Origin of the sequence: Roseobacter sp. MH60115, from assembly GCF_015644665.1 — a bacterium.
Classification (GTDB): Bacteria; Pseudomonadota; Alphaproteobacteria; order Rhodobacterales; family Rhodobacteraceae; genus Roseobacter.
Genome location: NZ_JADOBQ010000009.1, coordinates 1 through 57671, shown reverse-complemented (window position 1 = coordinate 57671; position 57671 = coordinate 1). Strand labels below are relative to the sequence as shown.

Genomic DNA, 57671 nt, shown 5'->3' with positions numbered 1-57671 from the left:
GGCCGAGATCTATGAGGTGGCCACCTTCTACGCCCATTTCGATGTGGTGAAGGAGGGAGAGGTGCCGCCCCCCGCGCTGACGATCCGGGTGTGTGATTCCCTGTCGTGCGAACTTGCGGGCGCGCAGGCGCTGAAAGCGGCACTGGAAGACGGACTCGATCCGGCTGAGGTGCGGGTTTTGCGGGCGCCCTGCATGGGGCGCTGTGACACGGCCCCGGTGCTGGAACTGGGGCATGCCCATATCGACCACGCGACGCCTGACAAGGTTCAGGCAGCGATTGCGGCCGGGGACACCCACGCCCATGTGCCTGCCTATCAGGACTATGCAGCCTATGTGGCCGAAGGCGGCTATGCCGCGCTCAAAGACTTGCGGACGCAAGGCGATTGGGAAGCGGTTCAGGACAAGGTTATGACCTCCGGCCTGCGTGGGTTGGGTGGTGCTGGCTTCCCGTCCGGCAAGAAGTGGGGCTTTGTACGGGCCAACGAGGGGCCGCGCTATCTGGCCGTGAACGGTGACGAGGGTGAGCCTGGAACATTCAAGGATCGCTACTACTTAGAGCGCGTTCCTCATCTTTTTCTTGAAGGTATGCTGATCGCCGCTTGGGCGGTTGAGGCAGAGACGGCCTTTATCTACATGCGGGATGAATACCCCGCTGTTCTGGAGATATTGCGCCGCGAGATCAAGGCGTTGGAAGAGGCCGGTATCGTGGAGCCCGGCTACATCGATCTGCGCCGGGGCGCCGGGGCCTATATTTGTGGCGAAGAGAGCGCGATGATCGAAAGCATCGAAGGCAAGCGCGGCATGCCGCGGCATCGCCCGCCGTTTGTCGCGCAGGTCGGCATCTTTGGCCGCCCGACGCTGGTGCACAATGTGGAAACCTTGCATTGGGTCGCGCGCATCTGCCGTGAGGGGCCAGAGGTGCTGAGCGCGACGGAGAAAAACGGCCGCAAAGGCCTGCGCAGCTATTCCGTTTCGGGCCGGGTTGCCGCGCCGGGCGTCTACCTGCTGCCTGCCGGATCGACGATCACCGACATTATCGAGGCCGCTGGCGGCATGGCAGAGGGCCATGTCTTCAAAGCCTACCAGCCGGGCGGGCCGTCCTCTGGATTGTTGCCAGCCTCCATCAATGACGTGCCGTTGGATTTCGACACCTTGCAGCCTTTGGGGAGCTTTATCGGGTCCGCTGCCGTGGTTGTTCTATCCGATCACGATTCGGCGCGGGCTGCGGCGTTGAACATGCTGCGCTTCTTCGAGGACGAAAGCTGTGGTCAGTGCACCCCCTGTCGGGTGGGCTGCGAAAAGGCGGTGAAACTGATGCAGCACGACAGTTGGGATCAGGATCTGCTGGAAGAGTTGAGCACGGCCATGGTGGATGCCTCCATCTGCGGGCTGGGGCAGGCGGCGCCGAACCCCATCCGACTGGTCATGAAGCATTTCCAGGACGAAATCTGAGACCGGGCGCGGCTCTTTCCCTCCGCTGAAAATCCCCTTAGATGAGGGCATAGGCTACGGGGGCAGGCATGGCGTTTTTCAAGAAGCTGAAGGATCGGTTGTTCAAGTCATCGTCCAAGATCGACGAGGGGCTTGAGGCGATTGTCGAAGAGGGTGGCGTTGAAGAGGCCGTCGCACCCGACGTGCCGGAGGCGCAGCCCGTCCAGGAAAGCCCCGAACGTCCCACAGAAGCACCGCAGCCAATCGACGCGCAGGTAGAGGTAGCAGCCGACGAGACCGTTGTATCCGATGAGGTGGTGTCTGCGCCGCTTGAAGCAGAGCCAGCCTTGACAGAAGCCACATCCGAAGAGGTACAGGAAGCTGTTGACCCACGCCCTACTGTGGAAGATTTTCAACCCGAACCCGAACCCGAACCCGAACCCGAACCCGAACCCGAACCCGAACCCGAACCCGAACCCGAACCCGAACCCGAACCCGAACCCGAACCCGAACCGACGGTTCTGCCGCGCAATCCCGCGCCGGTCGCCGAGGCGCTGACGCAAACGGCGCAACCAGAGGATAGCAAAAGGCCGGGCCTTCTTGGTCGGTTGATGGGCCGTTCTAGCGACAAAACCGTGGTGCGCCGCACGCTGGATGACGCGATGCTGGAGCAGCTGGAAGAACTGCTGATCACCGCCGATATGGGCGTGGATACGGCGCTGCGGGTTGTGGCGAACATGGCAGAGGGGCACTTGGGCCGGAAACTGTCGGTTCAGGAAATCAAGGAGCTTATGGCGGCGGAGATTGCCCGGATCATGGACCCGGTGGCCAAACCTCTGCCTCTTTATCCCCGTACACCGCAGGTGGTTTTGGTGGTTGGCGTCAACGGGTCCGGCAAAACCACTACGATTGGGAAACTGGCCAGCCAATTCCGCGCGGCAGGCAAGAAGGTCGTGATTGCGGCGGGTGACACGTTCCGCGCGGCGGCGGTCGAACAGTTGCAGGTCTGGGGGGAGCGCGCTGGCGTGCCTGTGCTCACGGCGCCCGAAGGCTCTGATCCGGCCAGCCTGGCGTTTGACGCAATGACCCAGGCGCAGGCCGATGGCGCGGACTTGCTGCTGATCGACACGGCGGGCCGTTTGCAGAACCGCACGGATCTGATGGAAGAGCTGGCCAAGATCGTGCGGGTGATCCGCAAGAAAGACGAGTCCGCACCGCACAACACGCTTCTGGTGCTGGATGCCACCACCGGCCAGAACGCGCTCAATCAGGTGAAGGTGTTCCGCGATATCTCGGACGTTTCGGGCCTGGTGATGACGAAGCTGGACGGCACCGCAAAGGGTGGCGTGCTGGTGGCACTGGCAGACAAGTTCGGCCTGCCGATCCATGCGATCGGCGTAGGAGAGCAGATCGACGATCTGGATGCCTTTGATCCGGAAGACTTTGCCGATGCCTTGATGGGTCTTGAGCGCGCATGATCACGAAGCAACGGTGGGCTGAAGCCCACCCTACCTGCCTGTCACGACCCTCTAAACCAGCAGGTAAGGTGGGCTTCAGGCCACCGATTGGCAGGGGCGCAGGGTGACGGACTGGCTGATTTCAATCGAAGGGACCGAAACAGGTCATCAGGTGGCGCTAGGGCTTGCCTTGATGGCGGCCTTTTTGCACGCGGTCTTTGGCGCGCTGCAAAAGGGCCGACATGATCCCTGGCTGACCCGCGGCGCCATTGATTTTTGCTACATGGCCATGGCGGTGCCCTTTGCCCTCTTCGTTGTGCCGTGGCCGGAAGCGCATATGTGGCCGATCTTTGCCGCCGTCTGGGTAATCCATGTGATCTATAAACTCTTGCAGGCCTGGGCCTATACCAAGGGGGCCTATACGGTCGTCTACCCGGTTGTGCGTGGCACCGGGCCGCTTTTTACGGTGATCGGCGCCTATCTGATCTTTGGTGAAACCTTCACGGGCGTTCAATGGATCGGCGTGGCGGTTTTGCTGGCCGGGATCTTTGGTCTCGCGATCTACAACATGGTGTTCCTGGTGTCAGAGCGGGAGACGCTGAACGCGGCGCTTGGGCTGGCGGTCCTGACCGGTCTCTTTGTGGCTCTCTATACGACCTATGACGCTTACGGCATCCGCGCAACGGCGAACCCTTTTACCTTCCTGGCTTGGTTTTTCATGATCGACGGGTTTTTCATGCCCTTTATCGCCGCCCTGCGCTGGGTCCGCATGACTGATCGGCCCACCTTGGGCCCGCTGATGGCGCGCGGCTTGGTTGGCGGGTTGGTTGCACCGCTCAGCTTTGGCGCTGTCATGATGGCCACGCGGCTCGACAAGGTGGGCGAGGCGGCCGTGCTGCGCGAAACCTCGACTGTTTTCGCGGCCGTGATCGGATGGCTGTTTCTGAAAGAAACCGTCGGCCCGCGACGGATTGCCCTGATGGCATTGATTGCGCTAGGGGCTGTGATAGTTGAGATGGGTGGATAGGAAGAGTTGATGGCAGACGCGAAACCGGTGAACCCGATTGTGAAACAGGTGCTCGAACTGGGGCCGACAATCCTGTTTTTCCTGATCTACCTGCGGATCAAGGAAGACACCTTCGTGATCGGCGGCACCGAGTACACAGGCTTCATCGTGGCCGCCCTGGTCTTTGTGCCGATCCTGCTGGTGGCCATGGCAATCCTCTGGCGGTTGACCGGACAGCTGAGCCGGATGCAGGTCTTTACGGCTGTCATGGTGATCTTTTTTGGCGGGCTGACCGCCTGGTTCAACGACGAGCGGTTCTTCAAGATGAAGACCACGATTGTCTATGGGCTGTTTGCCGCGCTGCTGGGCATCGGGCTGCTGCGGGGGCAATCCTATCTGGCCTATGTGATGAACGAGATGATGCCGATGCGGGAGGAAGGTTGGATGATCCTGACCCGCAGGCTCTGTGCGGCATTTGCCGCCCTTGCCGTGGCCAATGAAATCGTCTGGCGCACAATGTCCACGGATGCCTGGGTCAAGATCGAAACCTTTGGGTTCCCGGTGGCATTGATGGCTTTTCTGATGTGGCAGTTCACCACGCTGCAAAGCTATCTGATCACGGATGAAAGCGAAGACCCTAGCTAAACATCAACTCATCAGCCACCATTGACTTGACCGGCGGGCGAGGGCGCACCGAGTTGGGGCCGATGGCGCGTGCGACCTTGCGGGCCAGATCGACCGAAATCGCCGCCTCCAGGGCAAGGCGAAACCGCGAGCTGCGTTTGCATTTCTGGCGCAGATCCTCAAAGCGCCATTCCAGCACCTCTGCACCCGGCTCCAACCAGGTGGAGGCCGAACTGGGTTGCCCGATGAGAAAAGCAATCTCGCCCAGAAAGAACTGGGGCGGCATTATGAACTCGTTATCGCCTTTCTGCACCCGCGTCGCGCCGGAGATAACATAGTAAAGCCGCGAACCGGCTGTTCCCTCGGTGGTCACCTGCCGTTCATCATCGACCTTGTACCGATTTGCCAGCTTCATCAGACTGCGGAAATCTCCTGGTGGCAGGGGCGGGAAATCGCGGTAGATATCCGCATGCGCCCGCGGGACCGCCAACCGCGATCTGCGCGCGAGCAGGCTGGAGAGGCCGATCAGGTTCGCGGTACCAATCATCACGCTGACATAAATCGCCTCCCACAGGGGTGTGGCGGCGACGGTGGCATAGTACAGAATGTACACGGAGGTGCCGGTCAGGATTAAAAGGCGCAGCACGATCTGGTTGATGGTGACGAGCCCGGCCACATAAAGCGCGCCCGCCAGATAGACGAGTATTCCTGGCGAATACATCCACTCATTTACGGTCAATTTCGGCAGCCCTCAGAAACGTTTGGCGAGTTTGCGCCAAAATCCCGCGTTTAAGCAAAGAAAATCATCACCTTGTGCGCCAAAGTGCAGGATTTGCAGCGTGGCGTTGCAAATTACGCGCGGGCGTGAGGCGGCGCTGTGGCGCGACATCCCTGTGGTCTTCAGGCGTTCAGTACGCAGGTTCTTTGGGTTTGACGCCGGTCGAGGCGGTCTGAAACAACCCGATTCTGGTGCGCAAAACCTGAGCCGCTGCCGCAAGGGCGCTCGCGCCGAAGCCGTTGGGCAGGGCCTGCGCGGACGGTCTGACAAGGCGTGACCACCTGGGTTCCGGCGTGTCCGGCAAGAGCTTGGCCAGCTGTGTCTGCGGCAGGCCGTGGGGATCGCGCAGAAGCCGGGCATAGAGCGCCATTACGCCCGGGCGCCTGTAGCTGGACCAGTGGCACACGCGCCGTTCCGGCGGCGCGAGGGGCAGTCCCAGGGTCGCGAGACATGACAGCGTGTCCGGGCAGTCGAGTTGCAGGTTGACGACATTTGGCAGATCGATGCCGAGGCCGATGGCCCGATCTTGTCCGCCCGGCGCGGCAACCATACGTTCGAACGCCAGATCAAAAAGATCGTTTTCCCGGCTTGTGATGTTGAAGACTTCCGCCGAGCGCCCGGCCTGCGTGCGCAGCATTGCCTCCGCATGGCTGGTAAAACTTGCACCCGTCAGCAGCACCATGCGCTGAACGGCCTGCGACGGTAGGTGCCCAAGCGCGGACAGCGCGATTTCGACGCCCATGGAATGCGCGATGATGTGAACGGGCCTCTTGGGGGCTGCGCTTTTCAGAGCCTCCACCAGTTGTGCAAGGGCCCGCCCCAGATCTGCCGCCCGGCGGTGCACCTGCGCAAGCGGGCCGCGTGCGTACCAGCCAAAGGCAATGCCCAGACCCTCCTCTGGCAAGCCGGTATTGTATCCCAGCGACGCGGGCCAACCGTGCGCGCTGTCACGAAATATTTTCTTATGAGGACAATGGTTTATACTCTCAGGGGCGTATTTGTACCCATGGATCATGATGATCGCGGGGCCGGGTGCGGCGCGTGTCGCCCGGACTGCGTCAGGTACCGGTGTCGCCCCACGGTGCAGTGTCAGCATCCCGTCACGGGCGTTGATCCTGAGCAACGGCATGGCCTGCCCCTTCTACAAGATGTTGTGGTTGAGCTATCTCAAATGCATACGACAGGGGCATGAATTTACTGTTACAGCACCGTGACGGTGTTGACGCGCAACACCCTTTGTTCTAGCTGTGCCCGCGTGGCGATTTGTTACCGGATTGCGGGCCACTTTAAACATTCCGCTAAAAGGTCACCGATGAGGAAACCCCGTCGCGTTGACCGCGTCTGGGGTTTTTTTGTGCCCTATGAGGGCTGGAGATGAAGACATGACACGTGATTTGAAACCACGCTCCCGCGCCGTCCACAGTGGCACGCGCCGCAGCCAATATGGCGAAGTATCCGAGGCCATTTTTCTCACACAGGGGTTTGTCTACGACACGGCCGAGGCCGCCGAGGCGCGGTTTCTCGAAGCCGGACCGGATGAGTTTATCTACGCCCGCTACGGCAATCCGACAGTTGCGATGTTCGAAGAACGCATTGCCGCGCTGGAGGGGGCGGAAGACGCGTTTGCAACCGCCTCGGGCATGGCGGCGGTGTCCGGCGCGCTGACATCGATGCTCAAGGCCGGTGATCATGTCGTGTCCGCCCGCGCCTTGTTCGGGTCCTGTCTCTATGTCCTCGAAGAGGTGCTGAGCCGCTTTGGTGTCGAGGTGAGTTTTGTCGATGGCACCGATCTCGCGGCGTGGGAAGCGGCCATTCGGGACGACACCGCAGCGGTGTTTTTCGAATCCATTTCGAACCCAACGCTGCAGGTTGTGGATATCGCCGGTGTCGCCGCACTTGCCCACGCAAAAGGCGCCAAGGTACTGGTGGATAACGTTTTTGCGACGCCCGTCTGGTCAGACGCCGTGGCACAGGGTGCAGACGTGGTGATCTACTCTGCGACCAAACACATTGACGGGCAGGGTCGCGCGCTGGGGGGCGTGATCCTTGGCACGCAGGAGTTCATCCGCAAGACCGTTGAGCCTTACATGAAGCACACGGGCGGATCGATGAGCCCCTTCACCGCCTGGGTGATGCTTAAAGGATTGGAGACGCTCGATCTACGGGTCCGCGCCCAGACCACCAATGCAACCACCATCGCCGAGGCATTGCAGGGTCACGCAAAACTCTCGCGGGTGATCTACCCCGGCCATAACAGCCACGCGCAGCATGACTTGGTGCAGCGCCAGATGGGGCAGGGCGGCACGGTGTTGTCGATCGATCTGGACGCGGGCAAGGAGGCGGCCTTTCGCTTTCTGAACGCGATCGAGGTTGGTGTGATCTCCAACAATCTGGGGGATGCAAAAACCATCATGACCCACCCGGCCACCACGACCCACCAGCGTCTGCCGCAGGATCAGAAGGATGCCTTGGGGATCACGGACGGTCTGGTGCGTATCAGTGTTGGCATCGAGGACCCCGAGGACCTGGTGGCTGACATTCTGCAAGCGCTGGAGAAGGCCTGACGAAACTGACAACGCACGCCAAATTTTCCCCTTGTCAGGAATTTTGTGTGAAAACTGATCTTGTTGCTTGATCCTGACGTATTTGTGAGGAGAGTTGGCCGGGCCGCCTGCGCGCCCTATCTTTAAGCCAGACGCCGTCATGAGGGACATAGCGATGAACATCCACACACCCGTACTTGATGCCACACCGGATCGCGAGGAAGCAGAAACAGCACTCGCCATCCTCCGAAACTGGGCAAAAGGCGCGACGACCACTGAAATTCTCGAATTGGACCCGTCAGTTGCGCGGCTGATTCCGGGCAGCGACACGGTCGCCTATCCGGCGTTCTCACGGGACTACCCCGAAGATTTTGCAACCGATGACGGCTATAAATCCACGCTGCCCGATTTGCAGAACGGGCCGTCCAGCCTCATTCGTGGCGCGAAACAGCAGATCCAGCATGTGGGCATTTCGAATTTCCGGCTGCCCATCCGGTTTCACACCCGGGACAATGGCGATCTGACGCTGGAGACATCGGTAACCGGTTCTGTCAGCCTTGAGGCCGACAAAAAGGGCATCAACATGTCCCGGATCATGCGGTCGTTCTACAAACACGCTGAAGAGACCTTCAGTTTTGAGGTGATCGAGGGTGCGCTGGACGACTATATCACCGACCTGGAGAGTTTTGACGCACGCATCCAGATGCGGTTCAGCTTTCCGATGAAAGTCGACAGCCTGCGCTCCGGTCTGTCGGGCTATCAGTATTACGATATCGCGCTGGAACTGGTGGAGCAGGGCGGCGTGCGCAAGAAGATCATGCACCTCGACTATGTCTATTCGTCGACCTGCCCCTGTTCCCTGGAGTTGTCAGAACATGCGCGTGCCACCCGCGGGCAGCTGGCCACGCCACACTCGCAACGCTCTGTCGCGCGCGTGTCGGTGGAGATCGATGAAAACGCGGGATGTCTGTGGTTCGAGGATCTGATCGAAGCCTGCCGCCGCGCCGTGCCCACGGAAACGCAGGTCATGGTCAAGCGTGAGGACGAACAGGCCTTTGCCGAGCTGAACGCGGCCAACCCGATCTTTGTCGAAGATGCGGCGCGGCTGTTCTGCGAACAGATGCAGGCCGACGTGCGGGTCGGTGATTTCAGGATCATCGCCAGCCATCAGGAAAGCCTGCACAGCCACGACGCGGTCAGCATTCTGGTGGAAGGCGACACCTTCGCTGCCGAAAGCCTTGATCCAAAGCTTTTCAACACGCTGTTCCACGTCGGTTGATGTAATTCTTAAGAACCGGTAAAGCCGCGCCCTTCTCGGGTGCGGCTTTTTGCTGCGGCGCGGCATAATCCGATAGCGGCTATGCAGAAGTTGCAATTCTCATTTGAGAAGCAACCCCTTATGTTAGTCGCAACGGGAGGAGATTTAACACTAAGTAAGGATCTCCAATGGCGTATCAATCTACTCACATCGACAGCGGTTTCGGTCGTGCACTCCACGGTATCTACGGCGCAGTGCGCGGTTTCCTGTCCTCCGTCGGCACAGCGATGATCGTGTCGAGCTCTTACACCGCGCGCGTCAACAAGGTGCAGGCGCTGCAGGCGAAATCCGATGAAGAGCTGGCGGCGATGAACATTAAGCGTGACGATATCGTTCACCACGTCTTTCACGACCTCTATTACATCTGACGCGAGGGTGCGTATCGCATCCGCTTGACACTGCCGCTGCGCGCAGCCAACCCTGCGCGCATGTTGGACGTGCGCCCTGTTGGATATGTGATCGGATTGCTGGTTGCCGTGCTGGGCGCGGCGATGTTGCTGCCGATGCTGGTCGATATCGCGGAAGGCCGCGATCATTGGCCGGTTTTCATCCAGTCGGCACTGATTACCATGCTGGCGGGCGGGTTGATCGCGCTGGCCTGCGCCAATGGCGTCAAAGAGGGCCTCACGATCCAGCAGACCTTCCTGCTCACCACGGGCGTCTGGGTGGCCCTGCCGCTTTTTGGCGCCTTGCCCTTTGTCTTCGGCGCAACCGAGGCCCGCTTTGTCGATGCATTTTTCGAGGCGATGTCGGGGCTGACCACGACGGGCTCCACAGTTTTTTCCGGCCTGCAGGACCTACCCAAGGGGCTGCTGCTCTGGCGTGGCATCTTGCAGTGGCTGGGGGGCATCGGGATCATCGTTGTGGCGATGGTGTTCCTGCCCGAGCTGCGTGTCGGCGGCATGCAGATTTTCAAATCCGAATCCTTTGATACCATGGGAAAAATCCTGCCGCGCGCCGGGCAGATCGCCAGCCAGATTTCATCCATCTATCTGGGCCTGACCATGGCCTGCGCGCTCAGTTACCTTATTCTCGGGATGAACGCTTTTGACGCGACCGTGCATGCGCTGACCACGGTATCCACCGGCGGGTTCGCAAATTACGATGCCTCCTTCGGGGTCTTCAAAGGCAACCTTGAGATCGCGGCGTCGTTTTTCATGATCCTCGCAGCCCTGCCATTCGTGCGCTACGTGCAGCTGATCAATGGGCAGTCCGCCCCGCTCTGGCGGGACAGCCAGATACGCGTCTTTGTCCTGACACTCTTCGTCATCGTGGCCATCATGGCGACCGTTCTGTTCCAGCTGTTCCCGCAAGACTGGGGCAAGTCATCCCGTGAGGCGCTGTTCAACGTGACCTCGATCATGACGGGCACCGGCTATGCCTCCGCCAACTACATGACCTGGGGCGCCTTGCCGATCTCGATGTTCTTTTTCATCGGTTTGATCGGGGGCTGTGCGGGCTCCACCACCTGTTCGATCAAGGTCTTTCGCTACCAACTGCTCTTTGCCTCCATCAAGATGCAGTTGCGGCGCATCCGCTCGCCCAATGGTGTCTTTGTCGTGCGCTATGACAAGCGCCCGGTGAGCGAGGATGTCCTGAGTTCGGTGATCTCCTTTTTCATGTTCTTCGTGGTGACGCTGGGGCTTCTCGCCGTCGCGCTCAGCCTGACCGGTCTCGATTTCATCACATCGCTCTCCGGAGCCGCCACGGCCCTCTCCAACGTCGGCCCCGGCCTTGGGGACAGGATCGGCCCGGCGGGCAATTTTTCCGGCCTGAACGATACCGCCAAATGGCTGTTGTCTCTGGCCATGCTGCTGGGACGCCTCGAACTTCTGGCGGTTTACGCCATCCTGACCGTTAGCTTCTGGAGAGACTGATATGCAAAGGCCGCTGGGCGCGCAGATTTCGCACATGCTCAAGGACCGTGGGGTCGATGTGATCTTTGGCATTCCTGGTGTGCACAATCAGGAAATGTACCGGGGCATCGAAGAGGCGGGGATCACCCATGTGCTGGCGCGTCATGAACAGGGGGCGGGTTTCATGGCGGATGGCTATGCGCGGGCGACCGGCAAGCCCGGGGTGGCCTATGTGATCACCGGGCCGGGTCTGTGCAATATCATGACGCCGATGGGGCAGGCCTATTCGGATTCCGTCCCGATGCTGGTCATATCCAGTTGCCTTGATGAGGTCGCGGATCGCAAGGGCCAGCTGCACCAGATGAAAGACCAGCGCGCGGCGGCAGAAACCGTCTGTGACTGGTCCGAGGAGGCGCAGTCTGCGGATGCCGCCTATGCGCTGGTGGCGCGCGCCTTTGCGGAGTTTCAGGCGCAAAGCCCTCTGCCAAAGCACATCCAGGTACCGATTGCACAGCTTGTCGCAGAGGCCGATCCTGCGCCCGCTGCGGCACCGGCCATGCGCCAGCCTGCCGTCCATCAGGACGCGGTGGCGGCGGCTGCACAGCACATCAAAAACGCGCAACGTCCCCTGTTTGTCTTTGGAGGCGGTGCCGTTTCGGCTGGTGGCCAAGGTGGCCCGGCGCGCGCGGTTCTTGAGAGGTCGAAAGCTGCATCCTTTACCAGCTATGCCGGGCGCGGGATCGTCGCGCCCGACGATCCACTGCATTTCGGGGCGTCCCTGGCGCGCCCGGGCAGTGCTGACGTCTTTGCCCAAGCCGATCTTGCGATCTTTGTCGGGACAGATCTGGCCGAAGTGGACCTGTGGCGCGCGGAGCCCGGCCATGCCTGTCCGGCCATCTACGTCAATCTTGATCCGCAGGTGCTCGCGCGCGCACGTGCGGCGGATGAAGTCCATCAGGCAGATGCCCGTGTCTGGCTGACCGCGCTTGCGGCGACGCTGGAGACGGAGACGGCAAAGACGGCATGGCGCGCGGAGGACATTGCCAGCACTCGCGCCCGTTGGCGGGGGGAAACAGATGCGGAGCGCCCCGGCATCGTGCCCATCTGTGATGCACTGCGCGACGTCGTACCTGTGGACACGATGATCTATTCCGACATGACCCAGTTTGCCTATGTGGCCAAGGAGGTCTGGGACATGGACCGTCCCGGTCACTGGCACCATCCTTACGGATTTGGCACGCTGGGCTATGCAACGCCTGCGGCGATTGGCGGGGCCGTGGCCCGGCGGGGATTGCCGACGATGGCGATTATTGGCGACTATGGCTTCCACTACACGATGCAGGAACTGGGTGTCGCGGTTGAGCTTGGCCTGTCGTTGCCGATCATCCTGTGGGACAACGGCAAGCTGAAAGAGATCGAGGACAGCATGGTCCGTGCGCAGATCGCACCGAACGCAGTTGTCGCCCAGAACCCGGATTTCTGTAAGCTGGCGGAGGCCTTTGGGGCCCGCTCGGCGGCTCCGAAAAGCCTTGAGGCTCTTCAGAATGCCGTGACTGAGGCTTTTGCGGCGCAGGGCCCGACGCTGATCTACATCGCGCCGGATCTGGCCGGTTATTGATAGTCGGAATAGGCGCGTTGAATGAGGCGCCGTGCGCAACCCTCATGCGCGGTATTCACGATCAGATACCATACGGTTTCGCCCGGACGGCCCGCACGGGAATACTGGCAGTTGTCCGGCGACGTCCACCATTGCCCGCGATAGTTTGCAGGCGGCATCATCGGCGACGTGTGGGTCACCAGCGTCGCTTTGGTTGAACCAGCCGCGGTTCCTTCAGCGGAAGCCGGCAGCATCAGCACCGAGCCAAGGGCCAGCGCCATAACGTGTTTAAGCATCTCAACTCACTCCATGCTCGTAGCTAAATACGATGCGCCCCCACGCGAGCAGAGAATGGCGTTCGGGGATTAACGCATCGCAAAGGATGGGCGTGAGATGACCCTTTCTTTAGGGCGGATTTGAGACGATTTTGTGCTTATTCCCAGCAACTGACCAGCACGGTCATGCCCACGGCACGGGTGGTGATGTCCTCTGGCGCCAGCGTTTCCGTGCCGCTCAGCGCGCCCGGCACCAGACCCGCCTTTTCCATCACCTGCGCGATGGCGGACCCTGCGAGGGCAAAGGTCACTTCCTTGGGCAATTGCCGTTCGCCACCGCCACGCGGCAGCAGCATGCCCAGCACGTTCCCATTGGCGTCAAAGACCGGGCCACCGGCATCGCCGGGCAGACTTGTCAGGCTGAGACGGCTCAGGTCCTGCTCGCCGCGCAGCCCCTTCAGATCGGCCAGTGTGCCAAAGGTCATGCTGGGCGCTTCCAAGATGCCTTCATAAGAATACCCTGCCACGGCCACGTCGGATTGAAGCCGCGGTGGGATCGCGCTGAACTGCGCGACCTGCGGCGGGGCAAGCGTCTGGGCGGGTTTCAGGATGGCGATGCCCAATCCGGCGTCCACCGTACTCAGTTCGGCCTCGATTTCCTCATCCAGCGTGATCCGCGTGCAGCTTTGCACCGCATCGGATGTGGTGGCCACCGCGCCACGCCCATCCACGTAAAATCCGGACCGGGACAGGCGCGGTTTACGAATTTGCAGGCCCGCGATCAGATCGATCTGCTGGCCCGCTGCATCGCCTGCTGCCGCATCCAGCACACCGGGCAGCCGGGTAAAGCTCGCCTGCATCTCGGCCAGAACGCGCGTCCGCCGTTCCTCGTCGCCCGCAGGCCAGATCAGCGTGAAGCCCTTGATCTGCCCGCCTTCCAGGCGCGCACGCGTTTCGCTGACGATTTCGTCGTTCCGTCCGATGAGCATAAAGCTGTCGCGGTCCAGAGAGCGTTCGCCCTCCAGCGGCACGATCTCCAGCGTCTGCATGATCTGGTAGAGGCCGGTGAGCGTGTTTCGATCGCCTGCCTGGCTGATCAGCAGAACCCGCGCGACCCCGTCATCCTTTGCGTTGAACTGAGCAAAGGGGGGCTCATAACGATCCAGTGCGACAAGCGCCGTCGGCAGCACCAGTTCGATCCCGGTTTTGCTGTCTGTCACGCGCTGCAGATCCAATCCTTCGAGCACAGCGTTGTACTGTCCGAGCAGCGCCGCGCGCTGCGCCGTTGTCAAAATGCCGGTGTCCTCGAACCCGTTGGCACTCTGCCAAGCGGCCATCGAACTGCGCGTGCCCCGGCCAAAAGCGCCATCAATCGCGGCGTCGTAAAACCCGGCCCATTGCAGCGCGATTTGCAGGCCGCGGCGTTCCTCGGCAGTAAGGGTCCGTTCGCTGCGGCGGGCCTCGGCAGGTGTCTCATCGGGCACGGCAATGACCTGCTCCAGCACTTCTGGCGTTTCTTCGGTCGGGGCAGGTTGTTCCTCTGCGGTGATCTCAGGGGTTTGTTGCGGTGCCGGGGATGTCAGCGCGCCGCGCCGCAACAAATCCGCACCCTGCGGGTAGAACTGCTGACGCAACGACGTACTGAAGGCGATGTAGCTGTCGCGCGGGATCAGCCCTTCGGCACGGTAAACACGCAAAACCTGCTGTGCATCTTCGGTGGTATAGGGGCCCAGCACGATGCCGAACCACCCGCCCCCCAGGGCAAAGCCGTTCACATCTTCGAGCCTGCGGGCGTAATCCTCCGCCCGCTCAAGCCCGTCCTGCAGGTTCGGTTGTGCTTCGATCTGCACCCAGACCACCGCATCCGCAGACTGCGCGTCTGCGCCCTGTCCGACCGTGGCAAAAAGCGCCACACATACCATTAAAAACCGCATCATTTGACCGCTCACCTCTGGGCTTTGGAAATCCGGCATACATAATCAGGAAAACGCTCTGTTTACCATATGATGAAGGCTCAAAATATCAGCCGTGGCGCGATTGACGCACCCGGCACACACACGTAGGAAAGGCGCGCAAGACCAGCCCGAGGCACCACCCCCATGTCCGATACGACAACTGCGCCGAAATCCTTTCAGGAAATCATCCTGCGGCTCCAGAATTACTGGGCGGCCAAGGGCTGTGCGGTGCTGCAACCCTATGACATGGAAGTGGGCGCAGGAACCTTTCACCCCGCGACGACCCTGCGCTCGTTGGGCAAGCAACCCTGGGCTGCGGCCTACGTGCAGCCGTCGCGCCGCCCGACAGACGGGCGCTATGGCGAGAACCCGAACCGGCTGCAGCACTACTATCAATACCAGGTGCTGATCAAACCCAGCCCGCCCGATCTGCAGGATCTCTACCTCGGCTCGCTGGAGGCTATCGGCATCGATATGGCGCTGCATGACATCCGTTTTGTCGAAGATGACTGGGAAAGCCCGACACTGGGCGCCTGGGGCTTGGGCTGGGAGGTCTGGTGCGATGGGATGGAGGTGAGCCAGTTCACCTATTTCCAACAGGTTGGTGGGCATGACTGCCACCCCGTGTCGGGCGAGCTGACCTATGGTCTGGAACGGCTGGCGATGTATGTGCTGGGCGTTGATCATGTGATGGACATGCCCTTCAACGATCCGTCGCTCCGCAGGGGCGCTGACGGCAGAGAAGTTTCACCGATCCCGCTCAGCTATGGCGATGTGTTCAAGCAGACCGAAGAGGAATACGCGCGCTGGAATTTCGACGTTGCGGATACAGACGTGCTGCTGCGTCACTTCGACGAGGCAGAGACGCACTGCCGCGAAATCCTCGATGCGCCCTATGACGATCCCAAGACCGGTAAGCGCATCATCATGGTGCATCCGGCCTATGACCAATGCATCAAGGCCAGCCATCTGTTCAACCTGCTCGATGCGCGCGGCGTGATCTCGGTGACCGAACGGCAGGCCTATATCGGGCGGGTGCGGGCGCTCTCAAAGATGTGCGCCGATGCCTTCGTGCAGACCCGCTCCGGCGGCTGGCAACCGGATAGCGCTGCATGAATGGCAAAATCGTCGGCAGCGTCATCGTGATCTCTGCGCTGGTGGCGGGAGCCGCGCTCTACTACCTGCAAATCTATGGGTTCTACGAAGAAGCCTCTGCCGAACTGCCGCAGGTGCAGCTGGTCTCGCTGACCTCGGATCAGCCGGAACCCATTCGGGCAGAGGCGATTCAGGCGATTGATGCCGACAGCTCGCCGATCCGGTTCCGGGCCTGTTTCCAGACGCCCTCAAGCCTGCCGATGTTGACCGAAACCTATGTGGGATTGGCGCGCGCCACCCCGCGCAACGCACCGCCCTGGTTTGATTGCTTTGATGCCGCCGCCATTGCTGCCGAGCTTACGGCGGGGACGGCCTTGCCTTTCCTGGGTCAGAAAAACGTGGCCTTTGGCGTGGACCGCATCGTGGTGATCACCGATGACGGGCGCGGCTATATCTGGCACGAGCTGAACGATTGTGGCGAAAAAGCCTACGACGGAACGATTGTGGGCGAGGAATGCCCCAGACTGGATGAAAACTGATGCCCGACCTGTTGATCGAACTCTTCTCCGAGGAAATTCCCGCGCGCATGCAGCGTCGCGCCGCGCAGGATCTGAAAAAGCTGGTCACGGATGGCATGGTCGAGGCGGGTCTGACCTATGCGTCGGCGGCGGAGTTTTCGACGCCGCGTCGTCTGGCGCTGACCATCGACGGCGTGCTGGCCAACAGCCCGACAACGGTCGAGGAGCGTAAGGGCCCGCGCGCCGATGCCCCCGAAAAGGCGATCGAAGGCTTCCTGCGCGGTGCCGGGCTGACACGCGACCAGTTGGAAGAGCGTGAGACACCCAAAGGCCCCGTGCTGTTTGCGCGTATCGAGAAACGGGGGCAGCCCGCGGCGGAGATCGTCGCGGAAGTGTTGGAAAAGACGATCCGTACCTTTCCCTGGCCGAAGTCCATGCGCTGGGGCGCGGGCGCTTTGCGGTGGGTGCGCCCCCTGCATTCCATCCTCTGCATCCTGAGCGACGAGGCCGGGGCAGAGGTGGTGCCGCTGGAGATCGAGGGGATCGTTGCGGGGGATCGAACCGCGGGGCATCGGTTCATGTCGCCTGACCGGTTTTCCGTCGTGACTTTCGATGACTACACGGCAAAGCTCAAGCGTGCCTACGTCGTGCTCGACCCCGCTGAACGCGCGGATGCAATCTGGCATGACGCCACCAATATGGCCTTTGCCAGCGGTCTGGAGGTGGTCGAGGACAAGGGACTTTTGGCAGAGGTCAGCGGGTTGGTCGAATGGCCCGTGGTGTTGATGGGCCGGATCGCCGATGACTTTCTGGACCTGCCGCCAGAGGTGCTGCAGACCTCGATGAAAGAACATCAGAAGTTCTTCTCCGTCCGCAACCCGAAAACCGGGCGGATCGAGCGTTTCATCACCGTGGCCAACCGCGAGACGGCGGACAATGGCGCGACCATTCTGGCGGGCAACGAAAAGGTGCTCTCGGCCCGGTTGGCGGATGCGAAGTTCTTCTGGGAGAACGACCTGCGCGTGGCCAAGGCGGGGATGGAACCGTGGCTGGAGCAGCTGAAAAACGTGACCTTTCACGCCAAGCTCGGCACGCAAGCGGAGCGGATCGACCGCATCGCCGCGCTGGCGCGCGAACTGGCCCCGATGGTGGGGGCGGATGCTGATCAAGCCGAACGCGCGGCACGGCTGGCGAAGGCCGATTTGAGTTCCGAAATGGTTTACGAATTCCCAGAACTTCAAGGGCTTATGGGGCGTTATTACATTGCAGCGGCGGGTGAAGAGGCTGCGATTGCGGCCGCGGCCGAGGAACACTATTCGCCGCTGGGGCCGTCTGATGATGTGCCGACCGCTCCGGTTTCGGTGGCCGTGGCGCTTGCGGATAAGATCGATACGCTGACGGGCTTTTGGGCGATTGACGAGAAACCGACTGGGAGTAAGGACCCTTTCGCGCTGAGAAGGGCGGCTTTGGGTGGCATTCGGTTAGTGTTGGATAACAGGCTCAGTTTGAAACTCTTGAAGCTCTTCTCCCAATCTATTGATGAGCATTTCTCTCATTTGAAAAAGGAGTGGGAAGATCCTGAATGGCAGGCTGATATTGACGCTATGAAACGTGTTGGAGCTAAGTCACTTGATGAATTCTATGAACTCCAAGCTGCGCTTCGTGAAAAGCATACGTCTCAGAAAGAGCGTGACGCTAGTCGGCGGGCATTCATGGAACATATAGCAGCTTTTGACGTTCAAAAATTCGTGTCACACGAGGATGAGTTACTTACCTTCCTCCATGACCGCCTCAAAGTCTACCTGCGCGACCAAGGCATCCGCCATGACATCATCGACGCCTGTATCGCGATGGAGGGGAATGACGATCTGACCTTGCTGGTGAAGCGCGCGCGGGCGCTGTCGGACGCGCTCAAAACCGAGGATGGGGAAAACCTCATTCAGGGCTTCAAGCGGGCCAACAATATCCTGACGCAGGCCGAAGCGGCGGATGGGGTGGAGTATTCCTACGGCGCCGATGTCAAGTTCGCAGAGACCGACGAAGAACGCGCGCTCTTTGCCGCTTTGGACCAGGCCGAGGCACAGATCGAACCGGCGCTGCAACAGCAGGATTTTGCCACGGCCATGACCGCACTTGCGGGACTGCGCGGCCCGATTGATGCGTTTTTCGAGGCGGTGATGATCAATGCCGATAACGCCACGGTGCGGCGCAACCGGCTGAACCTGCTGAGCCGGATCACGAAACTCTGCACATCCGTCGCCGATCTGACGCGCATCGAGGGCTGAGACTGGGCCCGTCCAACGGCGCGCAGAAAGCCTTGCCAGCCGATCATTACGGCCTATGCTGCACCGGAACAATGAGGGTGCTGCAGTGCAGAATAATCCGAACACCACGCTTGTCACGGCAAAAGCGCCCATCGCGAATAATACGCATGGCGGGCGCGCGAAATGTCTGCAGCGGTTGGTGCGACTTGATCTGCCGGTGCCGCGCACCGTCGCACTCTCGTTTGATGCGGTGCAGCGGATCGCGCGGGGTGAGCTGCCGGACATCACGGCGATTGTGTCGCAATTCCCCGAAGGTGCCCTGCTCTGCGTGCGCCCCTCGTCGGAGGATCCCGATTGGGGCGGGCCCGGCGCGATGCTCAACATCGGCATGAATGGTGCCCGGTTCGACGCGCTCAAGGGCCGGTTGGGTAAGGATGCCGCGCGGGCGATTTATACGCGGTTTGTGCAGAATTACGCGGTGGATGTGGCGCGGCTCGACCCGGATGTCTTTGAAGATGTGCAGGGCGAAGGGTGTGAGGGGCTGACGGAGTCCTTGCGTGCCTATGAGGCCGAATTGGAAGAGCCGTTCCCCGAGAATCCGGCAGAGCAGCTTGCGGCGGTGCTCAAATCCATGGCGCGGGCGTGGGATGGGACGTCGGCGCGCCTGTTGCGCCAGGCGAAGGGCGCGCCGGCGGATGCCGGGCTGGGCCTTGTTGTGCAGGAAATGGCGCTGGGGCTGGGGCAGGGGGAATGCGGCTCCGGCGTGCTGCAGCTGGTCGATAGCGAGACGGGGCTGCCGCAGATCACAGGTCGCTACCTGAGCCAGAGCCAGGGCCGCGATGCGCTGGAGGGTGATGCAGCGGCGCTTTACCTGGGGCGCGATCCGCGGGGGCCGTCGCTGGAAGAACTGGCGCCCGACGCCTTTGCCGCGCTGAAAACCCATGCGGCCCTGATGCGCCACAAGCTGCGCGAAGAGATGCAGGTGGAATTCGTGATCGAAAACGGCCAGCTCTTTATCCTCGACGGGGTGCGCGTGGCACGGTCCAGCCAGGCCGCCGTGCGGATTGCGGTGCAACTGGCCGAAGACAAGATCATCCCACAGGCCGAGGCCCTGATGCGGGTACAGCCCCGCACGCTGTCGGAATTGCTGCACCGGCAGGTCAGCCCGCTGGCGAAACGCGACGTGATCGGGCGGGGCATTGCGGCGAGCCCGGGGGCCGCCACCGGACAGATCGTCTTTACCGCCGCAGATGCGCAGGCCAGTGCGGCGCGGGGAGACCCGTGCATTCTGGTGCGGCGGGAAACCTCGCCCGAAGACATTCGCGGGATGCACGCTGCCCACGCCGTCCTGACGGAACGGGGCGGGATCACCAGCCACGCCGCCGTGATCGGGCGCGGTATTGGGCTGCCCTGCGTGGTGGGCGCCTCCAATATGCGGTTCAATCGCGGCAAGAAGCAGCTGATCACCAAGGATGGTCGCGTGTTCAATGCCGGTGAGATCATCACTGTTGACGGCTCCAGCGGCGAGGTGCTGGCCGGCGCGCCCGAGATGCGCGAGGCGGCACTTGATGAGAGCTTTCAAAAGCTGATGGATTGGGCGTCGTCCTTCTGCGATATCGGCATTCGGGCCAATGCAGACACGCCTGCCGACGCGCAGACCGCCCGGAACTTCAATGCACAGGGCATCGGTTTGTGTCGCACCGAACATATGTTTTTTGAACCGGGGCGGCTGACGGTCATGCGCGAGATGATTTTTGCGGAGACCTCCGAAGATCGCCGCGCGGTGCTGGAGCGCCTGTTGCCCATGCAGCGGGACGATTTCACACAACTCTTCCGGATCATGAAGGGGCAACCGGTGTGTATCCGGCTGTTCGACCCGCCCTTGCACGAATTCCTTCCGACGGATCGCGCCGGTCAGCGTGAATTGGCCGAAGCGCTCGATCTGCCGCTGTCGCATGTGACGCAGCGCATCGAGGCGATGTCGGAGTACAACCCGATGCTCGGGCTGCGGGGCGTGCGGCTCGGCGTGACGGTGCCGGAAATCTACGAAATGCAGGCCCGCGCGATTTTTGAAGCGACCATTGCCGCCAGCGTCGAAGGGTCGGTGGTGGTGCCGGAGATCATGATCCCGCTGGTGTCGGCACGGCGGGAGGTGGAACTGGTCAAGACCTTCATCGACGCGGTGGCGGCAGCTGTGCGCAATGAAGCGGACCGGGATTTCGACTATCGCCTCGGGGTTATGGTCGAAACGCCACGCGCCGCGCTGCGCACCGCAGATATTGCGCCGCATTGTGCCTTTCTGAGTTTCGGTACGAATGACCTGACCCAGATGGCCTATGGGTTGTCGCGCGACGACGCGGGGCGTTTCATGTCGGATTATGTGCAGCAGGGGGTCTTTCCGGAGGACCCGTTCCATGTGCTGGATACCGAAGGCGTGGGCGAGTTGCTCAAACTTGGGGCAGAAAGAGGGCGGGCAGCACAACCTGATGTTACGCTCTCGATTTGCGGGGAGCACGGGGGTAACCCCGAATCAATTGCCTTCTGCCGAGATGCGGGATTTGATTATGTTTCCTGTTCGCCGTTCCGTGTGCCAGTGGCGCGACTAGCTGCCGCACAGCTTGCGATATCAGACAATATATAGTGTTCTGAACTCTTTGACCGCTATATATTGTGTATTTTGGGGCGGTATTTTGAGCGGTTGCGTGCCGACGTTAACCATCTTTACGAACGTAAACTTTACGTCAACTTTTATTATCTGTAGAGCACGGCCATTGAATTGCCGTTGGGGGACGCGTCGTGCGTGTTATCTGCAAAACGATTTTATCGTTGTCATTAGGGTTGCTTTTGGGCTTTTTCGTGGCCGATCCGAGCCTGGCTCGTCAGGGTGACCGATCTGACAAAACTTCTGAAGCTGACCTGCAGGCCGTGACTGTGCGCCGGATGCAGGAAACCACTCTGAACACGAAAAAACCGGATCCGCTGGAATTCTCGAAGAACTGGGTTGATGCACAGCCCAAGGCGCGAGGCGGTGACGAATTGCAATGTCTGGCCGAGGCGCTTTATTTCGAGGCACGGGGCGAGACGGTCAAAGGTCAGTTTGCCGTGGCCGAGGTGATCCTCAATCGGGTGCAGTCGGACCGTTTTCCAAGCTCGGCTTGCGGTGTGATCAATCAGGGTACGGGCAAAAAGTATCAGTGTCAGTTCACCTATACCTGTGACGGCCACAAAGAGGTCATTTCCGAGCCGCGCGCATATGAACGCGTGTCAAAAGTGGCGCGCGCTGCTTTGGACGGCGCCGCACCCGAGCTGACCGAAGGTGCCACGCATTATCACACGACAGCCGTGAACCCGCGCTGGAGCCGTGTCTATACAAAGACTGCGGCGATCGGTGATCACGTCTTTTACCGGCACACCTGGCGCACGGCGAGCAAGTGACGTTTTCGGGTCTTGGCGCGCCGTTCTGAAGACTGTTAAAGGGCAGGCGTCGTCTATCGTGACGGCTGCTCAAATGTAACAGAAAGCCCGTCAGATGAGTTCCGAGATTAGACTTGCCTTTGCGCATCCTTCCGAACGGTCGGAGGCGACCGCGGATGCCGGCCCGCTGGACCGTATTTCTCTGCGCGACTACATCGTCGAGGTTGAAATCGGCGCTTTTCAGGCCGAACGGGGCGTGACACAGCGCATCTGTTTCAATGTCGTAGTCGAGGTGCAGCCCTTGGATGCGCCTATCGACGACGATGTGGACCGCATTCTCAGCTATGACAAGGTGACCGAAGCGATTGCATTCGAGTTGTCGGACGAGCGGCTCAACCTGCTGGAAACGCTGGCCGAGCGGGTGGCAGAACGTATCCTGCTGGAACCGCAGGCCATGCGCGCGTTTGTGCGGATCGAAAAGCTGGATCGCGGGTCCGGCGCACTTGGGGTCGAAATCGTGCGGGCGCGGCAGGAAACGGCTCCGGCGCGTGTCGAAGAAGGGCCCGCCCCGCAACCGGAACTGGTGTATCTCAGCAATGACGCCATCGCATCGGAACATCTGAAAGGCTGGATCGATCAACTGGAGGCCTGCGGCAAACCCCTGATCTTTTGCGTCGGCGCGTCGGACACCGCCGCTCCGCAGATTGGGCACAAGATGGCGCAGCGTCGGATCGATCTGCTCGCCATCGAGCAGAACGCCTGGGTGCTGGCCTCGAAGGATGACCGCTGCGTGGTCGTAGATACCCGGACAGAACTCGATTGGGCGATGCGCAATGGACAAACTTGCGTTTGGGCGCCGTCGAAAATCGTGTTGGATGCGGTAGATGGCCCCTCCGCTCAGCCGCGCGACGCGGTGGCGCTGGCCGCATGGTTCGCGGCGACCTTCGATGCGGGCGAGATGATCGTGATTGGTGCGGAGCTGCCGCAGGAGGCGTCCGTTCCCCTGCGTGCCATCTCTGCACTGCAAGCTACGCTTTGAACTATGAAAGAGTATTTTCGACCTATTTTTCAGATAGATACAGCGCGACCTTCAACTGCTCTTGAGCTGGCCGGGGGGTGGGGATGGTTCACCGACGTCGAAGTGCTCTCACGCAGTGCTGCGCCCCGCATCGTGCCTGCACGCGATATGGACGTAACCGCCCTTGATGCTCTGACCGCGCCGCGCGCGCCTGTTGCCGGGCTGACCATGAACCGCCCGCGCGTCATGGGCATTCTCAACACCACACCGGACAGCTTTTCCGATGGCGGCAAACACGCCTCCGTCGCGGCCGCCCGTGCCGGTGCCTTGTCGATGGCAGCGGCCGATATTCTGGATGTCGGCGGCGAATCCACTCGGCCGGGCGCCGCCTTTGTGTCCGAAGAGGAAGAGATCGCGCGCACCGCGCCAGCCATTGAAGCCATCCGCGCAGCGGGTGTGTCACAGGTGATTTCGATCGACACCCGAAAGGCTGCCGTGGCCGCCGCCGCGCTGGAGGCCGGCGCCACGTTGGTCAATGATGTGTCCGGTTTTACCTTTGACGCAGGCCTTGCACCACTCTGCGCGGAACGCGGCGCGCCCGTTTGCGTGATGCACGCACAGGGCGACCCGGCCACCATGCAGAAAGACCCGCAGTACGACAATGTACTGCTGGACGTTTATGACTTCCTCGATGATCAGATTACAAAGCTGGTGCGGGCAGGGGTCCAACGGTCGCAGATCATCGCGGACCCGGGCATCGGCTTTGGTAAGACGCTTGATCACAATCTGACCTTGCTGGCGCGGCTATCGCTCTTTCACGGGCTGGGCGTGCCGATTTTGCTGGGGGCCTCGCGCAAACGGTTCATTGGCACGATTGGCAAGGCGGAGGCGGCAGGGGACCGGATGCCCGGGTCGCTGGCGGTTGCGCTCGCGGCGTTGAAACATGGGACACAAATTGTGCGCGTTCATGACGTGCCGGAGACCGTTCAGGCCATTGCACTCTGGCGCGCGAGCGTGGCAGGTTGCGTGCATGGATAAACTCTTTGGAACAGACGGGGTGCGCGGCACCGCCAACACGCATCCGATGACGGCGGAGATGGCCCTACGCATTGGGGCCGCTGTCGGGCGCTATTTCAGCCGGGATGGATCGAGCGTTCACCGGGTGGTGATCGGCAAGGACACGCGGCTGTCGGGCTATATGTTCGAAAATGCGCTGACGGCGGGTCTGACCTCAACCGGGATGAATGTCTTGCTGCTGGGGCCGGTGCCAACGCCGGCTGTTGGTCTTTTGACGCGCTCCATGCGGGCGGACCTCGGGGTGATGATTTCTGCGAGCCACAACCCGGCCATCGACAACGGGATCAAGTTCTTTGGACCCGACGGCTACAAACTGTCCGATCAGATGGAGGCGGAGATCGAGGGCATTATCGCCGATGGTGTCAATTCTGCGGAAGCCTCCGATATCGGGCGCGCAAAGCGGATCGACGACGGGCGTTTCCGCTATATCGAGCGTGTAAAATCTTCTTTTCCTCGCCAGCAGTTACTGGATGGTCTTAAAGTTGTTGTAGACTGCGCCAATGGCGCCGCATATCGCGTCGCACCGGAAGCCCTGTGGGAGCTGGGAGCAACCGTCATTCCGGTGGGTGTGGCGCCCAATGGGCACAACATCAACGATGGCTGTGGCTCTACACATCCGCAGATGGCTGCAGAAACGGTTGTGGCGCATGGCGCGGATGTCGGCATTTGCCTGGACGGCGATGCGGATCGAGTTATCCTGCTCGATGAGCGTGGCAAGGTGGGGGACGGCGATCAATTCATGGCGCTTATGGCGTCACGATGGGCGGCTGAAGGCCGATTGGCCAATGACGCCCTGGTCGCAACCGTCATGTCCAACCTTGGGCTGGAGCATTTTTTGACCGACAAGGGGCTGCGGCTGGAACGCACGGCGGTCGGGGACCGCTACGTGGTAGAGCGCATGCGCACGGGCGGTTTTAACCTCGGTGGCGAGCAATCCGGGCATATCGTGATGTCGGATTATGCCACCACAGGCGATGGCCTGATGGCTGGCCTGCAGTTTCTGGGCGAAATGATGCGCTCCGGACAGCCTGCCAGCGCGCTTCTGGATAACTTTGAGCCGATCCCGCAATTACTTAAGAACGTGCGGTTTTCTGTGGGTCAAACCCCGCTTGAAGTTGAGAATGTAAAAGCAGCAATCACCCAGGCTGAGGCCGATTTGGCCGGGCGGGGGCGCTTGTTGATCCGGAAATCGGGCACGGAACCCCTGGTGCGGGTCATGGCAGAACATGAGGACGCGGATCTGATGGAGCGCGCCGTTGACCGTGTGGTCGAGGCCGTGGCAGACGCCGTCTCTGTCTAGCGAAGGCCCTAGTTTTTTGTAAAAAGCCGTTTGAGCGCGCCGTATTGGCTCAATCCAACGCCAGCCAGGATGAGCACAAGGGCCCACAGCAGCGACGGTGGCAATGGTTCGCCCAGGATCAGGGCGCCGAGAACCACGGACCAGATGGGGACTTGGTAGTTGGTCAGTGACATGAACACCGGTCCCGCCCCGCGCACCACGAGCACGCGCAGCAAATTTGCCGCTGCGGTCGGGATGAGACCCAGCAAAACGACGACGATGATCGTCTTGCGATCCGGCAAGGGGGGTGGCCCCTCCACAATCCAGGCCATCGGCAAGACGATCGTGGCGCCGATCAACAAGAGCACCGTCGACAGTCCGATGGTGTCCACTGGCGGCAAACGGCGCATCAAGATTGAAGATACGGCATAGCAGGACGCCGCCCCGATGCAGGCCATCCTGCCTGCCGGTTCCATTGACGCGCCCGTCGTCTCGAAGGCCTGCGCGCCAATCAGCACGCAGACACCGACGAATCCGATGACGAAGCCCAGACTCTTGCGCAAGGTGAGCGCTTCACCGGGCACCAGAAAATGCGCCAGCGGCAGGACGATCAGGGCGACCGCAGCCATGGACACCCCCGCAAACCCGGAGGTTACGAATTGCTGGCCCCAGGCCAGGAGCATGAAGGGCACCGCAGAGCTAAGCCCTCCGATGACCGTTGCCGCCGCCCAATCGCCGCGTGTCGCCGGGGTGTCGAAGAGGCGAAAACCCAAGCTTGCCCAGATGGCGGTCATGAGCAGGGCGGCAAAGCCGATACGCCCCGCTGCGAGCCAGAAGGGTGTCATCCCTTCCAGCGCGATCTCAGTCACCAGAAACGTGCCCCCCCAGGTGAACCCAAGGATGCCGACCATCAGCCAGCTTTTGAGTGTGATGTCGGGGCGCGCGGTCATAAGGGTATTCCTAAAAAAACGGGGCGAAATTCTCCGCCCCGTTCAAGCTAGCGCATTTGGATCTGAGTATGCTTCGATCCGGATCGAAGGATCAGTTCTTGGCCTTGTCGACCATTTTACCGGCAGAAATCCAGGGCATCATGCCGCGCAGGGTTTCACCGGTGGCTTCGATCTGGTGCTCGTCGTTGATGCGACGTGTGCCTTTAAAGAACGGCTGACCCACGGCGTTTTCCTGCATGAAGTCGCGTACGAATTTACCGGTCTGGATGTCGGTCAGGATCGCTTTCATCCGCGCCTTGGTTTCGTCATAGGGCAGGACGCGCGGGCCGGAGACATATTCACCGTACTCGGCGGTGTTGGAGATCGAATAGTTCATGTTGGCGATACCGCCTTCATAGATCAGGTCGACGATCAGCTTCACCTCGTGCAGGCACTCGAAATAGGCCATTTCGGGGGCATAGCCCGCCTCGACCAGTGTCTCGAAACCCATGCGGATCAGTTCCACGAGGCCACCGCACAGCACGGCCTGTTCGCCAAAGAGGTCGGTTTCGCATTCCTCGCGGAAGTTGGTCTCAATAATGCCGGAGCGACCGCCGCCGATGGCGGAGCAGTAGGAGAGGCCGATTTCCAACGCCTTGCCAGAGCTGTCCTTGTCCACGGCAACCAGGCAGGGCACGCCGCCGCCTTTGGTGTATTCGCCGCGCACGGTGTGGCCGGGGCCTTTGGGGGCCATCATCACAACGTCGATGCCTTCTTTGGGCTCGATCAGGCCGAAGTGCACGTTCAGGCCGTGCGCGAAGGCGATTGCTGCACCTTCGCGGATGTTGTCATGCACGTATTTCTTGTAGGTCTCGGCTTGCAGTTCGTCGGGCATGGTGAACATGATCAGGTCGGCCCAGGCGGCGGCTTCGGCGACGCCCATGACCTTCAGTCCCTCGCCTTCGGCTTTGGCGGCGGAGGGCGAGCCTTCGCGCAGGGCCACGACGAGGTTCTTCGCGCCGCTGTCGCGCAGGTTCAGCGCATGCGCGTGGCCCTGGCTGCCGTAGCCCAGAATGGCCACTTTCATGTCCTTGATCAGGTTCACATCGCAATCGCGATCATAAAAAACGCGCATATCGGCGGTCCTTTGAGTTGATTTGTCCTGCCGCGCACTGTACTGGCCGAGGTGCAGGGAAACAGCTATTCAGGAGCGATGATTTTCATCTTTTTTTGGAAAACTCATTCTTTGAAAGATGAAGTTTCGTAAAAATCATGCTTGACGATGTGGACAGACGGCTCTTGCGCCACTGGCAGTCCGATGCCAGCCTCAGCCCCGCCGAGTTGGCCGAGCGGGTTGGGATTACTTCCGGCAAAGCGGCCCGGCGCCTGACCCGGATGCAGGAGATCGGCGTGATTGAAGGCATCAGCGCCGTGATCGACTGGGCCGCGCTAGGATATGCGGTTGAGGTCTCGCTGCGTATCACGCTGGACAAGACGCAAGCCCGCGCCTTTGACGACTTCATTGAAGCCGCGCGCGCGGTGCCCGAGGTTACCGAAATCCAGACCTTCCTGGGCCGGGTGGACGTGCGGCTGAACATCATCGCCCGCGACATGCCGCATTATCAGGACATCTATCGTCGCCGCGTTCTGACCTTGCCACACATCGCCGATATCGAGGCGTTGATGCAGATCGCGCAGATCAAGGATGAAGAGGCGCTGCCGCTATGATCGATCTGGATGATCTGGACCGGGCCTTGCTGCGCGCCCTGGCGCGGGATGCAACACAAAGTGCAGGTTCCTTGGGGCGCAGGCTGGGCCTGTCGCAACCGGCAACCTGGCGCCGTATCCGAAAGCTGGAGACGGCCGGTATCTTGAGGGGACGGCGGCTTCGGCTGAACGCGGAAAAGCTTGGGTTTGGCGTCACGGTGTTTCTGGGCGTGAAACTGGCGACAAAGGGCAGAGTGAGTCTTGAGGATTTCGAGCGCGCCGTCAGCGCCATTCCCGAAGTGCAGCGGGTGGAGCACATCCTTGGCCTCTATGATTACCGGCTCCGCGTTGTCGCGCGGGACCTGCCGGATTTCGAACGGGTGCTGCGGCGGCGGATCATGACCTTGCCGGGCGTGGGGGAGGTCGAAGCGAATGTGCTGCTCAGCGAAGAGCGGCGCGCGGGCCCGATTGCCTAAGGTCGGCGTCGCGGGTTTCCGATTGGCTGCAGGCCCTGTCCGAAGGCCGCGCTTGTATACCCAAGTAGACTTTGCCAAGCCCTCTGCGACAGGCTAGGTCTGACGCCAGATTAGGGAGATATCATCATGGCTGCACTGCTCGACACGGTTGATCCGATGGGATTGGAAGAATTCTCGGTGGTCTTTACCGACCGGTCGCTGAATTCCATGAGTGCGGCATTCCAACAGGTCATGAACGATATCTCGTCGATGTTGAAAGAGGTCTACGCCGCAGACGCGGTTGCGATCATTCCCGGCGGCGGTACTTACGGCATGGAGGCGGTTGCCCGGCAGTTTGCCCGCAATGCCGAAGTGGTGGTCGTGCGTAACGGTTGGTTCTCCTATCGCTGGAGCCAGATCTTCGAAACCGGCGGCCTGACGGCAAACACGACCGTTCTGAAAGCCCGTCAGACCGGCAATGCAACGCCGTCACCTTTCACGCCTGCCCCGATCGAGGAGGTGGTGCAAACCATTAGCGCGCAGAAACCGGATGTGGTTTTTGCCCCACATGTAGAAACCAGCGCCGGTGTGATCCTGCCGGATGACTACATCGCCGCCATGGCCGCCGCCGCGCATAAGGTTGGCGCGCTGATGGTGTTGGACTGCATCGCCTCAGGCTGCGCCTGGGTGGATATGCGCAAACTGGGTGTCGATGTGCTGATCTCCGCGCCGCAAAAGGGGTGGTCGGCCTCCCCCTCTGCGGGTCTAGTGATGATGTCCGCGCGGGCAGAGGCCCGTCTGGCCGACACCCAATCCGACAGTTTTGCAATCGATCTGGGCAAATGGCACGGCATCATGAAGGCCTATGAAGACGGTGGCCACGCCTATCACGCGACCATGCCGACGGATGCGCTGCGCGCCTTCCGCGACACGATGCTGGAGACAAGGGACTACGGGTTCGACCGCCTGCGCGAGGCGCAGTGGCGGCTGGGGGATTCTGTGCATGCAATGCTGGCGGAAAAGGGCATCGTGTCCGTGGCCGCTGATGGCTATGGCGCGCCCGGCGTTGTGGTCAGCTACACCGGCGATCCGGACATCCAGAACGGCAAGAAATTCGCCGCCGAAGGCATGCAGATTGCCGCCGGGGTGCCGCTGCAATGCGATGAGCCTGCGGATTTCAGAACCTTCCGCCTCGGGCTCTTCGGGTTGGACAAGCTCTATGATGTGGACGGCACGCTTGGTCGCCTGAAACGTGTGATCGATCAGGTGCTCTGAGCGCTGGCGGCTTTCACACCCAGCCCCATCTGCATCAGCGTCTTGCGGACCGGGGCCAGAGAATAAAGCGCATTTAGCCCCGCAGCCCGGGCATCTCGCAGCAGGGGCGCCCGCATCTGGCTGGCACGGTTCAGCAGATCAATCCCCTGAACCCGCAGCGCAATGTCACTGTAGCGGGCCTTGTGATAGGCATCCAGCATCCGGCGGTCACCAAGACCTTCGGGCCGTTCCTGCGCGAGGGACAGCAGTGTTGCGGTATCGGCAAGGCTCATATTCAACCCCTGCGCGCCGATGGGGGGGACAACATGCGCCGCCTCCGCGATCAGCGCCAGACGCTCGCCGGACAGGCGTGTGGCCTGTTGGCTGATGATGGGCCAGATGCTGCGCGGCGAGGCCAGTGTCAACGGGCCAAAAAGATGGCAGCTGCGGTCGGACATCTCGGCCTCAAAGGCGGCCACATCCATGTCATGGCGTGCTTGTGACAACGGCCCATCATCCATCCAGACCACGGCAGAGCAGGGCACGCCCTCTTGATCCGGCAGCGGCACCAGCGTGAAGGGGCCACCCGTCCGGTGAATTTCGGTGGAGACATTCTCATGCGGGATTGGGTGGGTCACCGCAAAGGCAAGCGCCTTTTGCCCGTAGCGGGTGGTGCGCACGTCGATCCCGGCGGCCTGCCGCATTGGTGAATGCCGCCCATCTGCCGCGATCACCAGTCGGGTGCGCAGGCGTGATCCGTCGCTTAGCCCCACGCGGGCTTCGCTTTCGCGGGTAAACAGCGTCTTGGCCCCAAGCCCTGCGTGAAAGCGCACATTCGGGAGTTCGTCCAGGCGGGACATGATCTCCCGACGCAACAGCCAGTTGGGGAAGTTCCAGCCAAAGGGTTGGTCAGACAGATCGGCGGCGTCGAAGTCGCGTGTCAGCCGCGGTTCCGGTTCCACGCCGCCCGCGTCGACGATGCGCATGATCTGAAGGGGGGAGGCATGGGGCTCCAGCTTTTCCCAGAGGCCCGCGGCTTGCAAAACCCTGCGGGCGGGTTGCAGCATCGCGGTTGTGCGCATGTCTGCGCCCTTTGCTGCGCGTTCGGTCACAGGCGGGGCAGGATCGATGCAGATAACGTCGAAACCGGCAGTGCCAAAAGCGGCGGCTGCCGTCAGCCCGGCGATCCCGCCGCCAGAGATAGAGATGTCACATCGTTGATCCGCCATGCGCGTCGCACTCCCACGGTGGCAAACTATGTCCAAGTGGCCACATTGGCCAGTGCCGGTTCAGCCCTTGGTGATCAACAATAGCAGCACAAAGATCACCGGGACCATGGCGACCGCTGGCAGATAGAGACCTGGCAGGCCAAAGGTCAGCGCCGAACTCATCCAGAGGCTGACAAAACCAATCAGCGCAAACCAGACGTTGTTCTTGTCACCAAACAGCAGATCGCGGGCCACCCAGCCCAGCACGGGAATTTTGAAAAACAGCCGTTGCCAGAAGGGCAGGGCGTGGATGTGGGCAGCAGCGGACATATGAGGCTCCTTGATCGGTGTTACGGGGACAAATAGGCGCCAGGGACAGGTTTCACAGAGGCCCGATTGTCGCAGGCCGTTCAGATCAGGCGCGCCAGAAAACCACTCAGGTCATCGGTGTGAAAATGTATGTGCGGGCTCGGCTCGTGCGTTTCTGCGACATGTACCGTGCGCAGACCCATGGCATGGGGCACCTTAAGATTGCGTGCATCATCTTCGAACATCGCAGCATTTTCCGGGATCAGGCCATCGGTGCGGAACACCTTGTCAAAGGCGGCATGATCCGGTTTGGGTTGAAAATCCGCATGTTCGACCCCGTAGATCGCGTCAAAGATACCACCCAGCCCACGCGCCTCCAGCACACGTTCCGCATAGGGCGCGCAGCCGTTGGTGTAGACGATCCGGCGACCGGGCAGCGATTTGATCTGCCCGGCCAGAACCGGATCGGGCGTCAGGCTGTCCATCGGGATGTCATGCACATCGTCGAGGTAGGGGCCGGGGTCCACACCGTGTTCACGCATCAGCCCGGCCAAGGTGGTGCCATGGGTCGCCCAATAGTGCTTGCGCAGGCGGTCCGCCTCGTCGTGGCCGACCTTCAGCGCGTCCATCACGTAGGCGGTCATACGCACTTCGATCAGATCGAAGAGCCGCGCCGAGGGCGGGTAAAGCGTGTGGTCCAGGTCAAAGACCCATGTCTGAACGTCGGTGAAGGCTGCTTTGGGCATGACGCGTTCCTAGAACCTCATGCACCGGCACACAAGGGCGTGGGGTTGCGCGGTACCGCGCTGGGTCGTTAGTGTAGCGAAATGACTTTGAAAAAGGCCGCCGCCATGGGGTTGCAGAAAGCACAGCAGACCGACGCATATTCGATGATCCTCGATGCCATTGATCTGGGCGTTTATCGCCCCGGTGACCGTCTGGTGGAGAGCGAATTGGCGGAGCGGTTTGGCGTGTCCCGCACCCCGATCCGTGAGGCCCTGCAACGGCTGGAGACGCAATCGCTCTTGTCGCGGGACGGGCGTAGCCTGATCGTGGCCTCGCTCGATCACAACCAGATGGCCGAGCTTTACGTGGTGCGGCGCGAGCTGGAGGGGCTGGCCGCGCGTCTTGCCGCCCAGCATGCGACGGATGAAGAGGTGCGCATCCTGCGCGAGATGGTCGAGGCCGACAACGCGCTGACCAACAATCCCGCAGCCCTGGCGCGGGCCAACCGGCGGTTTCACAAGCAGATCCATCTGGCCTCTCACAACCGCTATCTGGTGCAGCAGCTGGATCTTGTGCACCGCACCATGGCCTTGATGGCCACCACGTCCCTGGCCGTGGACGGGCGCGGGGCGATTGCGCAGGCGGAACATGACGCGATCGTCACTGCCATCGAAACCAAGAATGCCGAGGGGGCCGATCAGGCCCTGCGCGAGCACATCTCGGTCGCCTTCATGACCCGGCTGAAACAGGACGCGGCGCGGCGCGAAGAAGAGGCTTAGCCCAGATCGACCTGGTGAGAGACGCCGTGCTGGGTCTTGTCCCAGAAGAACGGGTCGCGCACCATTTCCAGAAGAGCCTTGTAGCTGGCCAGGGCGCCCAGCGTGAAATAGAACATCATGGTGGGCACGAACCCGATCAAATGCCGGTGCGCCCGGCCTGACACGGCATAGACGCTCATCGTCAGGCTCAGGATTTCGGACAGGATGAAGATCCCTATAAAGGTCCAGAGCACCTGAACCCCCAGCGTCAACTCAATTGGATGGGTCACGCCGAAAAGGGTCAACCAGAAGGACCACAGCAACGGGGCGGCGGCAAATTGTGAGAAGGTCGCAAGGAAGATGGTCTGCAGCCCGAGAAACCGTTTGAGGCCAAGATCGCGCAACAGCTGGCGCGGGTGCCGCATGTGCACGAAATAGGTGATCATGAACCCTTTGAGCCAGCGTGAGCGCTGCCGCACCCAGGGCCAGGCGCGGCTGGTCGCCTCCTCATGGGTGACGGTCGGCAGCAGTTCCGTGACATAGCCACGCCGGGCCAGACGCACGCCAAGGTCCGCGTCTTCGGTGACGTTATGCGCATCCCAGCCGCCCAATTCTTCCAACGCCTCGCGGCGGAAAAACAGCGTGGTACCGCCCAAGGGCAGCACCAGTCCCAGTTTGGCGATACCGGGCAGGATCACCCGCCACCAGGTCGCGTATTCGATGGTGAAACAGCGCGACAGCCAGTTCGTGCGTGAATTGTAGTAGTCGAGAACGCCCTGCAGGCAGACGACATTCCTGGGGGCTTCCTTGAACCGCGTCACCACGCGCTCGATCTGATCCGCTTCGGGCCAGTCCTCGGCATCCCAGACGCCGATGATGCTGCCGCGACAGAAATCCAGCGCGTAGTTCAGAGCGCGGGGTTTGGTGGTGAGGCCACCGACACCGGGCACCTCGATCACGCTCATCCAGTCAGGCAACTCCGTGCGGGCGATGGTGTCGCGCGTCGTCTCGTCCCCCTCTTCCAGCACCAGCACCACGTTCAGAAGCGATTTGGGGTAGGTCAGACGGCTGAGCCGCGCAATCAGCTGTCCTGCGATTTCCTTTTCCTTGAGCAAGGGCACCAGGACAGAGACGCGCGGCAGGCGAAACTTTGCAGAGCTGAGATCGTAGTTGACCCGCCCCGGGGCAGGTTTTTGCGCCAGCTGCGCGAAAAAGGCAGCCCCCTTCATTGCCATCGTCATCACGAGCGTCAGCACGGCCCACAGCACCCCGGCTGTGACGGTCCAGGCCGGAGCAAGCAGGAGCAGGGCAGCCAGCACGCTGCAGACGGCAGACGCCCAGAGCGCGCGATGCTGCGTGTGTGTCCCCCAGGTGCGGCAGCTTTCGACCTCGGGAACCCGGGCTTCGGCCTTGCGGGCCAGCTCGTCGCCGTAGAGTCGGCTCAGATGTAACTGGATCTGCAGCTCGTCGACGATCACCGGGAAGAGCGACAAGCCGCGCCGTTTCATGGTTTGACAGAGTGCCGAGAAATCCGCAGGGCTGCTGGTGGCGACGAGGATCCGCAAGCCGTCGCGTTTCCACGGCACCACCCCGTGACGCAGGCAAACTTCGGCGGGCAGGCAGGCGGCCATCTTGGGCTCGGGCGGCTCCAGATCCAGATCGGCGCCGCGGGCATGACACTGTTCGGCCAGGGCACCCAACACATCGTGCTTGCTGAGCAATCCTTCGGACACCATGATTTCGCCCAGCGGCGCATCGATGTGCCCCTGAATCTTCAGCGCATGATCGAGGTCTGTATCCGCGATCTTGCCCCGTTCCACCAGCATTCGGCCAATCGGTTCATACTTAATTGCGGGCGTTGCCAGATCCGGGTCCGGTACCGGGTCGGACACAACCAGCCGCAGGGTGTTCATCTTGAAATGCCTTGCATAAACTCAACGCAGGGCAAGCTGTCAGAACAGGGTTAATGATCTGTTAAATTAACACTTTTCAACCAGAGCGCGTGTTGGCTTTGCTCAGGCTGCGCGATTTGCCATGGCTTTCGCAAAGCGTTCAAAGAGGTAGTAGCTGTCCTGCGGACCGGGGCTGGCCTCGGGGTGGTGCTGCACCGACCAGATCGGGCGGCCATCCACGCGAATGCCGCAGTTCGAGCCGTCAAACAGAGATGTATGGGTTTGGATCACCCCATCGGGCAGGGTCTGGGCATCGACGGCAAACCCGTGGTTCATCGAGGTGATTTCGACCTTGCCGGTGTCGTGATCCTTGACCGGGTGATTGGCGCCGTGGTGGCCGTGGTTCATCTTGATCGTCTGGGCGCCGAGGGCGAGCGCCAGCATCTGGTGGCCGAGGCAGATGCCAAAGACCGGCAGATCAGTCTTGTCCAGCACCGACTGGATCATCGGGACCGCGTAGGCACCGGTGGCCGCCGGATCGCCGGGACCATTGGACAGGAAAACACCGTCCGGCTGATGGGCCATCACGTCTTCATAGCTGGCAGTTGCGGGCAGGACGGTCACATCGCAGCCTGCACTGGCAAGACAGCGCAGGATATTGCGTTTTGCGCCGTAGTCGATCGCCACAACCTTGTACTTCGGGTCTGTTTGCGGCGCGTAGCCTTCCGGCCAGGCCCACCGCATCTCGTTCCAGCGATAGGACTGTGCGCAGGTCACTTCCTTGGCGAGGTCCAGACCTTCAAGCCCGGTGAAAGCCCGGGCTGCGGCCACCAGCGCCGCGACGTCGAAATTGCCTTCGGGGTCGTGGGCGAGGGCCACATGCGGCGCGCCGGATTGGCGGATGGCGCGGGTCAGGCGGCGCGTATCCACCCCGCCGAGCGCGATCCGGCCGCGCGATGACAGCCAGGCGTCCAGATCCTGCACCGCCCGCCAGTTGGAAGGGTCGGTGGGCATCCATTTCACGATCATGCCCTCGGCCACCGGATCGCCGGTTTCATCATCTTCGGGGTTCACCCCCACATTGCCGACATGCGGGAAGGTGAAGGTCACGATCTGGCCCGCGTAGGAGGGGTCGGTCATGATTTCCTGATACCCGGTCATCGCGGTGTTGAAGCACAGCTCTGCCACCGTCTGGCCGGTGGCGCCAAAGCCCATGCCGTAAAAGACGGTGCCATCCGCAAGCGCCAGACAAGCGGTTGGGCGGTCGGACGCAGAAGGCTGCATGGGCGATCCTTTCGGGCGGGCAGGCGGCTTTGAAATCTGGCGATGTCTAGACGCGGGCGCGGGGCGGGTCAAGGGCATCATGGGGCGGAATGGCCGACGGTGTCGTCCAAGAAGTGACGTCGCGGATTGTATTGCGGCGCCGAAGCGCTTTGGATAAGGTCCAAGGCTTACACGCTCCCACGTGGGCCGATGCCCACGCTGCCAGTTGTAGAGGATACACAGCCATGGAATTGCGCGCAAAAGTCTCGGTCGCATTGAAGCAGGCAATGAAGGACAAGGCGGCGGATCGGCTGTCGACCCTGCGTCTGATCAATGCCGCGATCAAGGACAAGGACATCGCCGCGCGGGCGGAAGGCAATGAAGACGGTGTGGGCGAGGCGGAGGTTCTTGCGATCCTTGGCAAAATGTCCAAGCAGCGCCTGGAAAGTGCGCGTGCCTACGAGGAAGGCGGACGGCTCGATCTGGCGGAGCGTGAGCGCTCTGAGATCGACGTGATCGAGGAATTCCTGCCGCAGCAACTCTCTGATGCCGAAGCGGAAAAGGCCGTTTCTGCCGCCGTTGCGGAAGTGGGTGCCGACAGCATTCGCGACATGGGTAAGGTGATGGCGGTGCTGAAATCGAAATACACTGGCCAGATGGATTTTGGCTCTGTCGGTCCTAAGGTAAAAGAGCGCCTAAGCTGAACGCCCCATCCCGGCGGTTTTGCAACTATATGCTATACGTGCTGGGGGGCCTGTCGCCGCCAGGCAATCTGTAGCTCCTCATACAGCGACACACGTTCCTCTTCGCTGAGGAACGCGCCGATCTCCACCTCGCGGCCTTTCCCTTTGAGGGTCACATAGTGCGGTACGGGACCGTCAGATTCGTATTTGGTGATGGTGGTCCAGTAGCGGTTGCAGTCCCATTCCCTCACCGCGCCCGACGGCTCCTTCCGCAGCAGATGCGCCTCCTCTTCATCCAATGTCAGGATTTCGGTGATTTGCCGTGCCCGGTAATTGCGCTGCAACGCATGGTAGATGGCCCAGACTGCCGCCAGCAGAAAGGGCAGGAGACCCCAGAGGATGGGCGATCCAAGCAGCGGCAACGTAGGGATCAGGATCAGTGTGAATGTGGCCAGCACAAATGCCGCCATACCGCGGGCGGGCAGTGAGTTGTGGGGCCAGAGCTTGAGTGTCTGCGGGCTTTCCCCGGGGGCGGATGTCCACTGGTAGGGCATGGGAAAATGATAGCCAGCCTTCGGAAGTGAGGCAATGAGACAGATGGCCTCTCATGCTGTGACAAGTCTCTCGGATGGTGCCTGTATACGGCCTCCTGATCAGTCTGAGAAAGGCATGGACATAGGGGCGTGCGAAACCTGTGTTGCTGACGTGCAGGGGTGCAAAAAAAATGCCGCCGCATGTCGGTGCTCGACGGCGGCGGTCATTGGTTCCAGATCTAGCGTTTCACGCCAAGGGCAGGCGGACGCGCTGGGCAGACAAGGCCTGCCGTTTTCAGATATCGCTATTGTAGGCGGGTTGCTGTGTGTCCGCCTTGTAACCTGTATCCGACACGCCATTGGCGATCTCGGAGCGGTAGGTCTTGAGCAATCCGCGTGTGCCATCCGGGTGGGCTGCGATCTGGCGGAACGTCTGATCGCCACCGGCTTGTGCGCGGTTGTGGGAGCGCAAGAGCAACTCCTGTTCAAACGTCGTCAACTGGCCGGTTGCCTGATAGCCCATGTAGCTCTGATAGTCAGCGATGGCAGAGCGGCTTTGGCGCCCAAGCTGGCCGTCGACGGTTCCCGCATTGAAGCCGAAATAGTTCAGCGATGACTGAATTTGGCGCCCTTCCTGTGTGGCCGGGATTGATGACCGGTAGGTGCGTTTCGTAGTGCTGCGCTGTGCCGGGGCTCGATACACGGGTTGTTGCTGGGCGCGATTGCGGTCCACGTTCTTCTGGATTTGTGATCCGACAACGCCGCCGATGATGGCGCCGGCAATGAAGTCCTTGCCGTCGGCCGCGACCCGGGCAGCGGGGGCGAATGCGATGGCCGCAGCGAGCGCGGCAGATGTCATGCGTGTCGAGAACATGAATCTCTCCTTTTCTGTATCTGGGGAAGATAACGCATGTCCGCGGCTCATGTTCCGGTATTGGGGCTCACAATCGCTCACGAATGGTTTTGAGCGTATACCCGCCGGAATGGCGCAGCTCCATAAGCAAAAAGGCCCCAATCTTTGATCGGGGCCTTTTGAAGGGTTGTGTGACGCGCCGGTCAGTGAGCCGGGTGTTTGTCCCAGTCTTCCTGCTTTGGCAGCTGTTCGAACGTGTGTTCGGGCGGCGGGCTCGGCAGGGTCCATTCCAGCGTGTCCGCGTATTCGTTCCACGGGTTGTTCTCGGTCGCGGGCTTACCCTTGCGCAGGGCGTAGAACATCACGCCGAAGAAGAAGAGGAACGAGGCGAAGCTGATAAAGGCGCCGATGCTCGACCACCAGTTCCAGTACGCAAAGGCATCCGGGTAGTCGATGTAGCGGCGTGGCATGCCCTGACGGCCCAGGAAGTGCTGGGGGAAGAAGGTCAGGTTGGCCCCGATGAAGAAGGCCCAGAAGTGGATCTTGCCTGCAATCTCGGGGTACATCTTGCCGGTCATCTTGGGGAAATAGAAATAGATGCCCGAGAAGATAGCGAAGACCGCACCGAGGCTCATCACATAGTGGAAGTGCGCCACCACGTAGTAAGTATCGTGGTAGTAGCGGTCCACGGCAGCCTGGCTGAGGACGATGCCGGTCACGCCGCCCACGGTGAAGAGAAAGAGGAAGCCAAAGGCCCAGAGCATGGGCGTTTTGAACTCCACGGAGCCGCCCCACATCGTGGCGATCCAGCTAAAGATTTTCACGCCTGTCGGGACCGCGATGACCATCGTGGCCAGCATGAAGTAGGCCTGCTGGTTGAGGCTCATGCCCACGGTGTACATGTGGTGCGCCCAGACCACGAAGCCCAGAGCACCGATGGCGATTAGCGCCCAGACCATCGGCAGGTAGCCGAAGATCGGCTTGCGCGAGAAGGTCGCGATCACGTGGCTGATGATGCCGAAACCGGGCAGGATCACGATGTACACTTCCGGGTGACCGAAGAACCACAGGATGTGCTGATAGAGCACCGGGTCGCCGCCGCCCGCGGGGTCAAAGAAGGTGAAGCCGAAGTTGCGATCCATCAGCAGCATGGTGATGGCACCCGCCAGAACGGGCAGGGACAGCAAGATCAACCAGCTTGTGACGAAGATCGACCAGGAGAACAGCGGCACCTTGAAGAGCGTCATACCCGGCGCCCGCATGTTCAGGAAGGTGGTGATCATGTTGATCGCACCCAGGATCGAGGAGGCACCGGAAACGTGCACCGCGAAGATCGCAAGGTCCATCGAGAAGCCGCCCTCAAGCGTCGAAAGCGGTGGGTAGAGCACCCAGCCCACGCCCGAACCCGACTGGTCGTTGCCACCCGGTGCGAGCACCGAGCAGACCGCCAGCGTTGTCCCGGCCACGTAGAGCCAGAAGCTGAGGTTGTTCATACGCGGGAAGGCCATATCGGGCGCACCGATCTGCAAGGGCATGAAATAGTTGCCAAAGCCGCCAAAAAGGGCCGGGATCACGACGAAGAACATCATCAGGATGCCGTGGCCGGTGATCAGTACGTTCCACAGGTGCCCGTTGGGGGTACACTCCGCCGAAGAGGCGAAGAGGCGCGCGCCCTCCTGACACATGTACTGAACGCCCGGATCCATCAGCTCCAACCGCATGTAGACGGTGAAGGCGACCGAGATGAAGCCTGCGAGGGCAGAGACGATCAGGTAGAGAATCCCGATATCTTTGTGATTTGTGGACATGAACCAACGGGTGAAAAACCCGCGTTCGTCATGGTGTTCGTGGCCATGGACGGCTGCGTCTGCCATGCTCGTGCCTCCTGCATTGGTGTTAGCCGTTACCGGACCGTTCCCGGGCCCGGCGACAGAGTCCCGGCTGTTTTAGAGGGAGTTGCCCGCAGGAGCAATGTCCGTCTTTGACGCAGGCTAAGAAAATTTCGTGGCCGATCCGGTGGTTGTCGGCGCGGCCCGTTCTTGCTGAACAGGTTGTGTTCAATTGAATCTATCACCGGAAATTTTTACGCCAGCTTAACACTCCTGATCCACGATCCATTCAGGAGTTTCTCCCCGACGGGTGGGTGTCTGAGTGGAAGTCAGTCAAAAAATGCAGGTGATATCACCACAACGCGCTGAAAAGACGCCGGTTTTTGCCGACGCAAGGCAACTTGTATTCTGGGAAAAGATGGCGAACCTGGTGCCGGGTGTCATCTATATCTTCAACCAAAAAACCATGTCGAACGAGTATGCGAACCGTTCCGTGACCGAATTTCTGGGCTATTCGCCGGAAGAAGTCGTTCAAATGGGAACCAATCTGCTGACATCTGTCGTGGTGGATGAGGACCAGCCGGGACTGTTCGGGCATCTTGAAGCGCTTGGCAAGCTACCGGACGGGGCCGAGGCGTCTCATGAATATCGTGTGCGTGCGAAGGATGGGCAAATCCGCTGGCTGCGCAGCATCGACAGTGTAATTGAGAAGAGCGCTGATGGCGACGTGGTGCGGCATATCGGTATTGCGCTGGACATCACCTCGCAGAAAGCTGCGGAAACCCGTCTCAGGGAGATCAACGACGATCTTGAGGCGCGGGTCAGGGCCCGCACGGCCGAGTTGGAGGTGCTCAACAGTGAACTTGGCACCTGCATGGCGAAACGTACGGCGGAGTTGAACGACATCAACCGCGACCTCAAGGATCTGACCTACGTGGCGACCCATGACCTTAAGGGGCCGATCAACAACATGAGCAGCCTGACGCATATGCTAAGCGAGGCTGAACCGCTTTTGCCGCCGGAACATGTGGAAACCCTGGGCTGGATGCGGGATGTTTGTCATCAGGCGAGTGAAAAGCTTGATGCGCTGATCTGTGTTGCCCAGGCGCATTCCGGCAACATACCGGACTTTGAGCGCGTGGATCTCGCGGAGGTAACCGAAAGCGCCCTGGTCAATCTGCATTTCCAGATCAGCAAGGCGCGCGCTGTCATAAAGACGGATTTTGCCGCGGATACGGTGTGGTTTGTCTCGCGCGAAATGGAGAATATTCTGCAGTCGATGATCGGCAATGCGATCAAATATCACGAATCTGGTCGGCGACCGCGTGTCAATATTTTGTCCGAACGACTTTCCGGAAACGTGGAGATTTCCATCCGCGACAATGGCACGGGGCTGGATTTGTCAAAGGATATGGACAAGGTCTTTGGGCTCTTCAAGCGGGCGCATAACACGCCGGAAGGTGCGGGCGTATCGCTCTACTCGATCCGCCGTATACTGGAGCGGGTTGGCGGATCAATCGATGTGACCAGCAAACCGGGGCGTGGCAGCTGTTTCACACTGCGTTTTCCGGAGCCTGGAGCCCTGTCATGACGCAGGTAACATCTCTCCAAAGGGTCCTGCTGGTCGATGATGACAAGGTCACCAACCTGATGCATGGCCGGTTGATCGAGCACACCGGGTTGATCGAGGAGATCGACGTGGTGACGGATGGTGTCGCGGCGCTGGAGTACCTTAACGCAAAGGATGCCGCCGGTGATCCGCTGCCGGAACTGATCCTGCTCGACATTAACATGCCGCGCATGGATGGGTTTGAATTTTTGGAAAACTATGCGGCCCTGCCCGAGCAGATACGCAATGCGAGCACATTGATCATCATGCTCTCCACTTCTGTTCTGCGCGCTGATCATGATCGCGCGGAGGCGGATCCCAATGTCTTCGCCTTTGTTAACAAACCCGTCAAAAGCGATGACATCGTAAGGTTTGTGGAGGCGTATCAGGAGCGTCTGGCCGGATAGGTCGACCGCTGGTTACCTCTGTATCAGAGCGACGCACCCGGTGTCGCCTGAATGAACGGCGCATCGACGGGGGTGTCTCCGAAAACCTTCGAAAAACCGTGACGCAGCGCGATATCCACATCGGGTAAACCCACGGGCAGTCCGAGATCGACCAGGCTTGTGACGCCGTGTTCGCGAATCCCGCAGGGCACGATCCCGTCAAAATGGCTCAAGTCAGGCTCTACATTGATCGAGATTCCGTGAAAACTGATCCATTTCCGCAACCGGATGCCGATGGCGGCGATTTTGTCTTCGGCGACAGTCCCGTCCGATTGGCGCGGTTTTTCCGGTCGCTCGACCCACGCGCCGACGCGCCCTTCGCGGACGCCACCGGTGACATTGAATGCCGCAAGCGTCGCGATCACCCATGCTTCGAGGGCCTGGACAAAACGGCGAACATCGCGCCCGCGCGCGCCTACGTCGAGCATTACATAGGCGACCCGCTGGCCCGGCCCGTGATAGGTGTACTGGCCGCCGCGGCGTGTGTGGTAGACGGGGAAGCGATCTGGGTCGGTCAGATCTTCCGGTTTGGCGCTGGTTCCGGCTGAATAGAGGGGCGGATGCTCGACAAGCCAAATGCATTCGGCGGCCTCGCCCCGCGCGATGGCGTCCGCACGCGCTTCCATCCATGCTTCCGCGGCGCGGTAGTCCGTCAGCCCTTCGGTCAAAATCCACTCTACCATGGTCATGCCCTACCTCAGTCAGTAACTGAAGCAAAGCCCGCTCAGGCCGCGGCGTTTTCGGCCTGCATCCTGCGTGCGTTGGGTGCTTAGGGCGGTGTATACTGTGCTCTTTGAGCGGATCCGCTCCATCAGACACCGTTGTGCGCATGCGTGAACTGCTGCGGCTTGTCCAAAATGCTCCTGGTCACAAACGGATTGCGCGCGCCAGTTGCTGGAATCTCGCAGCCTCCGTCGCATCCAGCTCGACGTTCCGCATCACCGGCGCCAGCACGCTATTCAAAAGTTCAAATCCGATTTGAAGACTGTGCGAAGGGAGTGCCGTGACATGCAATCCCCAGCTCAGTTTATGTCGGCGGCGCTTGATGTTTCCCTGAGGTGTGATGGTCGTTGTGCTGATGATGTCGGTTCTGGCGGTAAATCGTCATGTGTGACCAGTGGCGCAATCGACACCACTCTGGCAGCCCATCAGCTTGTGGCGTAGCGAATTCTATTTTGCTCCAGCATCGATCGTTGCAGGAAAGTTTAGTCAAAATGGCTCTTCACAAGGGGGCGTAGGCAGGCTAAAGACGCAATCGTTCCCAAGCGTGCGGATGTGGCGGAATGGTAGACGCGCAGCGTTGAGGTCGCTGTGGGGTAACACCCGTGGAAGTTCGAGTCTTCTCATCCGCACCATTTTGACATTTGAGCATGTCGATCCCCCTTAACACTTTGAACGGAAACGCTAATTCTAGGGTTCTAACTCCCTCGAAACGGTCGTATTGGATGCGGTCGGAGAAGGCCAATTTGAGGACCAGTCGGCGTAAGGTGATGTCGCCTAAGTCCCAGATTCTAAAGGGGTTTGCGAGGAAGGTCAGGACTGGTTCTAGTTTTTCTTCAAAGCGGCCTTTGGGTTTGGTTATATTGGCCATTTCCTGTGTGAGTTTGGTCTTTTCACGCTCCAGCATGTCGATCTTTTCTTCACAGCGAGAAATAACGGAGCGCTTGCTTACCGCGCTGATCGTGTCGAGCAATCGGTCGATTTCTTTTTCGAGCGATGCAGTCTTGCGCTTTGTTGCCCGCAGAACCTCCTGAGCCTGCTCCTGCTTGGCCTGCCAGATATGGCGGAACATGGCGCTGGTAGCAGCCATAAGACCCGCTGTGGGTTGCAGTGACTTGATCAGCTGCCAACCTCACCCTCTATCTTGTCGCGCTTGATCGATTTACCGTAGTGGTCACATCCTTTCGTCTGGCACAGGTAATAATGATACTGACCGCCATTGCCTTTGGTGATGGAGGAGCGCAAAGGCACGGTGCAGCACGCACAGGTCGCGATACCGCGCAGGGCGAAGTGATCGCCGATGTTTTTACGTTTAGGTGCCTTTGCCGTGCCATTGCGGCGCTCCTGGACTTTGTCGAAGACGTCTAGCGACACCAACGGTTCGTGCTGGGCCCTAAGCCAGTTGAGGTCATAGACTTCCGAGCAGATGTGCCCGGTGTAGACGGGTTGTGTCAGGATATCCGTCACGCGTTGCTGCGTGAGCTTGCCTTTCCTCTTGTTCAGCAAGTCAGGGAACCCCTCCAGGAAGCGCTTCACTTCCGCCTGGGATGCAAAACGACCTGAGGCGTATCCTTCGAAGGCTTCGCGGATGATCCCATCGGCAGGTGCATCTGGGACCAGCATTTTGCCCCTGCCGCTTTTGGTCTCGTAGCGATATCCTAGGAAGGGAGTTTTTGCGGTTGCAGTCCACATGGCGGACATTGCCGGACTACATAACGTTGCCCGGCGAACGAAAGCCAGTAAAGGGCCTACGGGGATTGATTGTCGTAACAGGCGGTGCCCGGGTTGGTGATCAGCAATCAAGAGTTAGTTCGAAAGTACCCGAAAAATCCATCTCGTAGAGAATTGGGGGAAAGCCGGGAATGGTCAAATGGTGGTTCGACAAGCTGATGTACTCGCCTAGGATTCTATTGCCTGACAACACCATTGCTGCCTTTATGAACATGTCCCCTACAACGTCACCTTCCATTTCCGATGATCCGCCGAACAGCTCCGGCATCATCGTACCTCGAGATACACTAAAGTCCTTGAGTGACTCGAAGATAGTCGGCGATGCAGGGTCCGTCGAAATAAACTGATCAGCCGTCGCGAATGAAGCTTCTGTTATTCCCAAGATCGCCATGGCTTCGTGATTGTGGACGGTCGCACCTTCGAATTGGACATGGGCTGAAATTCTCCCATTCTCGCCGCGCTCTGCGACGCCGCCGGAAACCTTCAGCTCGAACGCGGTTTTCATCAACTCCAACTGTCTGTCCGTTTCCGCAAGCTGTGGAACGCTCTGCCTGGCCATTTCCGTGCAATCCTGGCCCCCCGCGACTATCCTGTAAGCGTAATCTGCCAAGAGATAGCGACCGGAACGGATACCGACCGAAGATCCTAACCCATCGGCGAGTTTCAATCCCAAATCATGCGAGATATGACAGTTCTTTGCCAAATTATGGGGCGATAGGATGTTCTCGATTTGGTGGATGCGCTGATTGATTTCGTTGATCGGAACGTCGATCAATGGAACAGCATCCGCACCGGACAGCGTTTCAAATACCTGCAAGACGCTTCCGTTACAAAGTACAAAATAGTTAGCCCCGACTTGCGCGTGCGCGGCATATGAATGCGCCTGCTCGACCTCCTTCGATGTAATTGAGATTGAGCCAGCTTTGGCTTCAACAATAAAGCTCCCACGCGCGCCCTTGATGCCCGCGCGGTAGTCGGGAAAGCCTAGCGGTAAATCCTTCTTCGACCTGCGCCCGACATGTACGTAAGGGTAATCAAGTTTCTCTTCGAGGTTCAAATACACGTCGTCCGTGTCGGGATACCCAAGATGACGAATGAGTGGGTCCAGTATGTGAAAACGGATTTCCGTTTCGTTATAGCTGGGAGCTGCGTTAACAGCTGCATCGGCGATTATCTGCATTGTGGCACCGCATCTTGTGTTTCGTGGGCTGCCTACCACAAGCAAAGTTCAATCACGAGTCGTATCCCCGGCGTGGTACGTCTAGATTTTCAGCCTGGACCTCCTCCCCGCCTAGGTTGTGGGATTTAAACAGGCCAACTCTGGCAGATATTCTGGGCAAATCCGCTTACGCGGGTTACTCTCACCACCTCCAACCGATTACGAGGCAGACATGGCAAACACCGACTATGACGTGGAACTGTACGAGCTTCTGGAAGAGGCAGTCGCCAGCGGCGAATTGGATGAAGAGGAAGACCGCGCGGCCATAGGTGTGGCCCGTCAGGTCATTGATATGGGTTATTACAGCCTGTCGCCGAAGCAAAAGACACTGTACGACGCCAAGGTTATTCCCGCCATCAAAGAAGTCGCAGCGGAGTGGGAGAAGAACGAGATGTTGAACCGGCACGGCGACTGAAACGCCTGGTGCCCGTGCGGAGAAACTGGCCTAGCTCTTCAGCCAACTGGACAGTTCTATCGCGGTGTTCTTTGCCTCATCTAGCACCATCCAAACTTTGTTGTCGTGCCCCTCTAACTTGCCCCAAACGATGCGATCATAAAGCCCAAGGTATTCCCATGACGTCCACGCGGTCTTGTAAGTTTCTTCGACAGCCGGAAAGAGTGCGATTTTGTTTGTGCCCTTGTAGCCGTCTGCTAATCCCAACTCCCACGGAACCCACTTACTCTCTTTACTGTTTTCACTTGCAAGCATGACAAACTTCTTAGACTGTTGAATTCTGGACTTTAAGGTCGATGCAGTTTCTTTGCTTGTATAAGGGGGAAGCTTCGGGTCTTTTTTGTCCATATATATGGTAGCGCCATGCCCTTCTAGAACGCGGATTGCACCGACAACCAGATCGCTATCTTTGCTCGAATGAGAAAGAAATGTAGCGCCACTAGGTGTCCGTTCCTCCGCTCGTTTCCGAACGTTGGTTTGCTCTTGTAGGTTAAGCTCGCGCTGAAACTGCAAAAAGGTGTCGCGCGTAGTATACTCTGCCAATTGTCAATCTCTCACCAGCTGGTTCATCTTCGCACGATATGCTATGAGCTTCTGGTTCACCTCAAGCAGGTCCTCAACCAATTCTTGATACGCGGGAAAATTCTGCTGCACGGACTGAGGTTCAGCATCAGTTTTGTTTTCCAACTGTTGTTCGTACCAGTGCCGAAAGCGCGCCTGCCACTTTGTCAAATGAGGTCTCAGCCCTTCGTTTAGAACCTCGACTGACAGGTCGACGATTTTACTCGTGCTCTTTCCCCTGACTTTCGAAACTGGAACTCCCTTTATCAGTTCACGGGTCACGCCAAAAAACGCGTACCAAGAATCGTATACTTCGGCGATGACGTCATGTTCGGCGTCGATAGGCAGACCGATTTTTCGCGTGCTCAGTTCAACCCATATGGAATAGGCAATCTGGCGGTCTGTATCGTTCGGTTTGAAGGAAATCTTTTGATCACCCAAACCAAGTTCCGCCCCATCGATTTCGAAGTCTTTGAGCCTTCGTCTGAACCACCAGCGCAATACCCCCCAGCCGCAAAGAACAAGCAGGGCAATTGCGAGCAATGGCAGTGCCGACACCTGAATGCTAAGGCTCCAATCTTCGGCGAGTATGATGGAGACAATGTCCTTGTTGGACGGTGTTGGAGTAGCCGATGGAGAAGCCATCAGCACTGCCTGTTGTTTGACATACGCTCGCGCGGGTTTTTGATGAGATGCGCATGCGTGCTGCGCCGATTAAACGCCGCCTCAACCGCATTGACCAATGCGCTTGTCGATTGCGGGTATTCCGTGTGTCGTGCTTAGCAGTCGACAGCAGGCCAGTCAGAAGACAGATTGTTGTCGAACCTCGGCGGGAACCCGCCAAAGCTTGGCAGCTTGATACCCAACAATCCGTTTGGTGTAGTGTTACCGCCATGCCTTAGTGAAGATTGAAGTTCCCAATCAACGTATCGACGCGCCCATGTGCAGCGTCCCATGAGAACGATTGTGACCGTGGAGCCGCCTAGAAATTTCTCTCTGATGCGACGCATGATGTAGTCTGAATTTGTACTTTGAATAACATCGCCGGGCATTTCTGCTCCCAGTCCCCGCGCTATGAAGGTATCGTGTTCGTGGTCAAAATCTTTAACAAATTGGTCTACTGCTTCCTGGTCTGCATGATGATATGAAATAAAGCACTTTCGGCGAACTACAGCCATTTCCACCTCTTAAATCTGGAGTAGGTCCAATTGATTCACCTAATCTCCGAAGTATAGGGAGCCAAGTGAGCAATTGCCATATTGACACAACTTACGCGCTAGACGGGTCCTGTTCCCCACATACTTTGGCAATATCTGCTGTTGAAACCGCTTCAAGTCGATATTGCTTCCGCAGCGAAGGTCCGGTTTTCGCCTCCGTTTCATACAAGCGTATGTTTTTCATCATTATTCTTGCAATCATCGGCTGTATTTGTTCACTATATGTTCCGTTAAGTTGAACCAATATTGAGTAAGGATATCATATGAGTGCCACAGACAAGAACACCGAGCATTTAGAACCAACACGCGCACGCCGTCCTGATATGATTGGCTATTCCGTCAGACAGATCGGCGATGGCAAGAAATCATCCTGGAGCCGTGTGGCGGCGGCATGGGCACACAAAGACGGACAGGGCTTTGAAGTGCGCATGGATGCTGTGCCCGTTGATGGCAGGCTTGTTTTGCGCGAGCCGTCAGATGATCGTCAGGCTGAAGGCGGCATGATTGAGCGATCCCCAGCGGGATAGTTCTGTAATCAGTTTGCGTGGGGAAGAGGCGGGCTTTGGCTCGCCTCTTTTTTTGGTGCATCCGCCGTTGGCGGACCGGGCTGTCGTGAACCAAGCCTGCGGTGCAGTCTTGGCCAGTCGGCGTCCATCCCTCGCACAGGTTTTGCGCTGCGCACGTTTTTTTTAGGTCAAGTCTTGGGGCTTCGCCCACCAGCGCACTTCAGCAAAAACAGATCGAAGAGACCCTTTCATTGTCGGCTCCCCCTAAAGGTTGCCCCCAACAATGAAGAGGCTCTTTCGCCGATTTTTCCTTCCGTTTGCACCCCCACTCTCGGCGAGGGCCAAGGGTTGCAGACGCAACCCCTGATCCAAGGAAGGAAAAGCAAGATGACAAATGAAAATGCCCTACCGCTTCGCTACTTGAGGGCGGTGACACTCCATGCACAACCCTACGACCTAGCGGCCACAGGTTTCTACTTTGAAACAGCCGAGGAATATCAAGCCAAGGCGGCAGCTTTACGGAACGACTACGGCGACCCTGTCGAGGAATTTGAAATCCAGTTCATTGATGGCGAGGCTATTGATTGCGATCTGGCGAAAGCCATTGGCCTCTATCAAAGCACCATCGCGCAATATTTTGACGCTGTCGAAGAATGGGAAAACCACGACAAACGCGTTGTCATCATCGCCGTTGGTGAGTGCGGCTACAGTTTCGATGCCAGCACCCAGCCGAGCGATTTCGATGTCGATATCTACGAGCTGGACACGATGCGCGCGCTTGCCGAGCAGTTCGTGGACGAAGGTCTGTTTGGCGACATTCCCGAACGCCTTCAATTCTACATTGATTATGACGCCATCGCCCGTGACCTGAGCCTCGATTACTCCGAGATCGAGATTGCAGGCACCTCCCTGATTTACCGCAGCGCATGACTGGAGTGCAGCCCCAAGCCGCTCTGCCTGAGCGGTTTCAGGGTGCAATCCTGTGCCGATAGTCAAAAAAGGAAAATGACCATGAACATTCAACACATTACATTGGAAAATCTCACAACCACCAACATCAACGTGCGCAAGACGGGTGCAAAAGACGTGGATGCCCTTGTGCAGTCCATCCGCACCATTGGCTTGCTACAGCCCTTGCTGGTGCGTCCCGCAGGGGAGGTCTTTGAGGTGGTCGCAGGGCAACGCCGCTATCATGCATTGTGTCAGATCGCCGAGGATACCGAGATTGATCCCGTTCCTTGTGTCGTCATGTCAGCGGATGACGATGTCACCGCAATAGAAGCGTCCTTGACGGAAAACATGGCACGTGCGCCCATGGATGAGGTGGACGAGTACAAGGCCTTTGCCACGCTGGTCGCACAGGGTAAATCTGTTGACGACATCGCCTATAGCTTTGGCCTGACAGAACGCATGGTGCAGCAGCGGCTGGCTTTGGGCAACTTGCTTAGTCCCATTCTGACAGCCTACCGCAAAGATGAGATTCAACCTGCAACCTTGCGCTTGCTGACCATGGCGACAAAAAAGCAGCAGAAGGCGTGGCTAGACCTATTCCGCAACGAGGAAGATCACGCGCCGCAAGGGTATCGGTTAAAACAGTGGTTGTTTGGTGGCACCGACATCTCAACCGTGAATGCACTGTTTGATCTTGAAGCCTATGCTGGCAACATCGTCTCTGATCTCTTTGGTGGAGACAGCTACTTCGATGATCCAGAGGCCTTCTGGGCGTTGCAGAATGTCGCAATTGCCGAGGTCAAGGCGACCTATCTGGACGCTGGTTGGGATGAGGTCATCCTTCTTGATGTCGGTGAATACTTCCCCAGCTATGAATACGTTGACACCCCAAAAGAGAATGGCGGTAAGGTCTATGTGCATATCGCCCATAATGGCGAGGTGACGTTCTACGAAGGGCAATTGTCACGCAAGGAGATCAAAGCGCGTGAAAGAGCCAAGGCGGGAGAGACAGCACAAACAACCGTGCGGCCTGAGATCACCAAAGCCATGGGCAACTATCTTGAACTGCACCGCCATGCCGCCGTGCGGAATGATTTGCTCAGTCATCCTAATGTGGCGTTGCGCCTGATCACGGCGCATATGATTGCGGGGTCTGATTTGTGGGATGTGAAAGCTGACCCGCAAAAAGCAGCGAAGTCTGAGATCACGGACAGTCTTGCCACCAATACCGCGCAGCAGGCATTTGACGTGGAACAGCATACCATTGCTGAGTTGTTGGGCTTGGATGGTGCCTTGATGCGCAAACATAACGACTACAACGCGCGTCCCGCCATTGCCGAAGTGCTGACGAAACTTATGACGTTGGAGGATACCGAGGTCATGCGTGTGCTGACCTGTCTGATGGCGGACAGTCTCGCAGTTGGAACAGGCGTGGTCGAAATGCTGGCGCAGAGCTTTGGCACCGACATGCAGGCAGCGTGGTCAATCGACGATGCGTTCTTTGACTTGATGCGGGACAAAGAAGCACTGAATGGCATGGTGGCGGAAATTGCGGGCGACAGTGCCGCACGAGAGCATGTCACGGCGACCGCCAAGACCCAGAAAGCCATCATCAAAGCCTGCCTTGATGGCACCCGTATCGCCAAGGTGGAGAATTGGACACCGCGCTACATGGCGGTGCCACAGCAAGGCTATACCGAGCGCAGCGGGTTTGAGGAAGTTGCTGAGGCAGCAGAAGCAGAAGTCGCTATTGCTGCTGAATGACGATCCAGACCTCACAGAGCGACATAATACTTGCCCTGTGAGGTCACGTTTGCAAGCCGAAAATAAAATTGCGATCCTGACCCTGCGGTTCAGGATCGCATCAATGCTCCCCCCAAAAAAGTGGGGGCATCGGATCGTTAGGCGATCAAAGGGAAAGGATCATTCGCTACAGGCGGGACTAAGGGGTGAAGTGCGGGACATTCCCGACATTTGAATTCTGGTCTTTGCTAGTGCAGCACGCCTTCGCGCAAGCAGCACGCCTTTGTCTGTGGTGTAGTACGAGGCGTCAATCCGGTCGTTAACCGAAGCCGATTTCTCTAAATCTGAAACCGCACTTTCGCCGCAGCTTCATCGGACAACTCAGGCACGGACAAGTCCGTCATCCGATTTTGGGACTGTACTGACGCAACATCTATCCGGGATTGCGGCCAAATTTTCGTTGGGATGGCGGTTGCTAGAATGGCTTCTGAGCCTTAGGTTCGACACCAATTCCAACTACGCTTAGTTGCCTCACAAATCTATGTCAAAAAAAGACTTTTCGTTCCGCCTAACCCGAAGTGAAGTAGTGATCATCGCACTATCTTTAGTGTTTTTGGCCGTGGTTATCATACTTGCTTTCGCAGGAAATCGTCCTGTGGCCTATGTAGTTGGTGTACTCGGTATCAGCATCAACGTGGCGATTTGGACTATCGTCAACGAAATACGAAAAAGTATGGATGCAGTTATCCCGTATTTTAAGATCGATAATGCGGCGTTCAGAGAACTTGGAGCACAGAAACTAGAAGATTTGCGGAATCTTCTCGTCGATCTTGAAGGTGATACCGTCAGTCTAAATGTCATAGATTTGTTCAAATTTAGTAAACTACAGACTCAAACAGCCAGAAATATCATTGCTGTTGATGTAAAGAGTGAGAACCTTACTTTTTCTGAACAGTTGAATGATTACTTGTCCACATCCAAAAAAGCAGCGCGGTCTGGAGTGAGAATTGACCGTATAATTGTGTTCCCTGACAAATTTCGTTGTTTGGTCGAAGAGCTCAACGGAAATGAAATCGTCTCGAAAGATGCTCATGAAGCAGCTTCGGTAATAATTCGATATATTGAATGCGGTTCAAGAAACCTTGATGTAGTTTTTCGCGGCGACCTAGATGACCCAACTTACCCTTTGGACTTTGCGGTCTTCGATGAAAAACTGGTACTACATGATCCCTACACATTCGTTGGAAGGCAATCGATGGTTGGTTATGTGAGTATCGCAAGTTCAACAATTGAAGAGTACCAAAATAGATTTGACTTCCTATCTCAGGCCGCAAGCAAGAATAGACACGTTGTTGAGCGGCTATCCGAAGTCGCGACGCCTTAAACCTAACTCTGCTAGCATGGAGAGATACTCACCATGTGAAAATCCCATCCTAGCAAGGAGTGATCCTACTGCACTTTGCATCAACGGAGGCGGAGACTCGTTTGTGTCGATAACAAAAGGATTGGACTCTGCGTCTAACCGGAAGTCAATTCTACAGAAACCTTCAAAAGTGAGCAACCGCGCCGCTTCTTCTGCTGTTCTGTGCATTTGCGCCAGTGTTTCACTATCGATCATTTTTGGATCATAGTTTTGAACGACACCTTCGGTACATTCATCATAGTTCGTTCTGGCTTTCGACCAGTACTCACTAGGAGATTCTCGATGTTTGTAACCAACGCAACCGATTGCTTGGATGTCGTTTACAGTTGATATAACCGGTACACCCAACTCTAGGCCTGGGATAAACTCCTGTACGATTACCTCTCCATCAAAAGAATTGGCGAAGGCCTCAACAAAAGCAGACCCTTTGTCGCCCCAAGAAAAAACTGAATTTTCATCTATGCCGACGCACATCGACTCATAGTTCGGCTTCAAGATCACCTCGAGATTGTTTTCCGGTAATCTTTGTCGAAACCACCCATTGCCACTTCGATAGTGCCACGTTCGGGGCATCCTGATACCATGCTTTGTAAGGATTGAGTATGCCAACCACTTATTTCGAGCAATACAGTTAGCAGTTGGCCCTGAATTAATGTATTTGATATTGTTAAACTGGCAGAAAGCCGGAATTAGAGCTCTACGCCCTGGACCAAAACCACATTCCCCAATCGCGTAAACGATCGCGTCGGCCATCATGTGACGATCAAGATCCAAGGTCGCAGTTTTCAAAAAAGAACTCTCATCTGGAAAAACTTCAACAGAGAACCCGATCGCGGTAAAGGCGTCCGCGAGGGAGTCTATTTGTGCTCGCGAATAAAACTGCGAAATGTGTTCAGGCCTGCGCCCTCTTATTCGCTCGGCCATATCCTCTCGTGCTGGAGCAACGAGAAGCAGCCTATGTGTTGGTGCGGATGACTTACAACGTGCCGCAAGTTCACCCAGTGTTCTGTGAACGGGCCCACTCGAATGTCTATTGTCGTCGTTCACTGCTTAAGCCTTTCCAGTAAGAGTTTATGAAAACTCTCCATGCAACTCTACCGACCGCTACACTGCTAGACAACGCTTGGAAGCCCTCCACTCAATACAAGATCAACTGCACCATTTGGTCGAGGCGGGATCAGAAAAGCTGCTGACTCCCCTTCGCCGGGTGCAAGAGACTTGTCCTGCGTCTTGATCGTTGCTGATGGTATCGTCGTTCGCCATGCATAATTGTCTGCTTTTGCGGCTGCACTGCGGCGTAAGATGCTTCGTTTGAGCATTGATCGTCGCTCTACTTGCGCTCGCAGTATGAGATCCAATTTCACGGTTTGGGCTCTACTGTCAGCTTTCTCTGCGCTCTGCACGAACGGCTGCTGTCACCTAGGCGTGACAAGATCACGCCATCGACGGTCCATCTCGATTGCGCACTTTTGCCGGGCGGCTGTAGCGTTGATGACCTGTCGCCCACCTCGGTCGATCTTTGTTGTTGATGAACAGCCGCACGTCGTCGCGATGGCGGGTCATCGCGACGTAGGCGAGGTGACGATCCATTGACCGGGAGGCAAGGACGTAGGATTGATCGACCGTTGCGCCTTGCGACTTGTGGATGGTGACGGCGTAGCCGTGATCGAAGCTGCGGAAGTCTTGCGGATTGAAATGGACGCGACGGTCTGTGTCCCCATCGAGAGCAACGGCTATCTCACCATCTTGCACCGTTGTGACCGTTCCCAACATGCCGTTCTTTACGCCGATGTCTTTGTCGTTTCGCGTGAAGACGATGCGGTCGTCCGCTGCAAAGGCGCGCGTGCCAGTATCGGTCGTGAACAGTGCCTCCGTCGGCGCATCCTCATCTGATCGCAGCGCCGCACGAATGGCCTGATTGAGGGCGTGCACATCTTTGCGTTTATGGGCAATGGCGAGGCGTGATTTGGTGGAGCCATTTGCCGCGACATCCATCGCATAGGTTTCGACCAAGGCTTCGATGGCGTCAGCGCGATCATTCACTTGCGTCACAGCATCCATCTCGCGGTATTGGTCGACAGCTTTTGTCAATTCACCCGCCGCGAGTCCTCGGGAGGCCTGTTTCTGCCAATCTGCTTTCTGCCGGTGAATCTCGGTCAAGCGCGCTGCCCCGTGGTCTTTGACCACGCGTCGGAACGGTGTCCCGGCCTCAATCGGTTGCAACTGGTCGGGGTCGCCCACCAGAACCAGCTTTGCACCGATCTCGTTCATTTTCGTTATGATGCGGGACATTTGGCGAGTCCCGATCATACCTGCTTCATCGACGACCAGCACATCGCCTTTGGAAATCGGCTCATATCCATTCTTCCAGGACATCTCCAAAGACGCCAATGTGCGGCTGGATATCCCGGACGCACTTTGCAATTCTTCTGTGGCTTTCCCCGCGAGTGCTGCACCGTGGACTGTCATGCCTTGCTGTGCCCAAGCCTGCTGCGCCGTGGCCAGCAGAGTGCTTTTGCCAGCGCCCGCAAGCCCAACGACGGACGACATTTGCTTATCATCCAAGACATGGCGCAAAGCGCTCTGTTGTTCCTCACTCAACTTGCCGCCAAAGGCGCGGCCCATTTTGTCGTTCTGTGACGTGATCGCTTGTTTGATATGCGTGGTGTTGACGGCAAAGCCGCCTTTGACTGACATCGACGCCGCAGCGCGATCCAGTGAGTGTTCGGCTTGCTGGTAATCTATCGTCGTAAAGACGGGCGTTGATCCATCATTGGCCAGGCGCACCAGTTGCGGTGACTGCATCGCGTGATCTGCTGTCTTTTGCAGTGTCATGGGATCATCAATCCGTTTTGCCAGCGCGCGCAACACATCGACACGTTTGAAGGCGGCTTTGGTTTGCGAGACATGATTCAGCACCAGGGCAGGTGACTGGAGCAGCTGCGCTTCGGAATGGGGGAGGCCTTCATCGGGCAGAACCAACGCTTGCTTTGGATCGGATTGCCTTTGCGCGTGAAAGGCTGGCGACACTCCTTGCGATTGACCGTCACGGGTTAGGGCCTGTCGTTCCACAAGGTGTTTGGAAATGAGCGCCTGCCGCGCATCACGATCCCGCTGCGCAGCGGTTTGGGCGTCCTGTTCAAAGCGTGTGAGCGTCGCTTGATATTGCCCGGTTGTACGCGACAGCAGCCCACGCAAGCCGGTGGGCAATTGCGCTTGCCGTGTCTTTAGCTCAGCCAGCCGCTGCTCTTCCTGCGCTTTCAACAGAGCCGTGCGTTCCGCGCGTTGCGCCGCAACCAGCTTTGCGCGACGTGCTTCAAAGGCAGTTTTGGCTGGCTCGATGGGTTGTCGGGGGATGTCATGAAGGCGACCCGCCAGACCCTCAATCGATGGCAGGTCCATCTCCGAGCCAATCCGCGCGCGCATCTCTTTCGGTTTGACACCACACCAACGCGACAGCGACCAGACCTTGCCGCTGGCGTCAACGGCAACGAACCCGCGCCGGTCGCCGCGCGCGAGGGCAAAACCTTGCTCTTTCAACGCAGCTTCAAATCCTACTCTGGAATCTGATGTCTCCCAGCACGCGCGGAACATGGCTTTCAAGGCATGGGGATCGCGCTTGGCCCGTTTCGCCTGTCCAGCTTCCTGCCGGGTGTAGTTCAGCGGATGGCGTTTCTCCGCATCCAGAAAGCCTTGCGGCATCTCCCAGTCATGGCTGCGGTAGAGGTCTCTTGCGAGCCCCCCAAGCTTGCGTTTGTAATGCGGCAGATTGATCGCTTTGAGCTCTCGTCCATCAATCCGCGACCAGACCGCATGTGCATGCCGCCGTCCGTTTTTCTCATGAAGGACAATCGCGCGGGGCTGACCGACAAGGCCCAGGCGTTTCTCAGCTTCGGCAATAGTCTTTTCAAAGTCTTCGACAGAGACCTCCGCATACTGTGGTGGGTTCAGTGACATCGAGAACAGATATTTGTCGCAGCGCGTGGCATTTGAGATCGCCTCAGCTTCGGCAAACGCACCGTAAAGATCCTCGGCAACAAACCCGTCGATGGCATGCACTGTCACATGATCATTGTCGCGCGGGTTCAGGAGGTGATGCGCGAGCTGTGCGCCATATCCCCGTTCATTGCCTTTCAGGATCACGCTTGGCGCCTCCCGCCCGCAGAGCGGCGGGTCTTCTTGCCAAGCGCGTCCATCAACAGCGTTCGAATGGCCAACAGATGCGCGTTGGCTTCCGCGATATCGGCTTTCTCAGTCTCACCGACGATCAGTGCACCGATGTTGGCATGATAGGCCAGCTGGTTCAGATTGCTCGCAATGCGCGACTGCCCCAAGAGAGCCAAGGCCTCTGCCGCTGCTTTCTTTTCCTCGACGATATCGGCAGGCCGGAACTTTCTCAGCCTGGCATCCTCAGCGAACACGCATGCCCGAACGTAGGCGCTAAGCGTCATCCCAGCCGCCAACTCTTCCAGCCGAGCACGCTCTTCCGGTGTCAGGCGCAAGGTCAGCGGCGACAACGCCGTGCGTGTTTTGCCCGAGGATGCCTTTGCAAACACAGGCTCGACGTTTGAATCGTTTGACGATGCAACACGGGTCATGGCGCAGGCTCCTCAAACGACGCGACCAATTCTGGACCATCGTCTATCTGATCTGCATTATCTTCCGCCGCCTCAGCAAACGCCGCCAGCCTGTGGATAACTTCTGGCTCAGACCGAAGAATGCTTGTCCATTCCTCTAATTCTGTCAGGATCTGGTCGCACTCAGAAGGTTCTAGGTTGTTCCTCCCCGGTGCACCACGAAATTCAAGAATATTTTTTTATTTCAATGACTTGACGTTTTTAGGCTGGTTTCAATCCACCCCGCTATCCACCCGTTGTTGGTTAAATCAAAGCTTGTCCATTCGGGGGATCTATGGGGACAAAGTGCTGCATTTCGGCTTGTTTCATAGCTGCATTGCGCTCACGCATGCTGATTGCGTAAAACGCTGATCTGTCCCAGCTGACATTTGACAAAACCTGACAATACGAGCTCAGCAAATCGCATTATCCTCAGGACAGGCTTGGCCCGGCTAAGCTCGTTTTCCTTGCAGCAGACGGATCTGTTTCCGCAGTGAGCCCAATTTGACCAATGCTGTTGTGGCCATGAAAGGCAGCTTTGGCGCGTCCATATGCTGCGACACAAAGAAC

The 57671-nt window shown here is 58.8% G+C and carries 52 protein-coding genes, 1 tRNA gene and 1 riboswitch (1 of these 54 running past the window's edge); of the genes, 30 read left to right on the top strand and 23 right to left on the bottom strand.

The features are described 5' to 3' along the window. The 4 genes from ISX84_RS20945 to ISX84_RS20930 all read left to right on the top strand — a co-directional run. A protein-coding gene (locus ISX84_RS20945; RefSeq protein ID WP_195822363.1) for an NAD(P)H-dependent oxidoreductase subunit E crosses the window boundary here: on the top strand, positions 1-1453 show its 3' portion. 248 nt of this gene lie to the left of the window's left edge; the window shows 1453 of its 1701 coding nt (coding positions 249-1701); its start codon lies off the left edge, out of view; the stop codon is at positions 1451-1453. A gap of 68 nt (positions 1454-1521) precedes the next feature. Then, positions 1522-2910, top strand: coding sequence for a signal recognition particle-docking protein FtsY (gene ftsY, locus ISX84_RS20940; RefSeq protein ID WP_195822362.1), 1389 nt, complete (start codon positions 1522-1524; stop codon positions 2908-2910). Between the two features lie 103 nt (positions 2911-3013). Continuing rightward, the gene (locus tag ISX84_RS20935; RefSeq protein WP_195822361.1) at positions 3014-3916 is read left to right on the top strand and encodes an EamA family transporter; all 903 of its coding nucleotides are present in this window, start codon (positions 3014-3016) and stop codon (positions 3914-3916) included. A gap of 9 nt (positions 3917-3925) precedes the next feature. Continuing rightward, positions 3926-4540 (top strand): inner membrane-spanning protein YciB, encoded by a 615-nt coding sequence (locus ISX84_RS20930; RefSeq protein ID WP_195822360.1) that lies wholly within the window; start codon positions 3926-3928, stop codon positions 4538-4540. Here the strand turns inward: ISX84_RS20930 and ISX84_RS20925 are convergent. Both ISX84_RS20925 and ISX84_RS20920 read right to left on the bottom strand, forming a co-directional pair. Continuing rightward, the gene (locus ISX84_RS20925) at positions 4533-5258 is read right to left on the bottom strand and encodes a Crp/Fnr family transcriptional regulator (RefSeq protein WP_229884473.1); all 726 of its coding nucleotides are present in this window, start codon (positions 5256-5258) and stop codon (positions 4533-4535) included. The genes ISX84_RS20930 and ISX84_RS20925 overlap by 8 nt on opposite strands. Positions 5259-5427: 169 nt before the next feature. Beyond that, on the bottom strand, positions 5428-6426 hold the full coding sequence (locus ISX84_RS20920; protein ID WP_195822359.1) for an alpha/beta hydrolase: 999 nt from the start codon (positions 6424-6426) through the stop codon (positions 5428-5430). A 116-nt stretch (positions 6427-6542) separates the two neighbouring features. Continuing rightward, positions 6543-6619: riboswitch (SAM riboswitch) on the top strand. A gap of 60 nt (positions 6620-6679) precedes the next feature. Here ISX84_RS20920 and metZ point away from each other — a divergent pair. From metZ to ISX84_RS20895, 5 genes are all read left to right on the top strand, one after another. Next, positions 6680-7861 (top strand): O-succinylhomoserine sulfhydrylase, encoded by a 1182-nt coding sequence (gene metZ, locus ISX84_RS20915; protein WP_195822358.1) that lies wholly within the window; start codon positions 6680-6682, stop codon positions 7859-7861. Between the two features lie 154 nt (positions 7862-8015). Continuing rightward, entirely contained in the window at positions 8016-9119 is a 1104-nt protein-coding gene (gene folE2 / locus ISX84_RS20910; RefSeq protein ID WP_195822357.1) for a GTP cyclohydrolase FolE2, read from the top strand. A gap of 167 nt (positions 9120-9286) precedes the next feature. Further along, a complete protein-coding gene (locus ISX84_RS20905; RefSeq protein WP_195822356.1) occupies positions 9287-9526 on the top strand; it encodes a hypothetical protein in 240 nt (79 codons plus the stop codon). Positions 9527-9586: 60 nt separating this feature from the next. Then, positions 9587-11035, top strand: a complete 1449-nt coding sequence (locus ISX84_RS20900; protein WP_195822413.1) for a TrkH family potassium uptake protein — start codon at positions 9587-9589, stop codon at positions 11033-11035. Between the two features lies 1 nt (position 11036). Then, positions 11037-12632, top strand: coding sequence for a thiamine pyrophosphate-binding protein (locus ISX84_RS20895; protein WP_195822355.1), 1596 nt, complete (start codon positions 11037-11039; stop codon positions 12630-12632). On the opposite strand, the gene ISX84_RS20890 is transcribed toward ISX84_RS20895, so the two are convergent. Continuing rightward, positions 12626-12907, bottom strand: coding sequence for a hypothetical protein (locus ISX84_RS20890; protein ID WP_195822354.1), 282 nt, complete (start codon positions 12905-12907; stop codon positions 12626-12628). The two genes, ISX84_RS20895 and ISX84_RS20890, sit on opposite strands and share 7 nt — an antisense overlap. A gap of 137 nt (positions 12908-13044) precedes the next feature. Next, positions 13045-14823 (bottom strand): serine protease, encoded by a 1779-nt coding sequence (locus ISX84_RS20885; protein WP_195822353.1) that lies wholly within the window; start codon positions 14821-14823, stop codon positions 13045-13047. 162 nt (positions 14824-14985) lie between these two features. Here ISX84_RS20885 and ISX84_RS20880 point away from each other — a divergent pair, with 162 nt between their 5' ends. From ISX84_RS20880 to glmM, 8 genes are all read left to right on the top strand, one after another. Next, positions 14986-15957 (top strand): glycine--tRNA ligase subunit alpha, encoded by a 972-nt coding sequence (locus ISX84_RS20880; RefSeq protein WP_195822352.1) that lies wholly within the window; start codon positions 14986-14988, stop codon positions 15955-15957. After that, complete coding sequence (locus tag ISX84_RS20875; RefSeq protein ID WP_195822351.1) at positions 15954-16475, top strand: DUF6446 family protein; 522 nt, start codon at positions 15954-15956, stop codon at positions 16473-16475. Before ISX84_RS20880 ends, ISX84_RS20875 begins: the two co-directional genes overlap by 4 nt. Further along, positions 16475-18739, top strand: a complete 2265-nt coding sequence (gene glyS, locus ISX84_RS20870) for a glycine--tRNA ligase subunit beta (protein ID WP_195822350.1) — start codon at positions 16475-16477, stop codon at positions 18737-18739. Before ISX84_RS20875 ends, glyS begins: the two co-directional genes overlap by 1 nt. A gap of 55 nt (positions 18740-18794) precedes the next feature. Next, positions 18795-21359, top strand: coding sequence for a putative PEP-binding protein (locus tag ISX84_RS20865; RefSeq protein ID WP_195822349.1), 2565 nt, complete (start codon positions 18795-18797; stop codon positions 21357-21359). Between the two features lie 215 nt (positions 21360-21574). Continuing rightward, positions 21575-22153, top strand: a complete 579-nt coding sequence (locus tag ISX84_RS20860; RefSeq protein WP_299961683.1) for a cell wall hydrolase — start codon at positions 21575-21577, stop codon at positions 22151-22153. A gap of 94 nt (positions 22154-22247) precedes the next feature. Beyond that, complete coding sequence (locus tag ISX84_RS20855) at positions 22248-23171, top strand: dihydroneopterin aldolase (RefSeq protein WP_195822347.1); 924 nt, start codon at positions 22248-22250, stop codon at positions 23169-23171. A gap of 3 nt (positions 23172-23174) precedes the next feature. Further along, on the top strand, positions 23175-24188 hold the full coding sequence (gene folP, locus ISX84_RS20850) for a dihydropteroate synthase (RefSeq protein WP_195822346.1): 1014 nt from the start codon (positions 23175-23177) through the stop codon (positions 24186-24188). Next, a complete protein-coding gene (gene glmM, locus ISX84_RS20845; RefSeq protein ID WP_195822345.1) occupies positions 24181-25527 on the top strand; it encodes a phosphoglucosamine mutase in 1347 nt (448 codons plus the stop codon). Before folP ends, glmM begins: the two co-directional genes overlap by 8 nt. Positions 25528-25535: 8 nt before the next feature. Here the strand turns inward: glmM and ISX84_RS20840 are convergent, their stop codons facing one another. After that, positions 25536-26456 carry a DMT family transporter gene (locus tag ISX84_RS20840; RefSeq protein WP_195822344.1) on the bottom strand — a complete coding sequence of 307 codons (921 nt, stop codon included), beginning with the start codon at positions 26454-26456 and terminating at the stop codon, positions 25536-25538. A gap of 91 nt (positions 26457-26547) precedes the next feature. Beyond that, the gene (gene ilvC / locus ISX84_RS20835) at positions 26548-27570 is read right to left on the bottom strand and encodes a ketol-acid reductoisomerase (RefSeq protein ID WP_195822343.1); all 1023 of its coding nucleotides are present in this window, start codon (positions 27568-27570) and stop codon (positions 26548-26550) included. Between the two features lie 137 nt (positions 27571-27707). On the opposite strand from ilvC, the gene ISX84_RS20830 reads away from it, so the two are divergent. The 3 genes from ISX84_RS20830 (at position 27708) to ISX84_RS20820 (ending at position 29872) form a co-directional block, all read left to right on the top strand. Next, a complete protein-coding gene (locus ISX84_RS20830; protein ID WP_195822342.1) occupies positions 27708-28163 on the top strand; it encodes an Lrp/AsnC family transcriptional regulator in 456 nt (151 codons plus the stop codon). Continuing rightward, entirely contained in the window at positions 28160-28618 is a 459-nt protein-coding gene (locus tag ISX84_RS20825) for an Lrp/AsnC family transcriptional regulator (protein ID WP_195822341.1), read from the top strand. The genes ISX84_RS20830 and ISX84_RS20825 overlap by 4 nt, the downstream gene beginning before the upstream one ends. 126 nt (positions 28619-28744) lie before the next feature. Beyond that, positions 28745-29872, top strand: a complete 1128-nt coding sequence (locus ISX84_RS20820) for an aminotransferase class V-fold PLP-dependent enzyme (RefSeq protein ID WP_195822340.1) — start codon at positions 28745-28747, stop codon at positions 29870-29872. Here ISX84_RS20820 and ISX84_RS20815 read toward each other — a convergent pair. The 3 genes from ISX84_RS20815 to ISX84_RS20805 all read right to left on the bottom strand — a co-directional run bounded on the left by ISX84_RS20815 (position 29860) and on the right by ISX84_RS20805 (position 32114). Continuing rightward, positions 29860-31080, bottom strand: coding sequence for a UbiH/UbiF family hydroxylase (locus tag ISX84_RS20815; protein WP_195822339.1), 1221 nt, complete (start codon positions 31078-31080; stop codon positions 29860-29862). The two genes, ISX84_RS20820 and ISX84_RS20815, sit on opposite strands and share 13 nt — an antisense overlap. 60 nt (positions 31081-31140) lie before the next feature. Further along, positions 31141-31389, bottom strand: coding sequence for a hypothetical protein (locus ISX84_RS20810; RefSeq protein ID WP_195822338.1), 249 nt, complete (start codon positions 31387-31389; stop codon positions 31141-31143). An 80-nt stretch (positions 31390-31469) separates the two neighbouring features. Beyond that, positions 31470-32114 (bottom strand): pyrimidine 5'-nucleotidase, encoded by a 645-nt coding sequence (locus ISX84_RS20805; RefSeq protein ID WP_195822337.1) that lies wholly within the window; start codon positions 32112-32114, stop codon positions 31470-31472. 81 nt (positions 32115-32195) lie between these two features. On the opposite strand from ISX84_RS20805, the gene ISX84_RS20800 reads away from it, so the two are divergent. Then, complete coding sequence (locus ISX84_RS20800; protein WP_412071547.1) at positions 32196-32873, top strand: GntR family transcriptional regulator; 678 nt, start codon at positions 32196-32198, stop codon at positions 32871-32873. On the opposite strand, the gene ISX84_RS20795 is transcribed toward ISX84_RS20800, so the two are convergent. Beyond that, positions 32870-34765: a glycosyltransferase family 2 protein gene (locus ISX84_RS20795; RefSeq protein ID WP_195822336.1), complete on the bottom strand. Its 1896-nt coding sequence runs from the start codon at positions 34763-34765 to the stop codon at positions 32870-32872. The two genes, ISX84_RS20800 and ISX84_RS20795, sit on opposite strands and share 4 nt — an antisense overlap. A 102-nt stretch (positions 34766-34867) precedes the next feature. Beyond that, a complete protein-coding gene (gene carA / locus ISX84_RS20790) occupies positions 34868-36028 on the bottom strand; it encodes a glutamine-hydrolyzing carbamoyl-phosphate synthase small subunit (RefSeq protein WP_195822335.1) in 1161 nt (386 codons plus the stop codon). Positions 36029-36252: 224 nt separating this feature from the next. Between carA and ISX84_RS20785 the strand changes: the two genes are divergently transcribed. Further along, positions 36253-36711 carry a GatB/YqeY domain-containing protein gene (locus tag ISX84_RS20785; protein WP_195822334.1) on the top strand — a complete coding sequence of 153 codons (459 nt, stop codon included), beginning with the start codon at positions 36253-36255 and terminating at the stop codon, positions 36709-36711. Positions 36712-36743: 32 nt separating this feature from the next. Here ISX84_RS20785 and ISX84_RS20780 read toward each other — a convergent pair whose 3' ends face one another. From ISX84_RS20780 to ctaD, 3 genes are all read right to left on the bottom strand, one after another. Then, entirely contained in the window at positions 36744-37244 is a 501-nt protein-coding gene (locus ISX84_RS20780; protein WP_195822333.1) for a DUF2244 domain-containing protein, read from the bottom strand. A gap of 274 nt (positions 37245-37518) precedes the next feature. Next, positions 37519-38097: a peptidoglycan-binding domain-containing protein gene (locus ISX84_RS20775; protein WP_195822332.1), complete on the bottom strand. Its 579-nt coding sequence runs from the start codon at positions 38095-38097 to the stop codon at positions 37519-37521. A 182-nt stretch (positions 38098-38279) separates the two neighbouring features. Next, positions 38280-39950 carry a cytochrome c oxidase subunit I gene (ctaD, locus tag ISX84_RS20770; protein ID WP_195822331.1) on the bottom strand — a complete coding sequence of 557 codons (1671 nt, stop codon included), beginning with the start codon at positions 39948-39950 and terminating at the stop codon, positions 38280-38282. A 295-nt stretch (positions 39951-40245) separates the two neighbouring features. Between ctaD and ISX84_RS20765 the strand changes: the two genes are divergently transcribed. Next, on the top strand, positions 40246-41496 hold the full coding sequence (locus ISX84_RS20765; protein WP_195822330.1) for a sensor histidine kinase: 1251 nt from the start codon (positions 40246-40248) through the stop codon (positions 41494-41496). Beyond that, complete coding sequence (locus ISX84_RS20760; protein ID WP_195822329.1) at positions 41493-41921, top strand: response regulator; 429 nt, start codon at positions 41493-41495, stop codon at positions 41919-41921. Before ISX84_RS20765 ends, ISX84_RS20760 begins: the two co-directional genes overlap by 4 nt. A gap of 23 nt (positions 41922-41944) precedes the next feature. Here ISX84_RS20760 and lipB read toward each other — a convergent pair whose 3' ends face one another. Next, the gene (gene lipB / locus ISX84_RS20755; protein ID WP_195822411.1) at positions 41945-42643 is read right to left on the bottom strand and encodes a lipoyl(octanoyl) transferase LipB; all 699 of its coding nucleotides are present in this window, start codon (positions 42641-42643) and stop codon (positions 41945-41947) included. Positions 42644-43229: 586 nt separating this feature from the next. Between lipB and ISX84_RS20750 the strand changes: the two genes are divergently transcribed. Continuing rightward, positions 43230-43315 (top strand) — tRNA-Leu (locus tag ISX84_RS20750). 484 nt (positions 43316-43799) lie between these two features. On the opposite strand, the gene ISX84_RS20745 is transcribed toward ISX84_RS20750, so the two are convergent. Together ISX84_RS20745 and ISX84_RS20740 are read right to left on the bottom strand one after the other, a co-directional pair. After that, positions 43800-44381, bottom strand: coding sequence for a recombinase family protein (locus ISX84_RS20745; RefSeq protein ID WP_195822328.1), 582 nt, complete (start codon positions 44379-44381; stop codon positions 43800-43802). A 91-nt stretch (positions 44382-44472) separates the two neighbouring features. Then, positions 44473-45591 carry a type I restriction enzyme HsdR N-terminal domain-containing protein gene (locus ISX84_RS20740; protein ID WP_195822327.1) on the bottom strand — a complete coding sequence of 373 codons (1119 nt, stop codon included), beginning with the start codon at positions 45589-45591 and terminating at the stop codon, positions 44473-44475. Positions 45592-45802: 211 nt separating this feature from the next. On the opposite strand from ISX84_RS20740, the gene ISX84_RS20735 reads away from it, so the two are divergent. Next, on the top strand, positions 45803-46045 hold the full coding sequence (locus tag ISX84_RS20735) for a hypothetical protein (RefSeq protein WP_195822326.1): 243 nt from the start codon (positions 45803-45805) through the stop codon (positions 46043-46045). A 30-nt stretch (positions 46046-46075) separates the two neighbouring features. On the opposite strand, the gene ISX84_RS20730 is transcribed toward ISX84_RS20735, so the two are convergent. From ISX84_RS20730 to ISX84_RS20720, 3 genes are all read right to left on the bottom strand, one after another. Then, entirely contained in the window at positions 46076-46627 is a 552-nt protein-coding gene (locus ISX84_RS20730; protein ID WP_195822325.1) for a toll/interleukin-1 receptor domain-containing protein, read from the bottom strand. Positions 46628-46630: 3 nt separating this feature from the next. Then, a complete protein-coding gene (locus ISX84_RS20725; RefSeq protein WP_195822324.1) occupies positions 46631-47290 on the bottom strand; it encodes a hypothetical protein in 660 nt (219 codons plus the stop codon). A gap of 134 nt (positions 47291-47424) precedes the next feature. Further along, on the bottom strand, positions 47425-47823 hold the full coding sequence (locus ISX84_RS20720) for a TIR domain-containing protein (RefSeq protein WP_229884472.1): 399 nt from the start codon (positions 47821-47823) through the stop codon (positions 47425-47427). A gap of 302 nt (positions 47824-48125) precedes the next feature. On the opposite strand from ISX84_RS20720, the gene ISX84_RS20715 reads away from it, so the two are divergent. The 4 genes from ISX84_RS20715 (at position 48126) to ISX84_RS20700 (ending at position 52446) form a co-directional block, all read left to right on the top strand. Next, a complete protein-coding gene (locus ISX84_RS20715; RefSeq protein WP_195822323.1) occupies positions 48126-48389 on the top strand; it encodes a hypothetical protein in 264 nt (87 codons plus the stop codon). 366 nt (positions 48390-48755) lie between these two features. After that, the gene (locus ISX84_RS20710) at positions 48756-49298 is read left to right on the top strand and encodes an antirestriction protein ArdA (protein ID WP_195822322.1); all 543 of its coding nucleotides are present in this window, start codon (positions 48756-48758) and stop codon (positions 49296-49298) included. Between the two features lie 81 nt (positions 49299-49379). Next, positions 49380-51083 carry a ParB/RepB/Spo0J family partition protein gene (locus tag ISX84_RS20705; protein ID WP_195822321.1) on the top strand — a complete coding sequence of 568 codons (1704 nt, stop codon included), beginning with the start codon at positions 49380-49382 and terminating at the stop codon, positions 51081-51083. Between the two features lie 565 nt (positions 51084-51648). Further along, positions 51649-52446 carry a hypothetical protein gene (locus ISX84_RS20700; protein WP_195822320.1) on the top strand — a complete coding sequence of 266 codons (798 nt, stop codon included), beginning with the start codon at positions 51649-51651 and terminating at the stop codon, positions 52444-52446. Here ISX84_RS20700 and ISX84_RS20695 read toward each other — a convergent pair. From ISX84_RS20695 to ISX84_RS20685, 3 genes are all read right to left on the bottom strand, one after another. Next, positions 52423-53409, bottom strand: coding sequence for an ATP-grasp domain-containing protein (locus ISX84_RS20695; protein ID WP_195822319.1), 987 nt, complete (start codon positions 53407-53409; stop codon positions 52423-52425). The genes ISX84_RS20700 and ISX84_RS20695 overlap by 24 nt on opposite strands. Before the next feature lie 510 nt (positions 53410-53919). Beyond that, the gene (locus ISX84_RS20690) at positions 53920-56628 is read right to left on the bottom strand and encodes an AAA family ATPase (protein ID WP_195822318.1); all 2709 of its coding nucleotides are present in this window, start codon (positions 56626-56628) and stop codon (positions 53920-53922) included. Continuing rightward, on the bottom strand, positions 56625-57083 hold the full coding sequence (locus ISX84_RS20685) for a plasmid mobilization protein (RefSeq protein WP_229884471.1): 459 nt from the start codon (positions 57081-57083) through the stop codon (positions 56625-56627). Before ISX84_RS20685 ends, ISX84_RS20690 begins: the two co-directional genes overlap by 4 nt. Positions 57084-57671 lie beyond the last annotated feature (588 nt).

Coding starts and splice junctions, on each gene's coding strand:
- ftsY (WP_195822362.1), top strand. CDS start 1,522: ATGGCGTTTTTCAAGAAGCTGAAGGATCGGTTGTTCAAGTCATCGTCC.
- ISX84_RS20930 (WP_195822360.1), top strand. CDS start 3,926: ATGGCAGACGCGAAACCGGTGAACCCGATTGTGAAACAGGTGCTCGAA.
- ISX84_RS20920 (WP_195822359.1), bottom strand. CDS start 6,426: ATGCCGTTGCTCAGGATCAACGCCCGTGACGGGATGCTGACACTGCAC.
- metZ (WP_195822358.1), top strand. CDS start 6,680: ATGACACGTGATTTGAAACCACGCTCCCGCGCCGTCCACAGTGGCACG.
- folE2 (WP_195822357.1), top strand. CDS start 8,016: ATGAACATCCACACACCCGTACTTGATGCCACACCGGATCGCGAGGAA.
- ISX84_RS20905 (WP_195822356.1), top strand. CDS start 9,287: ATGGCGTATCAATCTACTCACATCGACAGCGGTTTCGGTCGTGCACTC.
- ISX84_RS20900 (WP_195822413.1), top strand. CDS start 9,587: ATGTTGGACGTGCGCCCTGTTGGATATGTGATCGGATTGCTGGTTGCC.
- ISX84_RS20895 (WP_195822355.1), top strand. CDS start 11,037: ATGCAAAGGCCGCTGGGCGCGCAGATTTCGCACATGCTCAAGGACCGT.
- ISX84_RS20890 (WP_195822354.1), bottom strand. CDS start 12,907: ATGCTTAAACACGTTATGGCGCTGGCCCTTGGCTCGGTGCTGATGCTG.
- ISX84_RS20885 (WP_195822353.1), bottom strand. CDS start 14,823: ATGATGCGGTTTTTAATGGTATGTGTGGCGCTTTTTGCCACGGTCGGA.
- ISX84_RS20880 (WP_195822352.1), top strand. CDS start 14,986: ATGTCCGATACGACAACTGCGCCGAAATCCTTTCAGGAAATCATCCTG.
- ISX84_RS20875 (WP_195822351.1), top strand. CDS start 15,954: ATGAATGGCAAAATCGTCGGCAGCGTCATCGTGATCTCTGCGCTGGTG.
- glyS (WP_195822350.1), top strand. CDS start 16,475: ATGCCCGACCTGTTGATCGAACTCTTCTCCGAGGAAATTCCCGCGCGC.
- ISX84_RS20865 (WP_195822349.1), top strand. CDS start 18,795: ATGCTGCACCGGAACAATGAGGGTGCTGCAGTGCAGAATAATCCGAAC.
- ISX84_RS20855 (WP_195822347.1), top strand. CDS start 22,248: ATGAGTTCCGAGATTAGACTTGCCTTTGCGCATCCTTCCGAACGGTCG.
- folP (WP_195822346.1), top strand. CDS start 23,175: ATGAAAGAGTATTTTCGACCTATTTTTCAGATAGATACAGCGCGACCT.
- glmM (WP_195822345.1), top strand. CDS start 24,181: ATGGATAAACTCTTTGGAACAGACGGGGTGCGCGGCACCGCCAACACG.
- ISX84_RS20840 (WP_195822344.1), bottom strand. CDS start 26,456: ATGACCGCGCGCCCCGACATCACACTCAAAAGCTGGCTGATGGTCGGC.
- ilvC (WP_195822343.1), bottom strand. CDS start 27,570: ATGCGCGTTTTTTATGATCGCGATTGCGATGTGAACCTGATCAAGGAC.
- ISX84_RS20830 (WP_195822342.1), top strand. CDS start 27,708: ATGCTTGACGATGTGGACAGACGGCTCTTGCGCCACTGGCAGTCCGAT.
- ISX84_RS20825 (WP_195822341.1), top strand. CDS start 28,160: ATGATCGATCTGGATGATCTGGACCGGGCCTTGCTGCGCGCCCTGGCG.
- ISX84_RS20820 (WP_195822340.1), top strand. CDS start 28,745: ATGGCTGCACTGCTCGACACGGTTGATCCGATGGGATTGGAAGAATTC.
- ISX84_RS20815 (WP_195822339.1), bottom strand. CDS start 31,080: ATGGCGGATCAACGATGTGACATCTCTATCTCTGGCGGCGGGATCGCC.
- ISX84_RS20810 (WP_195822338.1), bottom strand. CDS start 31,389: ATGTCCGCTGCTGCCCACATCCACGCCCTGCCCTTCTGGCAACGGCTG.
- ISX84_RS20805 (WP_195822337.1), bottom strand. CDS start 32,114: ATGCCCAAAGCAGCCTTCACCGACGTTCAGACATGGGTCTTTGACCTG.
- ISX84_RS20800 (WP_412071547.1), top strand. CDS start 32,196: ATGACTTTGAAAAAGGCCGCCGCCATGGGGTTGCAGAAAGCACAGCAG.
- ISX84_RS20795 (WP_195822336.1), bottom strand. CDS start 34,765: ATGAACACCCTGCGGCTGGTTGTGTCCGACCCGGTACCGGACCCGGAT.
- carA (WP_195822335.1), bottom strand. CDS start 36,028: ATGCAGCCTTCTGCGTCCGACCGCCCAACCGCTTGTCTGGCGCTTGCG.
- ISX84_RS20785 (WP_195822334.1), top strand. CDS start 36,253: ATGGAATTGCGCGCAAAAGTCTCGGTCGCATTGAAGCAGGCAATGAAG.
- ISX84_RS20780 (WP_195822333.1), bottom strand. CDS start 37,244: ATGCCCTACCAGTGGACATCCGCCCCCGGGGAAAGCCCGCAGACACTC.
- ISX84_RS20775 (WP_195822332.1), bottom strand. CDS start 38,097: ATGTTCTCGACACGCATGACATCTGCCGCGCTCGCTGCGGCCATCGCA.
- ctaD (WP_195822331.1), bottom strand. CDS start 39,950: ATGGCAGACGCAGCCGTCCATGGCCACGAACACCATGACGAACGCGGG.
- ISX84_RS20765 (WP_195822330.1), top strand. CDS start 40,246: ATGCAGGTGATATCACCACAACGCGCTGAAAAGACGCCGGTTTTTGCC.
- ISX84_RS20760 (WP_195822329.1), top strand. CDS start 41,493: ATGACGCAGGTAACATCTCTCCAAAGGGTCCTGCTGGTCGATGATGAC.
- lipB (WP_195822411.1), bottom strand. CDS start 42,643: ATGGTAGAGTGGATTTTGACCGAAGGGCTGACGGACTACCGCGCCGCG.
- ISX84_RS20745 (WP_195822328.1), bottom strand. CDS start 44,381: ATGTCCGCCATGTGGACTGCAACCGCAAAAACTCCCTTCCTAGGATAT.
- ISX84_RS20740 (WP_195822327.1), bottom strand. CDS start 45,591: ATGCAGATAATCGCCGATGCAGCTGTTAACGCAGCTCCCAGCTATAAC.
- ISX84_RS20735 (WP_195822326.1), top strand. CDS start 45,803: ATGGCAAACACCGACTATGACGTGGAACTGTACGAGCTTCTGGAAGAG.
- ISX84_RS20725 (WP_195822324.1), bottom strand. CDS start 47,290: ATGGCTTCTCCATCGGCTACTCCAACACCGTCCAACAAGGACATTGTC.
- ISX84_RS20720 (WP_229884472.1), bottom strand. CDS start 47,823: ATGGCTGTAGTTCGCCGAAAGTGCTTTATTTCATATCATCATGCAGAC.
- ISX84_RS20715 (WP_195822323.1), top strand. CDS start 48,126: ATGAGTGCCACAGACAAGAACACCGAGCATTTAGAACCAACACGCGCA.
- ISX84_RS20710 (WP_195822322.1), top strand. CDS start 48,756: ATGACAAATGAAAATGCCCTACCGCTTCGCTACTTGAGGGCGGTGACA.
- ISX84_RS20705 (WP_195822321.1), top strand. CDS start 49,380: ATGAACATTCAACACATTACATTGGAAAATCTCACAACCACCAACATC.
- ISX84_RS20695 (WP_195822319.1), bottom strand. CDS start 53,409: ATGGCCGAGCGAATAAGAGGGCGCAGGCCTGAACACATTTCGCAGTTT.
- ISX84_RS20685 (WP_229884471.1), bottom strand. CDS start 57,083: ATGACCCGTGTTGCATCGTCAAACGATTCAAACGTCGAGCCTGTGTTT.